Below are 48,420 nucleotides of genomic sequence, written 5' to 3'. Positions count from 1 at the left end.
CGGGGTCAAGAAGCTGCTCGTGAAGATCGCGCCCATCGAGAAGGTGTGACGCGGGGGGGCGTTTCGTCTCGGTCGCGCTGCGCGCGGCCTCGCTCAACGACCGGAAGGGGTCAACGACCGGGAGTGGGAGGGCCCTCGACCATGCGGTGCTGGTGCGCCAGGCGGCGCAGGGCCAGCATGACCGGCTCGTACAGGGCCGTGCCCAGCACGGCGTACTCGACGGCATCCGCGGTGTCCATGCTCTCGACCGGGGCGACCTCGCCCGCCGCCACCTGCATCATCGCGTCGCCGTAGCGGCGCAGCGTCTCGGGGTCGCTCGGCAGGCCGGCGGCCTCGAGGGCGCGGATCGCGGACTCCAGCTGCGCGACGGCCGTGAAGCGAGGATCGAACGTGAGCCCGAGCGCCTCGATCGCGGCGCGCGCGCGGGACAGGTCGCCGTCGTCGTCGACATACGGCGGCAGCGCGCCGATGGCGCGGCCGATCGCTTCGATGGGGTCGGTGGGAGGTGCGTCGATCACCTCGAGCACCTCGCGCACGCGCGCCAGGGGGAGCCCCGCGACCTGCGTCAGCGCCGCGATGAGCCGCAGCCGCGCGACGTGCTCGTCGCCGTACACAGCCCGCGTCGCCGCGGAGGCCTCGCCGCGGGGGAGCATCCCCTCGCGGATGTAGAACTTGATCGTCGGGATCGGCACGCCACTGCGTTCCGACAGCTCTGAGATCCGCATCCAGGTCCTCCCTTGCATTGGATAGTCTAACTATCTACACTTGGATACTGTAACTATCCAATGAACGGAGCAACACCATGGACCCGATCCTCTCCATCGTCGCCGGCGCGACCGTGCTGACGGTGATCGGCATCATGTCGGGCGGCACGTTCCTGCTGCGCATCACCACCGGCGGCCTGCCCTTCAACGGTCTGCAGAAGACCTTCTTCCGCGCCGGGCACGCACACGCCGGCGTGCTCGTCATCCTCGGCCTGGTCAGCCTGCTGCTGCTGACTGCCACCGGCGTGCAGGGCCCGTGGGCATGGACGGGCGTGGGCGTGCTCGCCAGCGCCATCCTGATCCCGGGCGGCTTCTTCCTCTCGGTGCTCGGCCGCGACCCGCAGCGGCCCGGCCGTGCGATCGCGCTGCTGTGGGCAGGGGTCGTCGTGCTCGGGCTGTCGCTGGCCGCTGTGGGCGTCAGCGTGATCGTGGCGGGGGTCGCGGCGCTGTAGCAGCTCTCAGTGGGCGCCCGGGTTGGCGCGGGTGGCCGCAGTTAGGCTGGCACGATGGCCCTCTTCTCCCGACGTGACAAGCGCACCGACGCGCCCGAGCCCGACGCATCCGCCGAGCCGGACACGCGCGAGTCGGACGCACAGCGTGCCGAGGCCGAAGAGGCGGCGGCGCGCGTGCTCGACGGCGCCGCCGAGCAGGTGCCGTCGGTCGGCATCTCGGTCAGCTCGTTCGGCGGGCTGGGCGCGCCGGCGCCCCGCAGCGCCCCCAGGCCCGCGCCGGGTGAGCCGCAGCCCGTCCTGCGCGGACCGGAGTTCGCCCCCGAGCAGAGCGACACCGTCCCGGGCCTGCGCGACAACGCGCTGCTGCGCGACGCCCTCGCCTCGCTGGGCGAGAACCCCGACCCCATCGAGCTACTGCGCGTGACCCGGCAGGTGCTGCAGGGTCACCTCTTCCTGCGCGTGAAGGGCGATGCCCGCGCGCTGCTCGGCCAGGGCAAAGACCTGCCGCTCGCGGTCGTCCGCAACGGCGACCAGAAGTGGGTGCTCGCCTACAGCTCGGGTGCCGCGCTGCAGCGCGCCTTCCAGGAGGACGGCGACTCCGACACCTCGGCCATGGGCCAGCCGGTGCTCGCCGTGCTCTCGCACGTGATCGCGGGCGACTACACCGGCCTCATCGTCGACCCCGCCTCGTCGCCGGCCCGCCTCGTGCTGCCGCGCGACCTCATCCAGCGCATGGTCGAGCAGGCCGACCCGAAGCTGACCCTCAAGACCCTGCTCGCCGGTGCCCGCACGCCCGAGACCGCCGCCGAGATCGCCCAGGCGATGACCGAGGCGCCGCTGTATGTGGCGGTGAACAAGTCGCAGCCCGATCCGTCCGGCGGCGACCGGCTCGGGGTGGCCGAGGGGCGGGATGCCGAGGGCAACCGCATCCTCGAGCTCTACTCGCATCCGCTCGAGGTCGTGGCGATGGGCCGCGGCGACCAGCCGCTGCCGTTCACCGCGCAGCAGCTCGCCGACGCGCTCGCGAAGCATGAGCAGCTGCGGGGAGTGGTGCTGGATGCCGCGGGCCCCTGGATCCAGCTGACCCGCGATGACCTCGCGCCGGTGCTCGCGCTCGCGGAGGGTGGAACGGACGACTGAGGGTCGGGGCGTTTCGTCTCGCTTCGCTCGCTCAACGACCGGGTGGGGTTTCGCTCGCTCAACGGGCGGGTGGCGTTTCGTCTCGCTTCGCTCGCTCAACGGCCGGGTGGCGTTTCGTCTCGCTTCGCTCGCTCAACGGCCGGGTGGCGTTTCGTCTCGCTTCGCTCGCTCAACGGCCGGGGAGAGCGTGTCGCTCGCTCAACGGCCGGGGAGGGTGCTTCGCTCGCTCAACGAGCGGCGGGGGACTAGCGTCGAAGGATGGCATCAGAGCGGATCACCCTCACCGTCCCCGGTCCGCACGGCGACCGCGAGGTCGGGCTGTCGAGCCCTGACCGGGTGCTCTGGCCCGAGCTCGGCATCACGAAGCGTGAGCTCGCGGAGTACCTCATCGCCGTGGCCGAGCCGTTCTTGAACGCCAACGGCAACCGCCCGGTGTCGCTGCAGCGTTACCCCGACGGCATCGAGGGCGAGAGCTTCTTCTCGAAGAATCCGCCCAAGGGCGCCCCGGACTTCGTCGAGGCGGTCACCGTCACCTACAACAGCGGGCGCCGGCATCCTCAGCTCGTCCTCACCGAGATCGCCTCCGCCGTGTGGGCCGCGCAGATGAACACCGTCGTGTTCCACCCGTGGGCCTCGCTCGCAGACAACACCGACAACCCCGTCGAGCTGCGCATCGACCTCGACCCGCCGGACGCGTCCGGCTTCGCCGAGGCGGCGGCCGTCGCGCCGGTGCTGCGCGAGGTGCTCGCCGAGGCGGGGCTCGAGGCGTACCTGAAGACGAGCGGCAGCCGAGGCATCCATGTCTTCTGCCCGATCGTGCCGGAGTGGGAGTTCCTCGACGTGCGCCATGCCGTCATCGCCGCCGGGCGCGAGTTGGAGCGCCGGCTGCCCGACCAGGTGACGATGAACTGGTGGAAGGAGGAGCGCGGCGACCGGGTCTTCATCGACTTCAACCAGGCCAACCGCGACCGCACCATGGCGGGCGCGTACAGCCCGCGAGCCCTGCCGGGGGCGACCGTGTCGGCACCGCTGGAGTGGGACGAGCTGGCGGACGCCGACCCGGCAGCCTTCACGGTGCGCTCGATGCCGGCGCGGCTTGCGGAGCACGGCGACCCGTGGGCCGGTCTGCTCGACAGCCCCGGCCGGATCGACACGCTGCTGGAGTGGTGGCAGCGCGACCTGGACGCAGGCCTCGGTGAGCTGCCGTTCCCGCCGGAGTTCCCGAAGATGCCGGGGGAGCCGCCGCGGGTGCAGCCCAGCAGAGCGAAGAAGACGGATGCCTGAGCGGCCCCCTCGCGCGTCGATCGCCGAGCGCATCCTCAGCATCCGGTGGCTCATGCGGCTGCCGATCCCGCTGTACCGGGCGGGATTCGGGTGGCTGCTGGGGGAGCGGTTCGTCATGATCGAGACCCTCGGGCGGGTCTCGCGCGAGCCGCGGTACGTCGTCGTCGAGGTGGTGCAGCGCGGGCCGCGGTCGCTGTGCGTGGCATCGGGGTTCGGCGCGAAGGCGCAGTGGTACCGCAATCTGCGCGCGAACGGGGTCGCGTACCTGAGCACCGGGCGGGCGCGGCGCGTGCCCGCTGCGGCGGAGCTGCTCGACGAGGAGGCGTCGGCCGAGGTGCTGCGCGACTACGAGCGCCGCCACCCGGTTGCATGGAGTGTGCTGGGTCCCGTGATGATGCACCTGTCCGACAGCGATGTGGTGCCGATCGTCGAGTTCACGCCCCCCGAGGCGGCATAGGGGTCACCCGGCCCCGCGACCCTCCGCCCCGCGTACCCCGCCCTCAACGCGAACCCATCGCTTTGAGCCGAACCCATCGGATCGGTGCTGTCGAAACCGATGGGGTGGTTCAAATGCGATGGGTTCGCGTTCGGTGGGTCGGCGAGATCCGGCGCCGGGACTTCGACGCTGCAGCGCCGCGCGCGGGCGTGAGGCGGGTGAAACTCAGCGGCGGGGGTAGACGCCGAAGGCGGCGAGACGCCGCGCAAGCGCCGCCGCGGTGGGCATGTGTGCGAATCCCCATCGCGCGATCGGGCGATGGGTGGTGCCGTGGATCCAGTCCTGGCGCTCCTTTTCGGCCTGGAGCACGGCCATCGCGTCGTCCTTGTCCTGCGCCTTGTACTTGACGCGGCCGTCGAACTCTCCCCACGCCGAGCCGAGGTCGAAGTCGACGTAGTACCACGTCCCGTCCGGGCCGCGAATCGGCACCTGCAGACGCGGTACGTGGAATCCCATGTCGGCCAGGTACAGTCTGCTGACGCTCTCTCCAGGCAGCTGGGCACGCCCATCGGCGAAGGGCAGGATGAAACGCGCGCGCCGGATGCCGCGGGCCCCCGCCGCACGCATCACCCGAGTGCGCATGAGCTCGTGCCATTCACCGGCGGCGGCCGTGGCGTACGCCCAGGATGCGCTGTCCCAAGCGACCTGACGCAGAGCCGCGTCGGCGACCGAGATCCCTGCCTCGCGCGGGCTCAGTCGCGCAAGGTCGAACACGGTGCGCTCGCGGGTCGTGCACACGATCCCGTCCACCTCGCACAGATCGGAGTCGGGAATTCGCATCTCGTGCCGCGCCACGAGTGGCCGTCTGCCGACGGGTGGCCGGGTCCGTCCGTCGCTGGTCAGGCTCGCCATGTGCACGCGTCGAGGCGAGATGCGATGCAGCGGCAGATCGTGCAAGACGGCCGCCGAGCACAGCACGAACGGGTCGGCTCCCCGCAGCTGCCGGTGGGCTGCGAGCACCTGGAGGCGGTGCCGCGCCTCCGCCTGCGCCGCTCGCCAGGCACTCCCGCGCACGAACCACCCGGTGTGCACCTTCACGAGCCGCCCTTCGGCGACGTCTGCGGCGATCGCCCGGTTGCTCATTCCCTGGTCGCTCAGCTGCTCCCGCGACTGCAGTTGGCCCGCAGCCTCCGTCGCACCCATGGGACGAGGATGCAGGGATGCCGCGGCCGCACGCTGCGCGAGGCATCCATTCTGTGCAGTCCTTTCTTGCTGGCCCCCCTGTGCAGGGCGCGCCACCTGCCGCGCTCTCACCCTCAGCGGCCACCGAGCCCATCGCTTCGGTTCGACCCCATGTGATTCGTGCGCGCGGATCCGATGGGTTCGGCCGGATGCGATGGGTTCGGCGGTCGCTGGGGGTGAGACAGCAGGGAGGGGGAGGGCGAGGATCAGGTCAGCACGTCGGCGAGGTCATAGGCCGACACGGTCTCGAGCTGCTCGTAGGTGCACGAGCGCGGATCGCGATCCGGGCGCCACCGCTCGAACTGCACCGTGTGGCGGAACCGCCAGCCCTCGAGCTGGTCGTAGCGCACCTCGAGCACGCGCTCGGGCCGCAGCTTCACGAACGAGGAATCGGCCCGGTTCGCCTGGAAGCGCGACGGCTCGCCCTCGCCGCGCAGGATCTCGCCCTCCTCGTCGCGCTGCACGAGCGGGGCGAGCTCGTCGATGAGCTCGAGGCGGCGCTTGTCGCTCCACGCGGCGACGCCTCCGACCGGGTACAGCGTGCCGTCGTCGCCGTACAGCCCGACCAGGAGAGACCCGACGCCCTGACCGGAGCGGTGGATGCGGTAGCCCAGCGCCACGACGTCGGCGGTGCGGTGGTGCTTGATCTTGAACATGGTGCGCTTGCCCGGCGCGTACGGCTGGTCGAGCGGCTTGGCGACGACCCCGTCCAGCCCCGCACCCTCGAACTCGGCGAGCCAGCGCTCGGCGAGTGCCGGATCGTCGGTGGTGCGCGTCACGTGGATCGGGTCGGGCACATCGGCGAGCAGCTCGACGAGCTCGGCCCTGCGCGTCGAGAACGGGTCGCCCTGCAGGCTGCGCTCGCCGCGGGCGAGCAGATCGAAGGCGATGAACATGGCCGGGGTCGTCTCGGAGAGCATCGTCACCCGCGACGCGGCAGGGTGGATGCGCTGACTCAGCGCCTCCCAGTCGAGCCGCTGCGCCCCGGGGTCACCGGTGGGCACGACGATCTCACCGTCGAGCAGGCACGGCTCGGGCAGCAGCCGCGCGAACGCGTTGACGAGCTCGGGGAAGTAGCGCGTCAGGGGCTTGGCGCCGCGGCTGCCGATCTCGACCTCCGTCCCGTCCCAGGCCACGAGGCCCCGGAAGCCGTCCCACTTGGGCTCGTAGCTGAAGCCCGGCCCTTCGGGCACCTGCGGCACGGACTTGGCGAGCATCGGCGCGGGGATCTCGTAGTGCATGGGGTCCATCCTGCCCGTGGGTCGTCCGCAAGGACAGAGCCCGTGCAAGCCGGTTCGCAAGCCCTTCGCCTGACCGGCAGAAACAGAATCGGGGGAGCGGAGCCCCCATGCTCTCCGCTCCCACGGATGCCGGCCGTGCCGGCTGCCCCCAGGCAGGGTGGGTCAGTGTGCGGCGCGCACCGCCGGGCGGCCGGCGCCGAAGAGGCGGGTGAAGGCCACGACCGACCGGCGGGGCGCCGCGGTCTCGGCGGGGTGCTCGGCGATGCTGCGGCGGACGGCGATCTCGCGGTCGAGCTGCGTGGCACGCTGCTGGTCGAGGATCAGTGCGGTGTGGACGGTGGCGTTCATGTCGATCTCCTGTCTGGGCTGCTCGGGCTTCTCCGGCTGCTGATAGGTACGACTTTCCTCGCTGAGGCGGGTGCCGATCATCGGGCGAACGCCGTATCTTCGGCAGCGGCGACGCCTCAGATCGCCCGCGTGTGCGGTCTTAGTTCCCGCCGGACGGGCTTAAGCACCGGGCAGCGGGTCACCGAGTCCGGCGTACATCGCCGCCGCCTCGGCGCGGTTGGCCGCCCCCACCTTCGCGAGGATCGCCGACACGTGCACGCTCGCGGTCTTCGGTGAGATGAACAGGCGCTTCCCGATCTCGGAGTTGGTGAGTCCCTCCGCGACGAGGGCGAGCACCTGTCGCTCTCGAGGTGTGAGGGCGGATGCCTTGCCAGCCGCGGCGGGAGCGGCATCCAGCCCCTCGATCCGGATGCCGGCCCGCGCGGCGAGCTGCTCCGCCCACCGCGCCACCACGGCCGCGCCTTCGGCGCGTGCGCCGGTGATCACCTCCGGCAGGAGCGCCTCGGCTTCGTCGCGCCGGCCGACGGCCACGAGCGCCTCGGCGAGACGGAAGCGGGCGTAGTGGCGGTAGCGATAGGGGATGAGGCCCCGGACGATGACCTCGGCCGCGGCGCGCCAGGCCTCCGGGTCGTCGCCGGCGGCACGCGCCCACTCCGCCTCCACCAGCGCGCGGTATGCCGCGGAGGGCGCATCGACACCGAGCGCGGCGACGAGCCGGTCGACGTTGGCCCGCAGCGCGGCGGTGCGCGCGGGATCCTGCCCCTCGCGCAGAGCGGTCGCCACTGCGCGGGCGGCCACCGGGAGGATGCGCCGCGACAGACCCGAGTCGTGCACGAATGTGCCCGACCCGAGGGTCTGCGCGCTCGTCAGCGCGTCGGCGAGCAGCTCTTCACGGCCGGGGGAGGCGTGCTCGGAGTCGAAGCGGTTCAGCGCGATCTCAGCGTCGACCTCCGCCCAGCCGATCTGCTCCTCGGCGTCCTCGGCGAGGACGACGTCGAGGAAGTCGCGTGCCTCGCGGCGCAGATGCACCGCCTGCTCGCCATCATCGTTCCAGCTCAGCGCCTGCGCGCGGATGCGGACGGTGAACGAGCGGAACGGCGGCATCGTCGCGAGGTGGACGGCCGCGCGGCCGAGCACCTCGAGCGCGGCCGGCACGTCCCCCATCGCTGCGTGCGCCTCGCCCACGTTCGCGGCGATCATGGCCCCTATGCCGCGCTCCAAGCCGATGCGGGTGCTGCGCTCGATGGCGGCGGCACCGGCCGCGATCGCCTCGTCGTAGCGGCCGAGCCGCACGAGGACGTCGCTTTCGAAGATCGCCGCGTTGAGCACGAACGCAGTGTCGGTGGCCATGCTCGCGACGCGGTGCGCGCTGCCGAGGGCGTCTTCGAGGTCGCCGGCATCGGCCGCCGCCCAGGCGAGGCTCGTCGCCGCGGTCGCGAGCGCCTGATCGTCGCCCGATCGCTCGGCGAGTTCGACCGCCTCGCGCCCCAAGGTTCGCCGATCCTCGCCCTGGTCCAGATCGGAGGCGGGCGCGGCGACGAGTCCGGACAGCAGCCGCGCGTGCATGGCGAGAGAGGCCGGGTCCTGCCGACCGGCGATCAGCGCGATGCCCGCGCGGGCTTCGGCGAGCGACTCCTGATGGCGGGTGAGGTTGCTCAGCGACACGAACGCGAGCCGGTGCAGCGCGGCCATGCTCAAGACGTCGTCGTCGTCCACCCAGGTGCGGGCGTCCCGCGCGACCCGCAGACCACGCGCCGCCTCGCCGAGGTCGCGCCATTGCTCGCCGACCTCCACGGCCAGCGCGACGCGGCCTATGCCGGCGCGGGCTTCGGCATCGCCGACCTGGGGCCACAGTTCGATGAGCCGCTCGCCCAGCCGCACTGCGGCCGCGGGCGCCGCGGTCCCCTTCGCATGCGCGTACGCACGGGCGGTGGCGTCGAACGCACGCGGCACGTCACGGGCCTGCATCCGATGCTCAGCGACCTCGGCGGCGAGTTCGGGCAGACTCGTCAGCCGGGCGTCGAGCGCATCGGCATAGCGCGCATGCAGCGCCGCCCGCTCGCTCGGGAGCAGTTCGTCGTGCACCATCTCCTGGATGAGGGCGTGGCGGAATGCGTAGCCGTCGCCGTCGGCCACGATCACCTGTGCGGCCAGCGCTTCGCGAAGGCCCCGGATCAGCGTGGCGTCGTCGACGCCGGCGACCGTCTCGAGCAGCTCGTGGGGCACGCGGACGCCCCCGGCCGCGAGCGCGCTCATCGCCTCGCGCGCATCGGTGCTCAGCCGTTCGACGCGGGCAAGGACGAGATCGCGCAGGGTGTCGGGCAGCTCGGAGCCGTCCAGGGCGACGAGCTCTTCGACGAAGAACGGCACGCCGTCGGAGCGGGCGATGAGCTCCTCGACCTCTTCGCTGGCCAGGGCTGCGCCCAGCTCCGCCACCAGCGCGGCCGTGTCATCGTCCCCCAGGCGCTGCAGGTCGACGGTGGCGATCGACCGGTTCCGCTCCAGGTCGGCGACCAGCGGCCGCAGCGGATGGCCGCGTCCCACGTCGTCCGAGCGGTACGTGAGCACGATGGTCAGGTGCGCGCCCCGCAGCGTGACGATGAGGGTGCGCAGCAGGGCGATGGTCGCAGCGTCCGCCCAGTGCAGGTCCTCGATGACCAGGAGGAGGTGGACGGTGCCGCTGAGCTCCCCGATGACCTGCTCGAGAGCCTCGGCCATGATGTCGGCGCTGCCCTGGCTTCCGGGGGCGCCGGCCGGCTCGCGGCCGAGATCGGGCAGCAGAGCGGAGAGGGTCGCGAGCATCGGCGGTGCCGCCGCCGCTCGGAAGGCTTCGTCGCCGACGCCGCGGTGCAGCTCGCGCAGCAGCCGCCGCACCGGCGTGTACGGGGCGCCGATCTCGCCGATGTCGATGCACTGACCGGTCGCCACCACGATCGGCGGGCCGCGATGGGCGCCCGCCGCCTCGGCGAGCATCTCGTGGACGAGTCGCGTCTTGCCGATGCCCGCCTCGCCGCGCACGACGACGACGCGGGCGCGGCCTGCGCGGCCAGTGGCGAAGGCCTCGCGCAGGCGGCCGAGCTCGGCATCCCGGCCGATCAGCGGCGCGCGCGAGGTGCCGCCGATCATTGCGCCTCATCGAGCCGGGCGCGCAGTCGCCGTGCCAGCTCGGCCGTGGGCATCGACCGCGGGAACACCGCGACGACGACATCCTGCTCGCTGTCCCGCTCGGTGTCGGCCGCCGCCCCGACGCCGTAGCGGTCGGCGGCGGTCGACAGGGCGCTGCGCAGCACGTCGAGCGCGACATCCTCGCCTCGCAGCAGCCGCCGCAGCACGTGATTGTGCACCGCGGTCACCAGCGCCGAGAAGCCGACGGCGTCGACGGGGTCGATGCCCGGCAGCGAGCGCCGCAGGTGCTCGTCGAAGATGCGCTCGTACCGGAAGACCGTGACGATCTCGCGCTCGCGCAGCGCCGGCACCCGACGCACGATCTCGTAGCGCCTGCGGGCGACGACCGGGTCGGCGCAGAAGTGGCGGAAGACGTGCTCGGCGGCCTGGCACACGGCCGTGAAGGGATCATCGCGCGGGCTCGCCTCGAGCAGCGCCCGGACCTCGTCCAGCAGCACCTCGTGGTCCGCGAAGACGACATCCTCCTTGCCCCCGAACTGCCGGAAGAAGGTCGAGCGCGAGATGGCCGCGGCCTTCGCGATCTGGTCGACCGACGTCGCCTCGAACCCCTGCTCGTGGAACAGTTCGAGCGCCGCGGAGATGACCGCGGTGCGGTCGGCGGCGGCAGGCGAGGCGACGGTGCTCATGTCGCCTCAGCCTAGCGGCCCGGTCCGGCGCCCAGTGCTGACGCGCGCGTCACACGGTCGGAGGCGCCCAGCCCCGGGTAGTAGGCTCGTATGTCGGTCGAAGATATCTCGACATCAAGACATCCTGCCCTCAAGCCTCATCGGAGGAATGCACGTGGACCTTTACGAGTACCAGGCCAGGGACCTCTTCGAGAAGTATGACGTGCCGGTGCTCGCCGGAATCGTCGCAGACACCCCCGAAGAGGCGAAGGCCGCGGCCGAGAAGCTGGGCGGCGTCGTCGTCGTCAAGGCGCAGGTCAAGACCGGCGGCCGCGGCAAGGCCGGCGGCGTCAAGGTCGCCAAGAACCCCGACGAGGCGTTCGCGGCCGCCGAGGCCATCCTGGGCCTTGACATCAAGGGCCACATCGTCAAGCGCGTGATGGTCGCCGCCGGCGCCGACATCGCCCGCGAGTTCTACTTCTCGGTGCTGCTGGACCGGGCCAACCGGTCGTACCTGAGCCTGTGCTCGGTCGAGGGCGGCATGGAGATCGAGCACCTGGCGGTCGAGAAGCCCGAGGCCCTCGCGCGCGTCGAGGTCGACCCGCTGGAGGGCATCACCCCGGCCAAGGCGCGCGAGATCGCCCAGGCGGCGAACTTCGACGCCGACCTGGTCGAGAAGGTCGCCGACGTGTTCGTGAAGCTCTACGACGTCTACAGGGGCGAAGACGCCACGCTCGTGGAGGTCAACCCGCTCGTGCTCACCGGCGCCGGCGACATCATCGCGCTGGACGGCAAGGTGACCCTCGACGACAACGCCGAGTTCCGCCACCCCGGGCACGCGCGACTCGAGGACAAGGCCGCCACCGACCCGCTCGAGGCCAAGGCCAAGGAGAACGACCTCAACTACGTCAAGCTCGACGGCGCGGTCGGCATCATCGGCAACGGTGCGGGCCTGGTCATGTCGACCCTCGACGTGGTCGCGTACGCCGGCGAGAACCACGGCGGCGTCAAGCCCGCCAACTTCCTCGACATCGGCGGCGGCGCCTCGGCCGAGATCATGGCGGCGGGGCTGGACGTCGTCCTCGGCGACCCGCAGGTCAAGTCGGTCTTCGTCAACGTCTTCGGCGGCATCACCGCGTGCGACGCCGTCGCCAAGGGCATCGTGGGCGCCCTCGCCGAGCTGGGAGCCACCGCGTCCAAGCCGCTCGTGGTGCGCCTGGACGGCAACCGCGTCGAAGAGGGCCGCCGCATCCTCGCCGACGCGAACCACCCGCTCGTCACACTCGCCGCCACCATGGACGAGGGCGCCGACAAGGCCGCTGAGCTCGCCGCATCCGCCTGACCCGCCCTTCGACCAGCTCAGGGACCGCAAAGGAACACAATGTCGATCTACCTCAACAAGGACTCCAAGGTCATCGTCCAGGGCATCACAGGCGGTGAGGGCACCAAGCACACCGCGCTCATGCTCAAGGCCGGCACCCAGATCGTCGGCGGCGTCAACGCGCGCAAGGCCGGCACCACCGTGCTGCACCAGGACAAGGACGGCGCCGACGTCGAGCTGCCCGTGTTCGCCACGGTCGCCGAGGCGATCGAGAAGACCGGCGCGGACGTGTCGATCGCGTTCGTGCCGCCGGCGTTCACGAAGGACGCCATGATCGAGGCCATCGACACCGGCATCCCGCTGCTCGTGGTGATCACCGAGGGCGTGCCGGTCGGCGACACCGCCGAGGCGTGGGCGTACGCGAAGGCCAAGGGCGGCAAGACCCGCATCATCGGCCCGAACTGCCCCGGCATCATCACCCCCGACGAGGCGCTCGTGGGCATCACCCCGGCCAACATCACCGGGAAGGGCCCGATCGGGCTGGTGTCGAAGTCGGGCACCCTGACCTACCAGATGATGTACGAGCTGCGCGACCTGGGCTTCTCCACCGCCATCGGCATCGGCGGCGACCCCATCATCGGAACGACCCACATCGACGCCCTGGAGGCGTTCGAGGCCGACCCCGAGACCAAGGCGATCGTCATGATCGGCGAGATCGGCGGCGACGCCGAGGAGCGCGCGGCCGAGTACATCAAGGCCCACGTGACCAAGCCCGTCGTGGGCTATGTCGCCGGGTTCACCGCGCCCGAGGGCAAGACGATGGGCCACGCCGGCGCCATCGTGTCGGGTTCGGCGGGCACGGCGCAGGCCAAGAAGGAGGCCCTCGAGGCGGCGGGCGTGAAGGTCGGCAAGACGCCGTCCGAGGCGGCCGACCTCATGCGGGAGATCATCGAAGCACTCTGACCCCACCGCGTCCCCCGTAGACTCCTGCGAGGGGACAGGGGGAGGTCAGGGATGCCGCAGGAGGTCGCGCCGCACCGCGGTCTGTTCCCGTGGCGCCCGTGGGACATCCTGCTGGCCGCCGTGGGCGCCGTCGCGGCGATCGTGTTCCTCGTCGTGGCGCTGGTGGTCGTGTGGCCGCCGGTGGCGACCAATCTCTCCAGCGACGTCTCGGACGGCACGACGGCCGTGCCGATCGGCGACGCGCAGGCATCCGTCGTCGTCCCCGAAGGCTGGGTCGTGCAGCGCTCCGGTCCGGCGGTGATCGCCCGCACGCCCGACGGCGGCCTGTCGGTGCAGCTGGAGGCCACGGAGGGCGACGCACCGGAGGTGCTCGCCGCGCTGCTGGAGTCGGCCGACGCCGGATCGGCCACGGTCCGCGCCGAGACGCTCGCGAGCGGACTGCGGGTGGTGCATGCGGATGCCGCGGACGGCGTCGTCTACGCCGTGATCGACGTCGGCGGCGGCACCGTGGTGACCGCGACCGCCACCTCCGACGGCGACTACCGCGCCGCCCTCGGGCTGCTGCTGGAAGGGGTGCGGGCATGAGGCGGGCGGCAGCGGCATCCCTGCTCGCGGTCGCCGTCGTCGTCACCGGCTGTGCACCGGCGGTCGACCCGGCCTGGACCCCGCCGACCTGGCCCGCCGCCGAGGTGCAGGTGCTCGCCGCCGCCCCCGAGCCGCTCGATGCCGCGGCCCTGCCGCTGACCGCCCAGCGGATCCGCGCGGACGGGGTGCAGGCGCGCATGGCGTACCTGCCCGGGACGACCGGCGCCGCCCGGACGCTCAACAGCCGGATCGACGACCTCGTGCGCGAGGCCGCCGGCCGCTCGTACACGCCCACTGTCGGCGATCAGGGCGCGGGGCTGGGCGAGCGCGGGTGCGTGCGCGGATCGACCCTGCTGCCCGCGCGCGAGCTGCTCGCCGACCCCGCGCTCGGACCCGGCGACGGCGCCGCGGTGGTGTGCGACGTGGTCGCCGCCGGCGGCAGCGTGCTCGGCCAGCGCATCCGCGTGGTCGCCGGCACGGCAGACGGCATCACCTCGGACACCTCGACGGTGCTGTACATCGACACCGAATCGGGCGAGCTCGTGGACGGCGCGGGCCTGTGGACCGAGGGGGCGGGCGTCACCCTGCGCGACGACGTGGTCGACGCGATCCGCCGCGACGCCGGCGCGCTGGGCCTGGGCCCTGTCGCACCGCCGGACGAGGCGCAGGCGGCCCTCATCGCCGCCGGGCTCGCCGACACCGTGCCCGGCGCCGACGGCGCACTCGTGTTCACGCTGCCGGCCGGGTTCAGCACGCCCGAGCTCGTCGACCTCGGTGTGGACGCCACCCCCGAGCCGCTCGTCATCGAGGTTCCCGCGAGTGTGGTCGCCGAGCTCGCGACGCCCTTCGGGCAGCGGGTGGCCGCGGCATCCGGATCCGCCTACACCGGGCCCGAGCTCGTGCCGGCCGGCCGCGACTGGGTCGACTGCACCCTCCTGCCGTGCGTCGCGCTCACCTACGACGACGGGCCCTCGAGCCTGACCGGCCGGCTGCTCGACGAACTCGCCGACGCCCGCGCCGCCGCGACCTTCTACATGCTCGGGCAGTACGCCTCGCGCAACCCCGACACGGTGCGCCGGGTCGCCTCCGAGGGGCACATCATCGGCTCGCACACGTGGGACCACCCCTCGCTGCCGAGCCTCGACGACGAGCAGATCGCCTCGCAGCTGACCCGCACGCGCAACCTGCTGCAGCAGCAGAGCGGGCAGCCGGTGGCGACCTTCCGCCCGCCGTACGGCGAGTACAACTCGCGTGTGCTCACCGTGGCGAAGCAGCCCGCGATCCTGTGGTCGGTCGACACGCGCGACTGGGCCGGCCCGCCCGACGACGTGCTGCTGGAGCGGGCCATCGACGAGCCGCGGCCGGGCGGCATCGTGCTGTTCCACGACACGCACGAGCGCTCGGTGCGGCTCGCGCCCGCGATCATCGCGGGGCTGCGCGACCGGGGCTTCACGCCCGTGACGATCACGCAGCTGTTCGACGGCGACCTGCCGACCGTCGGCGCGTGGCGCTCCGCCGGCTGATCCGGCGTGCCGGCGCGCATCCCGCGGTCTGCGGCGGCCGTAGGCTGGGAGCATGCCGCTGACCGGAGAGTACAAGCCGAGCACATCCGAGTGGGCCCGTGAGCAGGCCGAGAAGTTCGAGGCGTCCGCGGGCGCCGAGGCGAACCTCCTGCGCGGGAAGCCGATCGTGGTGCTGACCACCGTGGGGGCCAAGACCGGCGCCCTGCGCAAGACCGCCCTGATGCGCGTCGAGCACGAAGGACGCTACGCCGTCGTCGCGTCGCGCGGCGGCGCGCCGCTGGAGCCGAAGTGGGCCGGCAACATGCGCCGCCACCCGCACGTGGAGCTGCAGGACGGCGCCGTCAAGCGCGACTACACCGCCCGCGAGCTCAGCGGCGCCGAGCGCGCCGAGTGGTGGGACCGGGCCGTGGAGGCGTGGCCGGATTACGCGGACTACGCCACGAAGACGTCGCGCGTGATCGCCGTCTTCCTGCTCGAGCCCCGCGACTGATCCGTCGTCAGCGCGGGGCTCGCAGCCCGGGTCAGGCGATCATCGCCTCGATGGGGCCCCGCATGAAGAAGATCACGAAGCCGATCGCGACGATCCACAGCAGCGGGCTGACCTGCTTGGCACGGCCCGACAGGGCGTGGATGGCGACCCAGCTGATGAAGCCCGCCCCGATGCCGTTGGCGATCGAGTAGGTCAGCGGCATCACCGTCGCCGTCAGGAAGACCGGCAGCAGCACCCGGAAGTCGGTCAGGTCGATGCTCTTGATCTGCGACATCATCATCGCGCCCACGATCACCAGGGCCGCTCCGGCGACCTCGGTCGGCACGATCGAGGTCAGCGGCGTGAAGAACATCGCCAGCAGGAACACGACACCGGTCACGATGTTGGCAAGGCCCGTGCGCGCGCCCTCGCCGATGCCGGCGCCCGACTCGATGAACACGGTGTTCGACGACGACGATGTGAGTCCACCGGCGATCGCGCCGACGCCCTCGACGACCAGCGCCGACTTGATGCGCGGGAAGTCGCCCTTCGCGTCGGCGAGGTTCGCCTCCTTCGCCAGGCCCGTCATCGTGCCCATGGCGTCGAAGAAGTTCGAGAACACCAGGGTGAACACGAGCATGATGAGCGTGACGATGCTCACCTTCGCGAGGTCGAAGCCGAAGTCGACCGCGCCCAGCAGGCTGAGGTCGGGAACCGAGATCGGCGACCCCTGCAGCGCGGGGATCGTCAGGCCCCAGCCGCCCGGGTTGTCGACGGCCGAGCCGAGCTTGAACACGGCCTCGGCGATGACGGCGAGCACCGTTCCGACGATGAGGCCGATGAGCATGCCGCCCTTGACCTTCAGCGCGATCAGGATGGAGGTCAGCAGCAGCGTGACGACGAACAGGAGCGTCGGGATCGTCGCGACCGACCCGTCGACGCCCAGGCCGACCGGGGGAGAGGCGGCACCGGTCGACGTGACGAAGCCGGAGTTCACGAAGCCGATGAAGGCGATGAACAGCCCGATCGCGACGGTGATGGCGATCTTCAGCTGGACCGGGACCGCATCGAAGATCATCTTGCGCAGCCCGGTGGCCGACAGCAGCACGATGATCGCGCCGTTGATCACCACGAGCGCCATGGCCTCGCCCCAGGTCACCTCGCCGACGACGCTGAACGCGAGGAACGCGTTGATCCCCAGGCCCGCGGCGAACGCGAACGGCAGGCGCGAGACCAGGCCGAACAGGATCGTCATGACCCCGGCGGTGAGGGCGGTGGCGGCGCCGACCGCGGCGAACGACAGCTCGTTGCCGTCGACGTCGGGCGTGCCGGACAGGATGATCGGGTTCAGCACGACGATGTAGGCCATCGTGACGAAGGTCACGAGGCCTCCGCGCACCTCGGTTCCGATCGTCGACCCGCGCCGGGTGATCTCGAAGAAGCGGTCGAGGGCGTTGCGCGGCTGAGGCTCGGCCTCCGCGGGCGCGACGGTCTGTTCGGTGGTCATCGGTCTCCTCGGGAAAGGGGGCATTCAGGAAGTTCCCAGGGAAGGCTATCGCCTCCGAGGCCCCCGCGCGCACACGAGGACCGGATGCCGGGAGCCCCTGCGTGGCCGCCGGTCGCCGCGCGCGGGCGCTTATAGGGTCGATACCGCATGCACCGCCTCCTCGTCGCCCTGCTCTCCGCCCTCGACGCCGCCATCGCCGCAGCCGCGGCGCTGGCGGCCGTGCTGGCCCCCCTGACGGTGCTCTGGGTGTTCGGGATCGCCCGTCCGGACTGGGGCTCGCTGTGGCCGGCATCCGCCGCGATCTGGCAGCTGGGCAACCTCGTGCCGCTGCCGCTCACGCTGCCCGACGAGTTCATCGTGCAGACCGGCATCCCCGTCGATGCGGCCTCGTTCACCCTGTCGCTCGCACCCCTCGCGTTCGCGTCGTTCACCGCGATCTTCGCCGCCCGCTCCGGCGCCCGCGCCGCCGGCGCCGGAGCCTGGATCACGGGCGTGCTCAGCGGCACCATCGTGTTCGCGGGGCTCGCCGCCGCCATCGCGGTGACGGCGCGCACCGCCGTCGTGGATCCCGTGCCGTGGCAGGCCGTGCTCGCGCCCTCCCTCGTCTACGGGCTCGCGGCGCTCACCGGCGCGATCGTCGCCGCATGGCGCCGCGGCGGACTCGCCGCGGTGCGCGCGCGGGTCGCGGCCTGGCCGGGGGAGTGGCCCGCGGTGCCCGGCCTCATCGCGCGCGGCACGGCCCTCGCGCTTTGCGCCCTCATCGGCCTGGGCGCCCTCGCGCTCGCCGTCGCGCTCATCGGCCGCGGCCCGCAGATCATCGCGCTCTACGAGAGCGCCCAGGTCGACGCCCTGGGCGCAACGCTGGTGACCCTCGGCCAGCTCGCCTACCTGCCCACACTCGTGGTGTGGGCGCTGGCGTGGGTCACCGGACCGGGCTTCGTCCTCGGCCCGGGCACCGCGGTCTCGCCCGCGGGCACGCAGGTCGGCGTCGTGCCCGGCATCCCGATCCTCGGGGCGCTGCCCGAGTCGGTCTCCCCCTGGCTGCTCATCGTGCTGCTGCTGCCGATCGCCGCCGGGGCGCTGGCGGGCTGGGTGCTGCGGTCGCGGCTGCGCGGCGAGGCGATGCTGCCGCGGCTGGTGCTGGCGCTGTCGGTCGCGGTGCTCTCCGGCGCGGGCGCCGCGCTGCTGGCCGCCGTCGCCTCCGGTGCGCTCGGCCCCGGCCGCCTCGCCGAGGTCGGCCCCGAGCCCGGTCCGGTCGCGCTCGCGGCGGGCCTGGAGGTGCTGGTGGGCGCCGGCATCCTGCTCCTGTCGCCGGCACGACGCCCCGGCCCCGCTCCCCAGTGGGCCGCGGCGGAAGAGGCGGATGCCGCCGCCCCATAGACTTGACAGGTGCTGTCGGTCGCCGTCCTGATCTCCGGCGGGGGCTCCAACCTGCGGGCGCTCCTGGAGGCGGCGAGCGAGCCCGATTTCCCGGCCCAGGTGACCGTCGTCGGCGCCGACCGGCCCTGCGACGGGCTCGCCCACGCCGAGGAGTACGGCATCCCGTCCTTCGTCGTCCCCTACACGCGCTTCGCCACCCGCGCCGACTGGGGTGCCGAGCTGGCCGCGCAGCTGGACATCTGGCATCCCGACCTCATCGTGCTCAGCGGCCTCATGCGCCTGCTGCCGCCCGAGGTGGTGGCCCGCTACTCGCCGCGGATCATCAACACCCACCCCGCCTATCTGCCCGAGTTCCCCGGCCCGCACGCCGTGCGCGACGCGCTGGCCGCCGGGGTCGCCCAGACCGGAGCGAGCGTGATCATCGTCGACGACGGCGTCGACACCGGCCCCGTCATCGCCCAGGAGCGCGTGCCCGTGCTGCCCGGCGACGACGAGCACACGCTGCATGAGCGCATCAAGCCCGTCGAGCGGCGCCTGCTCATCGATGTCGTGCGCCGCCACGCCACCCAGCCCGCGGCGACCGCTGCACCCGCCCCCGCACCCCTTCCCGCAGCAGAGGAGTAGAGATGGCCGGCCCGAGCCACGATCCCGCCCTGTACCGCGACCGCGACGTCGTCCCCGTCCGACGCGCCCTCGTCTCCGTCAGCGACAAGACCGGGCTGATCGAGCTCGCGGGGGCCCTCGCGGCAGCCGGCGTCGAGATCGTCTCGACCGGATCGACGGCGGCGCGCATCCGCGAGGCCGGCTTCGACGTGACGGATGTCGCGACGGTCACCGGCTTCCCCGAATCGCTGGACGGACGGGTCAAGACCCTGCATCCCAGCGTGCACGCCGGGCTGCTCGCCGACCTCCGCCTCGAAGACCACGAGCGTCAGCTGGCCGACCTCGGCATCGAGCCGTTCGAAGTCGTCGTCGTCAACCTCTACCCGTTCGTGGAGACGGTGGCCTCGGGCGCCGACCCCGACGCGATCGTCGAGCAGATCGACATCGGGGGCCCCGCGATGGTGCGCGCCTCGGCGAAGAACTTCGCCAACGTCGCGGTGGTGGTCTCGCCCGAGTCGTACCCGGCCGTGATCGAGGCGATCGGGAAGGGCGGCACCACCCTCGCGCAGCGTCGCGAGCTCGCCGCGCGCGCCTTCGCCCACACCGCCGCCTACGACCGCGCCGTGGCCACCTGGTTCGCCGACAGCACCCTCGCCGAGGAGGACCTGCCCGCCTTCCTCACCATCAAGGCCGAGCGCCTGGCGACCCTGCGGTACGGAGAGAACGGCCACCAGCGCGCGGCGATCTACACCACCCAGGACGGTCACGGCATCGCCCAGGCGACGCAGCTGCAGGGCAAGGCGATGTCGTACAACAACTACGTCGACGCGGATGCCGCACTGCGCGCCGCGTTCGACATGGTGCATCCCGCCGTCGCGATCATCAAGCACGCCAACCCGTGCGGGATCGCGGTCGCCGCCCGCAACGCGCTGGACCCGATCGCGTCGGCCCATCTGCGCGCTCACGAGTGCGACCCGGTCTCGGCCTTCGGCGGGGTGATCGCCGCGAACCGGACCGTGACCTTGAAGATGGCCGAGAACCTGCGCGACATCTTCACCGAGGTGATCCTCGCCCCCGACTTCGAGCCCGAGGCTCTGGAGGTCTTCAAGCTCAAGCAGAACCTGCGCATCCTCAAGCTCCCCGCCGACTGGCGACAGGAGCGCATGGACGTGCGGCTGGTCTCAGGCGGGCTGCTGCTGCAGGACGCCGACCGCTTCCCCGACGACGTCGAGTCGGTCGCCAAGGACTGGGAGCTCGTGTCGGGAGAGCGCCCGGGCGAGGAGGAGATGACGAACCTCATCTTCGCATGGAAGGCGTGCCGCGCGGTGAAGTCGAACGCGATCGTACTCGCCAAGAACTCGGCCACCGTCGGCATCGGCATGGGGCAGGTGAACCGGGTCGACTCCTGCCGGCTCGCCGTCGAGCGTGCCGGGGACCGGGCGGCCGGGTCGGTCGCGGCATCGGACGCCTACTTCCCCTTCTCGGACGGACCGCAGGTGCTCATCGACGCCGGCGTCTCGGCGATCGTGCAGCCGGGGGGCTCGGTGCGCGACGAGGAGACGATCGAGCTGGCGCGCGAGCGCGGCGTCACGATGTTCTTCACGGGCGAGCGGCACTTCTTCCACTGAGCCGCGGTCGGCGTGTGAATCACCGACGGGTGGTGAGTGCGCTCTCGCGCCCGTACGCCTCGAGCCACCGCAGCCACACCTCGGCGAGGGTGGGGAACGACGGCACGGCGTGCCAGAGCCGCTGCAGCGGCACCTCGCCGACCACGGCGATCGTCGCCGCCTGCAGCAGGTCGGCGACCCCGGCGCCCGCGAACGTCGCGCCCAGGAGCACGCCGCGGTCGTCGTCGACGACCGCGCGGGCGCGCCCCCGGTAGTCGTCGGCGCGGGCGGCGGCGCCGGCCAGGCTCGCCAGGTCGACGTCGAGCACGCGGACGGGATGCCCGGCGTCCTGCGCCTGCGCGGCGGTGAGGCCGACCGCGGCGACCTCCGGCTCGGTGAAGACCACCTGCGGGACGGCGGCGTGGTCCGCGGTGGCCACGTGCGCGCCCCATGGCGCGGCATCGACGTCGCCGCCGCGCGCCCGCGCCGCGATGACGTCGCCGGCGGCACGCCCCTGATACTTGCCCTGATGGGTCAGCAGCACACGGTGGTTGACGTCGCCGACGGCGTAGAGCCAGTCGGTGCCCTCCACGCGCAGCGTGTCGTCGACGGCGAGCCAGTCGCCGGGGACCAGGCCGACGTTCTCGAGCCCCAGATCCGACGTGCGGGGGATGCGGCCGGTCGCCGCCAGCACCTGCTCGGCGACGACGCGGCTTCCGTCGTCGAGGGTCAGCACGGCGTTCTTCTCGGTGCGGTGCGCCTCGGCGACGGCGGCGGGCAGGCGCAGGTCCACGCCGAGCGTCTCGAGTCCGTCGCGGACGGCGTCGGCCGCGAAGGGCTCGACCCGCCCGAGGAGGCCGCTGCGCACGATCATGGTCACCCGCACGCCGAGCCCCGCGTAGGCGGTGGCCAGCTCGCACGCCACCACGCCGCCCCCGACGATCGCGAGCGAAGCGGGCAGCTCGTGCGCGCTCGTCGCGTCGCGACTGGTCCACGGCTGGATGTCGGCGAGCTCGGCCGGCACCCGGGGGGCGCTGCCGGTGCACACCGCGACGGCGTGCCTGGCCGCGAGCAGCGTCACGGTGTCGTCGGCGGCCGCGACCCGCACGCGGCGGGGCGCGATCAGCTCGCCGTGGCCGCGCACGAGGTCGATGCCCGCCGAGCTCAGCCAGTCGGCCTGCCCCGTGTCGTCCCAGTCGCCGACGGCGGCATCCCGCCGTCGCAGCACGGCCGGGATGTCGAGGTCGCCGGCGGCCGCCTCCCGGGCGCCGGCGACGGCGCGGGCCTCGCTGAGCACGCCGTGCGGGCGCAGCAGCGCCTTGGAGGGCACACAGGCCCAGTACGAGCAGCTGCCGCCGACCAGCTCCTCCTCGACGATCACGGTGCGCAGACCGCCCGCGGTGGCGCGGTCGGCGACGTTCTCGCCCACCGGTCCGGCGCCGATCACGATGAGGTCGTACTCCTTGGTCTCCATGGGCGCCACGCTACTCGCAGGTCGCCACGGTCATGTCCGATTTCCGCTAGCCGGTGCGTCCGGCACGTGTCAGGCTTGATGAATGACCGGTACGACCATGACCTTCGACGAGCGGTATCGCGCGATCGAATCGCGCGATGCGCGCTTCGATGGGCAGTTCGTCACCGCGGTGCGCTCGACCGGCATCTACTGCCGGCCGAGCTGCCCCGCTCGCACGCCCAAGCCGGTCAACGTCACGTTCTACCCCACCAGCGCCGCCGCGCACGAAGCCGGCTACCGGGCGTGCAAGCGGTGCCTGCCGGAGGCGGCCCCCGGCTCGCCCGAGTGGAACCTGCGCGGCGACGCCGCCGGCCGCGCGATGCGGCTCATCGCCGACGGGGTGATCGAGCGCGAGGGCGTGCCGGGACTCGCTGCGCGCCTCGGCTACTCGCCGCGGCACCTCACCCGCCTGCTCGTCGCGGAGCTCGGCGCGGGGCCGCTCGCGCTCGCCCGCGCGCATCGCGCGCACACCGCGCGGATGCTGCTGGTCGGCACCGATCTGTCGGCCGCCGACGTCGCCTTCTCGGCCGGGTTCGCCAGCGTCCGGCAGTTCAACGACACGATGCGCGAGGTGTTCGGGCTGACGCCGCTGGAGCTGCGGGCGCGGCGCCCCTCGACAGGCTCGGGGAGCGGGGCGGGCTTGGGAAGCGGTCACGGCTCGGGGCCCTCGGCGGGCCCGGGGAGCGGTCACGGCTCGGGGCCCTCGACGGGCTCGGGGAGCGGTCACGGCTCGGGCCAGGAGGCGGGGAGCATCTCGCTCGCGCTGCCGGTTCGCAGGCCCTTCGACGCCGCGGGACTGTTCGCCTGGATGACCGCCCGGGCCCTGCCCGGGATCGAGCACGCCACCGCCGACTCATACGCCCGCACCCTCGCCCTGCCCGGCGGCCCCGCCTGGTTCCGGCTGCGCCACGACGGAACCCGAGTGCGCCTGGACGCGCGCCTGGCGCACCTCGCGGATCTGCCGGTGCTCGTCGGTCGCGCCCGGCGCCTGTTCGACCTCGACGCCGACCCGATCGCGGTCGACGCCGCCCTCGCCGAGCACGCGGAGGCGGCGCCGCTCGTGGCGGCGACCCCCGGCATCCGGGTCCCCGGCGCCGCCGACCCCGCCGAGATGCTCATCCGCGCCATGATCGGCCAGCAGGTCTCCGTCGCCTCGGCACGCACCGCGCTGACCCGTCTCGCCGACGCGCTCGGCGCGCCGGTCGACGTGGGCACCGCCGCCGAGGGCGAGGGCGTCGACCGGCTCTTCCCGACGATGGCGGCGATCGCCGAGCACGGCCACGAGGTGCTGCGCGGCCCCGCCGCGCGCATCCGCGCCGTCACCGGCGCGGCGGCTGCGCTCGCCGCGGGCGACCTCGTGCTCAGCCCGGGCGACGACAACGCGGCCCAACGCGCCGCCCTGCTCGCCCTGCCGGGCATCGGCCCGTGGACCGCCGACTATGTGCGCATGCGCATCACCGGCGACCCCGACGTGATCCTGCCCGGAGATGTGGCCGTGCGCACCGGCGCGGCGGCGGCCGGCATCCCCTCCGACGCCGCCGGCCTCACCGCCTGGGCTGCGCGCACCGCGCCCTGGCGCAGCTACCTCACCGCTCACCTGTGGCGCGCCGCCGCCGCACCCGCACCCCGCCCCGGCGCAGCAGCACCCCGCCCCGCCGCCGCAGCACCCCGCCCCGCCGCCGCAGCTGCACCCCGCCCCGCCGTCCGCAATTCAGTCTCGGCGAGTGGCGTCCGCCCGCACCGGCCCGAGAACACGCGCACTCCGGCCCGGCCCAGGCCCCGCGGAGACTGAATTGCGAACGCCGAACGCCGAACGCCGAACCACGTACCCCGATCGCCGAACCGCGTCCCCATCCTCGACCCCCAGACCTCGAAGGAGATCTCGTGACCGCCACCATCCAGACCATCGACACCCCTGACGGCCCGTTCACGATCGTCGCCGACGAGCGCGGGCGCGTGCTCGCCTCGGGGTGGACCGCCGACCCGCAGGAGGCCCTCGACCGCATCCCGCGGCAGCTGCGCCCCAGCGAGGTCGTCGAGGGCGAGACCGCGGCCGCCGCGGCCGCACGCGCCTACTACGCCGGAGACGTCACCGCCATCGACGGCGTCGAGGTGGCCCAGCGGGGCACCGCGCTGCAGGAGCGCGGGTGGGCGGGCCTGCGCACCATCGAGCCCGGCAGCCCGCTCACCTACACCGAGTTCGCCGCCGCGATCGGCGAGCCGGCTGCCGTGCGGGCCGCCGCCTCGATCTGCGCGCGCAACGCGCCCGCGCTGTTCGTGCCGTGCCACCGGGTGCTCCGGTCGGACGGCACGCTCGGCGGCTTCGCCTGGGGCCTCGACGTCAAGCGGAGCCTGCTCGCGCGGGAGGCCGCCGCCTGACCCGAGCCGGTCAGTCCGCTCCGTCGCCGTCCACAGGCTGCAGCAGCGGCTTGTCGGGCGTGAAGATCGCGGCGACGATCATGGTCGCCGGCGACCGGCCGCTGTTGCGCGTGGTGTGCGCGGTGCCGGCGTCGTAGAAGACGGCGTCGCCGGTGCGCGTCGCGATCGTGTCGCCGGCGTTGAGCATCTGACTCTCGTCCTGACCGGCGCGCTCGAGCTGCGCGGTGCCGGATTCGATGCTCAACTCGATCGTGCCGGACTGCACCGAGTAGGTGGCCGCGCCCGGGTCGGTGTGCGCGCGGATGACGGCACCGGGCTCATAGGTGACGTGCAGCAGCACCAGACCCTGCCCGTCGAGCGCACGCGGCATCCCGCGCGCCAGCGTCTCGACGGTGATTCCCGGCGGGTAGGACGGGGTCGGCGCCGGCATCCGTGTCGACCCGCCGTCATCGACAGCTGCGAGCGTGCGTCTGGCGATGCCACCAGCGGGGGTGACTGATCGCAGCGGCATAGTCCGACTCCTCTCACTTGTCGTCGGCTATCCGCCGGCGAGCCGGTTGGATGGGCAGACTCTAGCAGGGCGCCTGGGAGGGCCGACACCCCCGGTGCGACGTCGATCTTGCGCAGACGCGGCTGCCCGCAATAAGCTGTTCGGCTGGTATGTCGCGCAGCGGCTGCCGGTCACCGTCCCACGATCCGAGGAGGAAGCCGTGTATCAGGCCGTCATCATCGAGCCCGACGCCGCCGTCCTCGTCGGGACGGTCCGCCCCTTCTTCGGGTGACCGCCGCAGGACCTCGCACGATCCGCCTCCGGGCATAGGATCCGCTGCCCCCACGTTCTGGATCTCCAGAGCGCTTCGCGCTCCGCGCGCCGTCGATCGCCGTCCCCGCAAGGATCATGACCACCACCGCTTCCTCCCCTCCCCAGCAGTCCACGCTGCGCGCGCTCTCACGCCTGCTTCCGTTCGCGAAGGCCGTGATGCCGCGCCTGGTCTTGGGCGCCGTCAGCGCGCTGCTTGCGAGCCTGGCCGCCCTCGGCATCCCGATCATCCTCGAGGTGGTCGTGCGCGGCCCGATCGCGACGGGTGACCCCGCCCAGATCGCCTGGGGCGCCGCCGCGATCCTCGCGCTCGGACTCATCGAGGCGCTGCTGGTGTGGGCGCGTCGCTGGTTCGTGCTCGCCCCCGGCACGCAGGTCGAGTACGACCTGCGCACCGCGTTCTACTCACGGCTGCAGCGGTTGCCCGTGGCCTTCCACGATCGCTGGCAGTCCGGACAGCTGCTCTCGCGGATGATGCAGGACATCTCGATGCTGCGGCGCTGGCTGGCGTTCGGCAGCGTGCTGCTGGTCGTCAACATCATCACGATCGTCGTCGGGCTGGTGCTGCTGTTCAGCTGGCACTGGGTGCTGGGCGCCGTCTTCCTCGTGTGCTCCGCTCCGATCTGGTACGCGGGGTCGCGGTTCGAGAAGACGTACGGCACCCTCGCCCGCCGCAGCCAGGATCAGGCCGGCGACCTGGCGACCAGCGTCGAGGAATCGGTGCACGGCATCCGGGTCCTCAAGGCCTTCGGCCGCGGCAAGTACGCGCTGCGCAAGTTCGCCCAGCAGGCCGAGACCCTGCGCGAGACCGAGCTCGACAAGGCGCGGTCGGTCGGCTGGATCTGGTTCTGGCTGGTGCTGCTGCCCGACATCGCGTTCGCGCTGAGCCTGGGCACCGGCATCGTGCTGATCATGCTCGGCCAGCTCACCATCGCGCAGCTGATCGCGTTCTTCGCGATGGCCACCGTGCTGCGCTGGCCGATGGAGTCGATCGGCTTCCTCTACTCGTTCACCCTCGACGCACGCACGGCCACCGACCGCATCTTCGAGGTGTTCGACGAGCAGAACACGATCGTCGACCCGCGGCATCCCGCCCACGTGATCGAGCCGCGCGGCAGTCTGGTCTTCGAGGGCGTGCACTTCCGCTACCCGGACGCGATGCCCACCGAGCCCGACCTCATCGACGGCATCGACCTCGTGCTGCGCCCCGGTGAGACCATGGCGCTGGTCGGGCTCACCGGCTCGGGCAAGACGACCCTGACCACGCTCCCCACCCGCCTGTACGACGTCACCGGGGGCCGGGTGCTGCTGGACGGTGTCGACATCCGCGAGCTGACGCTCACCGAGCTGCGCACGCACATCGGCATGGCCTTCGAGGACGCGACGTTGTTCTCGCAGACCGTGCGCGAGAACGTCCTGCTGGGCCGCGAGGACATCGACCCCGACAGCCCCGAAGGAGAGCGGGTCCTGCGCGAGGCGCTCGCAGTCGCCCAGGCCGGCTTCGTCGACGACCTGCCCGACGGGGTGGACACCATCATCGGCGAGGAGGGTCTGTCGCTGTCCGGCGGCCAGCGCCAGCGCCTGGCCCTGGCCCGCGCCGTCGCGGCCCGGCCGGCGGTGCTGGTGCTCGACGACCCGCTGTCGGCGCTCGACGTCGACACCGAGAAGCTCGTCGAGGACGCGCTGCGGGAGGTCATGGCCGACACCACGGCGCTCGTGGTCGCCCACCGGCCGTCGACCGTCATGCTCGCCGACCGCGTCGCGCTGCTGGAGCGCGGCCGCATCACCGCGGTCGGCACGCACTCCGAGCTGCTGCGCACGAGCGCGCACTACCGGCACGTGATCTCGAGTCTGGAAGACGAACAGGCCCGCATGCGGGAGAGGGAGGTGAACCTGTGAGCACCGGAGTCATCGGCACGAGCGGCGAGGACCGCTCCGATTACACGCGCGCCGAGAGCAGGGCGATCCGCCGCCGCTCGCTGCGGCTGCTCGGGTCGCTGCTGAAGCCGCTGTGGCGGCAGCTGGTGCTCGCGGCGGTCGTGCTCGTCGTGTCTACCGTGCTGCGGGTCATCGGGCCGATCCTGATCGCGATCGGCATCGACCGGGCCCTGCCGGCGGTGATCGAGGCGAACGACTGGATGCCGACCTTCGTCATCGTCGCGGTGTACCTGGTGGCCGCCTTCGGCGGCGCGGCCCTCATCGGCTGGTACGTCGTCGTGGGCGCGCGGCTCACCCAGGCCGTCATGCTCGAGCTGCGCATCCGCATCTTCCTGCACACCCAGCGGCTGAGCCTGGAGTTCCACGAGTCGTACACGTCGGGCCGCATCATCTCGCGGCAGACCAGCGACCTCGACACGATCCGCGAGCTGCTGGACGGCGGCCTCAACGAACTCGTCTCCGGGGTGCTCTACGGCGCGTTCACCCTCATCGCGCTGCTGCTGTGGGACTGGCGATCGGGTCTGGTGCTGGTGGCCTCCGGCATCCCGCTGTACTTCCTCATGCGCTGGTTCTACCGACGCTCGCAGGTCGTGTACCGCGAGTCGCGGGTGGTCAGCGCGAAGGTGATCGTGAAGTTCGTCGAGACGATGACCGGCGTGCGCGCGGTCAAGGCGTTCCGCAAGGAGGAGCGCAACGACGACGAGTTCGGCGACCTGTCCGGGCAGTACCGCGAGGTGAACATGCGGGCGATCCGCCTGTTCGGCGCGTTCGAGCCGGGCCTGCTCGCGATCGCCGCCGTCGCCGTCGCCGTCGTGCTGCTGTGGGGCGGCATCCGCGTCGCGGACGGGACGCTCGCGATCGGCGTGCTGCTTTCGGCGGTGCTGTACGTGCGCAACTTCTTCGCGCCGCTGCAGGAGATCGCGATGGTGCTGAACACCTACCAGTCCGCGACGGCGGCGCTGGAGAAGGTCTCGGGCGTCCTCGAGGAGGAGCCCACGGTGCCGGACCCGACGAACCCGGTCGACCTGTGGACGGCGCGCGGCGGCATCCGCTTCGAGGGCGTCGAGTTCGGCTACGGCGACGGGCGGGTCGTCCTGCCCGACTTCTCGCTCGACATCCCCGCCGGGCAGACCGTCGCGCTCGTCGGCACGACGGGCGCCGGCAAGTCGACGCTCGCCAAGCTGGTGTCGCGGTTCTACGACCCGACCCGCGGCGCGGTGACCCTCGACGGCGTCGACCTGCGGTCGCTGCACCCGAAGGACCTGCGCCGCGCCATCGTGATGGTCACGCAGGAGGCGTACCTGTTCAGCGGCACGGTCGCCGACAACATCGCGCTCGGCAAGCCCGACGCGACGATGGACGAGATCCGGGCCGCGGCCCGGGCGGTGGGGGCGGATGCCTTCATCGAGCGCCTCCCGCACGGCTACGACACCGACGTGAACAAGCGCGGCGGCCGGGTCTCGGCGGGCCAGCGGCAGCTGATCTCGTTCGCACGCGCCTTCCTGGCCGACCCCGCGGTGCTCATCCTCGACGAGGCCACGGCGTCGCTGGACATCCCGTCCGAGCGTCAGATCCAGGATGCGCTGCAGACCCTGCTCGCCGACCGCACCGCGATCATCATCGCCCACCGCCTGTCGACGGTGGCGATCGCCGACCGCGTGCTGGTGATGGAGCACGGCCGCATCATCGAGGACGACACCCCGGAGGCGCTCATCGCCGGCACCGGCAAGTTCGCCCAGCTGCACAGTGCGTGGCGGGAGTCGCTCGTCTGACGACGGCGGCCGGGCGTGGGTGCTCGGCTCGACGGCGCGGGAGAACGCAGGAGCTTCGGGCGAAGGTCGGAGGATCTGCCCCGATCCCTCCGACGATCGCTCGAAGCTCCGACGTTCAGCGGGGCCGCTGCAGGCCGGCGGCCAGCGCGCGGGCGATGGCGCGCTCGACCGCGGGCCAATCGTGCAGCACCTGGGCATAGGTGAAGCGCAGGACGGTGTATCCGCGCAGACGGAGCTCGGCGTCGAACGCGACATCCTTGGTGCGCTGCGCCGAGCTCGAGTGATGCGCGTAGCCGTCGATCTGCACGATCAGGCGCTCGCCGATCAGGAAGTCGACCGGCCGGCCGGCGATGATGGGCTGGTGCCTTATCGGCAGGCCCCAGGGCCCGAGGCGGACCCGGAAGTACGTCTCCAGCCCGGAGTCGGACAGTCCGGTCACCTCCTGCGCGAGGCGCCGAGCGACCCGCGTCGTCCAGCGCACGTGGCGCAGCGCCTCGACGGCGATCCCCTCGATCCGGATCGCGGACTCCCAGATCACCAGCGCGGATTCCAGGTCGGCGCACAGCGCGATGTGGGCGAGCGCGTCTTCGACGGACTCCTCAAGGGAGTGTGGGGATGCCGCGCCCACCGGCTTCGTCCAGTGCACGATGTCGCCCTTCCCGACGGCGCCTCGACGCGCATGGGGGCCGATGCTCAGGTGCCGCGCGGTGTCGATGCCTTCCGGCATCCACCACTTCCGCCGTCGCGCGAACGTGAGGCATGCGACCCGCCCGCCGGCCCGCGCCGCGGCCAGCAGATCCGCCGGCGCCCCCTCTGCGGCGAGCCAGTGTCGCCGCACCCGTTCGATCCCGCCGGCACGGACAGCACGGGCGATCGCCGCATCGGTGTACGTGCGGCGCGCCACATCGCGATGCACGATGCCGCCGCGCGTGGTGATCCATGACACGAGGTCCATGTCCCGATGATCGGCGCTCCGGCGGCGATCGCCGCCGCCGCACGTGGCCCGACGTGGACAGTGCACCCGACGCTCCTCCTGGGGAGGGCGAAACGTCGGAGCATGACACGAAAGTCGGTGGATCTTACGCAGATCCTCCGACGTTCCGCACATCCTCCTGCGCAGCGGAGGCGAACGGCGACGTGCGGTACGGCGGGGCGCCGTGAAAGGAGGGCGACGAGGCCTCGGTGGGGGAGGGGAATCCGAGACCCCGCCGCCCGGATCAGGACGGCTTCGAGACAGCCGAAAGTGCGATATTCCCCCAGCGGATCCTAGAGTCGGATCTCAGCGATCACTTCACCGTACTCTGTCTCACCGACCGGTGTGAAGCCCATTCGCTCGAAGAACGCCTCGGGCCCGCCCGCCCCCGCCTCGTAGATGACGTCGACGTGGGTCTCGCCTCGCCGGCGTGCTTCCTCGAGCAGTCCCTCGACCGCGAAGCGGCCGATTCCGCGCCCCTGATCGTCGGCGTCGACGTTGATCCGCCACAGCACGGAGCGGAAATGCTCCTGCGGAAAGTCGGGGTCGAAGTTCGCGCTGACGAAGCCGACGACCTCGTCGCCGTCGAGCACGACGCGCTGCCAGGACGTCGCCGGATTCACCACGGTCGCCGCGACGCCGTACGACACGGGAGCGAGGAACTGCTCCTGCCCGGGCTTCAGCGACAGATTGTTCACGGCGACGATCGTGTCGGCCGAGAGCTCGACCAGTCGAAGTTCAGCCATGAAGTCAGGCTAACGGCATTCGGTCGGCGCGCAACGTCCGCGGCCGCCTTCCGGGCACGGTTCCCCGTGCGACAGGGGGTGCGGCGCGTTTCGTCTCGCCCCTGCGGGGCTCGCTCGACGAGCGGGCGTGCGCGCGTGATTTATCTCGATGTCGAGATAAATCGCAGGCCCGTGCGGTAGGATCGCCGAGTGACCGAGTCGACCATCATCTACACCCACACCGACGAAGCGCCGGCCCTGGCCACCGCCTCATTCCTGCCGATCATCCGGTCGTTCGCCGGCAAGGCGGGCATCGAGGTCGCCACGCGCGACATCTCCCTCGCCGGCCGGATCCTGGCCGCCTTCCCGCAGCGGCTGACGCCCGAGCAGCAGGTGGGCGATGCGCTCGCCGAGCTCGGCGGCCTGGCGACCCTGCCCGAGGCGAACATCATCAAGCTGCCGAACATCTCGGCATCCATTCCGCAGCTGAAGGGCGCGATCGCCGAGCTGCAGGCGCAGGGCTACGACATCCCGGACTACCCCGACGAGCCGCAGTCCCTCGAGGAGAAGGACATCCGCGCCCGCTACGACCGCATCAAGGGCTCCGCGGTCAACCCGGTGCTGCGCGAGGGCAACAGCGATCGCCGTGCCCCGCTGTCGGTCAAGAACCATGCACGCCGGCACCCGCACCTCAACAAGCCCTTCCCAGCAGGCTCGAAGACCCGCGTCGCCACGATGAGCGAGAACGACTTCCGGCACAACGAGCGGTCGTGGATCGCCGCCCACGACGACGTGCTCACGATCCGGCACATCGCCGACGACGGCACCGAGACCGTGCTCAAGGAGGGTCTGAAGGTCCTGCCGCGCGAGATCATCGACGGCACGTTCCTGTCGGCGGCGGCGCTCGACGAGTTCCTCGCCGAGACGATCGAGACCGCCAGGGCCGAGGACATCCTCTACTCCGTGCACCTGAAGGCGACGATGATGAAGGTGAGCGACCCGATCATCTTCGGCCACGTCGTGCGCGCCTACTTCGCCGACGTCTTCGACCGGTACGGCGACCGCATCGCGGAGGCGGGGCTCACGCCGAACGACGGGCTGGGCTCGATCCTCGCCGGCCTCGCCGAGGCCCCGGGCGGCGACGAGATCATCGCCGCGTTCCAGGCCGCGCTCGACGACCCGCGCCTGTCGTACGTCAACTCCGACAAGGGCATCACGAACCTGCACGTGCCCTCCGACGTGATCGTGGATGCCTCGATGCCCGCCCTCGTGCGCAACGGCGGCCGGCTGTGGGGCGCCGACGGGTCCGAGGACGACACCCTCGCCGTCATCCCGGACTCCTCGTACGCCGGGGTCTACCAGGCCGTCCTCGACGACGTCATCGCCAACGGGCCGCTCGACCCGGCCACCATCGGCACCGTTCCCAACGTCGGCCTGATGGCCCAGGCGGCCGAGGAGTACGGCAGCCACGACAAGACCTTCGAGATCGCCGCAGCGGGGGTCGTGCAGGTCGTCGACAGCTCGGGCGAGGTCGTCATCGAGCACCAGGTCGGCGCCGGCGACATCTGGCGGGGGACGCAGACCAAGCACATCCCGGTGATGGACTGGGTGCGTCTGGCCGTCGGCCGCGCCCGGGCGACCGGGGCTCCGGCGGTCTTCTGGCTCGACCTCAACCGCGCGCACGACGCGCAGCTGATCGCGAAGGTGCACCAGGCGCTGGCGACGCTGGACACGAAGGACGTGCAGATCACGATCCTGCCGCCGGCCGAGGCGGCGCGGTACTCGCTGGCCCGCATGCGGCAGGGCCTGGACACCATCTCGGTGACCGGCAACGTGCTGCGCGACTACCTCACCGACCTGTTCCCGATCCTCGAGGTCGGCACCTCGGCGAAGATGCTCTCGATCGTTCCGCTGCTTGCCGGGGGAGGGCTGTTCGAGACCGGCGCGGGCGGATCGGCGCCCAAGCACGTGCAGCAGCTGCTGGCCGAGGACTACCTGCGCTGGGACTCGCTGGGCGAGTTCTTCGCGCTCGCCGCGTCGTTCGAGCACTACGCCGACGTCACCGGCAACGAGAGGGCGCGGGTGCTGGCCGAGACGCTGGATGCCGCGACCGGCACGTTCCTCGAGAACGACAAGTCGCCGGGGCGCAGGCTCGGCACGATCGACAACCGCGGCAGCCACTTCTACCTCGCCCTGTACTGGGCGCAGGAGCTGGCGGCGCAGACGAGGGATGCCGAGCTGGCCGCCGCGTTCGCGCCCGTCGCCGAGGCCCTCGCCGCCGACGAGGAGAAGATCGTCGCCGAGCTGCTCGCCGTGCAGGGCTCGCCCGTCGACATCGGCGGGTACTACCACCCCGACCCCGAGCGGGTCGCACAGGTCATGCGCCCGTCGGCGACGCTCAACGCGATCATCGACGCGGACTGAGCGGCCATGGGCGGGCCCTGGACTCGGGCGGTCGGGCTGGTGCTCGCCCGCACCGGGTTCGACGTCGACTCGTTCTACCTGCGGTTCCTCGAGGGCATCGAGCGGACCCTGGCCGACAGCGCGACCGAGCTGCTGCTGCAGATCGTGCCGACCGCCGCCGACGAGCTTGCGACGCTCGATCGCTGGCGCGAGACCGGGCGGGTCGACGGCGTCGTCATCGTCGACCCGCGCATCGACGACCCGCGCCTGGAGTGGGCCGCACGCGCGGATGCGCTCCCCGCGGTCGTGGTCGCCGACGCGAGCGTCGCGGGCGAGGCGGCCGCTGTCGCTGCCGACGACGCCGCGGCGATGCGCGCGGTCGTCGCGCGGCTGGCGCAGCGGGGGCATCGGCGCATCGCGCGGGTCGCGGGGTTCTCACGGATCGCGCACACGCGGGTGCGCGATGAGGCGTTCCTCGCCGCCGCGGCGGATCACGGCGTCTCGGCCGTGATCGCCCGCACCGACTTCAGCATGGGCCGCAGCGCCTCGGCCACGCGCGAACTGCTCACCGGCGACGATCCGCCGACCGCGCTCATCTACGAGGACGACCTCATGGCGGTCGCCGGGCTCGGCGCCGCCGTCGCGGCGGGCCGGCGGGTGCCCGACGACGTCTCGATCGTCGCGGGGGACGACTCGCAGCTGTGCGTGCACAGCGCGCCCGCGCTCACCGCGTTCGCGACCGACATCCCGGGTTTGGGCGCCGAGGTCGCCCGTCGCCTGCTCGAGCTCATCGACGGTGCCGCGCCGGCGGCGCATGTCGTGCCGGCGCCGCCGCTCGTGGAACGGGCGTCGCTGGGCCCCGCGCCCGCGCGCGCAGCAGCCGCCGACTGAGGGTGCTACGTGGCGCGGCCCATCCGGCCGTCCTGCGCCGTGACGTTGGCGTACGAGCGGCCCAGCACGTCGCGCAGCACCTCGAGATCGACGTCGGCGAGACGGCGGATGTACAGGCAGGCCTTGCCGGTGCGGTGCCGGCCGAGCCGGGCGAGCTCGTCGCGGTACGTCTCGACGCCGTCGGCGAGGTACACGGTGAGCTCGCGGGACCGCGGCGAGAACCCGGCGGCGGCCATGTCACCTTCACGTCCGGATTCATACCGATAGTGGTATGAATCGAAGCCGATGATGCTCGGGCCTCACATCCGCGGCTCGTGGCCGGTGATCTCGCCGAGCACGCCGATGAGGCTGCGGGCGTCGGCCTGCTGCTGCGGATCGGCGATGGCCTCGACGAACGCCTCGACCGAGGCATCCGTCTCGCGGGTCTTGTTCTCGGTCATTCAGCCGTGGATCCAGACGACGGTGCCGTAGGGCGCCCAGTCGTAGAGGAACTTCGCGTCGCTGATGCGCAGGTTGATGCAGCCATGGCTCATGACGTGCCCGAAGTTGTTGTGCCAGTACGCGCCGTGGAACGCCTGGTCGCCGTTGAAGTACATGACCCACGGCACGTTCTCGGTGTAGTAGTAGGGCGACTTGGTGAGGTCCTTGTTGCCCATGTTCTGCATCGCGAGCTTCCAGCCGATGCGGTAGGTGCCCGTGTACGTGGGCGTGGCGGGCTTGCCCGTCGAGGCGAGGAAGGACTTGACCACCTTGCCGTCCTGGCGCAGGTAGACGCGCTGCTCGCTGAGGTCGACCTCGATCGAGCGGCTGATCTTGGTCACGGTCGGCTCGGTGATGGTGACCGGAAGGACATACGCCGCGCTGCCCGATTCGAGCTGCTCGGCGAAGGCGGCGGCGATGCCCGCGGTGGCGCCGAGGGTGCGCCCGGTGCGGCCCTCGACGAGGGTGTTGAGCACCTTGCCGTCGCCGTCGGCGATGACGGTGGTCGGCTGGGCCTCGCGATCGACCTTCTCGGCCAGGGTGTCGACCACCTGCTGGATCGCGGCGACATCGGCGGTGAAGGTGATCACCCCGCGCTCGTCGGTGCCGATCGTCAGCCACGAGGCGAGTGTCTCGGCCGAGATCGGCACGGTGCGCTCGTCGCCGACGTAGAAGCCCGCCTCGGCGATCATGGCGTTGAGGATCTCGGCGGTCGCATCGGCGACGTACGTGGGGGTGCGGGCCTCGATCGGCACCAGCTCCGGCCGCAGCTCGACGACGGGAAGGCCCTCGCCGAACGCGTCCTGCAGCACGGACTCGACCGAGGCGAGGTCGATGCCCTCGCCGGGCACCGCCGGGGTCACCACGTAGCTCTTCGCGGCGGCGTCGAAGGCGACCACCGCGTCCACCGGGTCGGTGTACATCGCCGGCACGGCCGCCCGCAGCGCATCCGTGGCGGCGGCGTGGTCGAGCTGCACGGTCGCCTGGGACGGCTCGGAGAACCACGTCGACGGGTTCCACATCGGCCGCTCGGCGAACACGGCGTCGGCCAGCGCTTCGGCATCGACCTGGGCGCCGAGCTGGGCGCCGGTGACGATGGCGTCCGCCTCCGCGCCGGCGATCACGATCTGCGTCTGGGCGAGGCGGCTGCTGACCGCGTCGGCGGCGGCGCCGGGGGTGAGGCCGCCCACCGAGACGCCGGCGATGGCCGTGCCGGGGGCGATGAGGACGAGGGATGCCGCGACCAGTCCGGCGATCGTGGTCACGGCGATGCCGCCGGCCCACCAGGCGCCGCGATGCGATCGCTTCGACGGCTGCGGGGGAGCCCACTGATAGGTCGGTTCGCCGGGCGCGCCGGGCGTCGACGGCGCACTCGTCGTATCGGCCACGACATCACCCCCCGGTACGTCCTGCAAGCCCCGGCTCCTATGGTACGGGACACGGTGAACGGCGCCATCTCGGTGGGGAGGGCGAATGTAACAAGTTGGTCAAGGGCTTGCGGATTGTTTGTTCGTAAGCTCTACTAACAAATATGGAACCGCACGCAGGCACCGCCGCCGCGACCGCTCCGGGCGCCGACCGGGTGCGCCGCCGGGGTGCCAAGGTGCTGCCTGAGCACGCGCGCAGCCACAATCGCTCGCTCCTGCTGCAGACGCTGTTCCACGACGGGCCGATGAGCCGGGCCGACCTCGCCCGCATCAGCGGCCTCACCCGCGTCACGGTCTCCGACCTCATCGCCGAGCTGATCGGCGACCGCTACGTCGCCGAGCTGGGCGTGCGCGAGGCATCCGGCCCGGGAAAGCCCGCGATCCTGGTCGACATCGACCGAGCCGGCCACCAGATCATCGGCATCGACCTGTCGGGCCCCGGTGAGTTCCTCGGGGCGGTGCTCACCCTGGACGGCGAGATCGTGGAGCGCCGCCGGATCGCCCACCCCGCCGCCGGCGACGGCGAGGCCGCCGTGGAGGCGGTCGTGTCGCTCGCCCGCGAGCTGCTCGCCGCGGCGACGGCTCCGGTGCTCGGTGTCGGGGTGGGAACGCCCGGCATCGTGAACCCCGCCGGGACCGTGCTGTCCGCCCCGAACGTGGGCTGGTGGCACCTGCCGCTGCGGGGTGTCCTGGAGGAGCGGCTCGGCGTTCCGGTGCTCGTCGCCAACGACGCCAACGCCGCGGCGCTCGCGGAGTACACCTACGGTCACGGCGGAGACGACCTGATGCTCATCAAGGTCGGGCGCGGCGTCGGCTCGGGCCTGCTCACCGGCGGCAGGCTCATGCTCGGCAGCCACTTCGCCGCCGGCGAGTTCGGCCACGTCACCGTCGGCACCGACGGCGGACCGCCGTGTGCGTGCGGGAAGGACGGATGCCTCGAGGCCTGGCTCTCGGTCCCCTCGCTGGGCGAACGGCTCGCCGCCGCCGACCCCCTGGGGCGCGAGGGTGTCCTGCGCGACGCGGGCGAGCGGCTCGGGATCGCGATCGCTCCCATCGTCGGCGCCCTCGACCTTCCGGAGATCGTGCTCTCCGGCCCCTCAGAGCTTCTGGACGGACCGCTCGCCCGGGCGACCGTGGAGACCCTCCGTGCGCGCACGCTCGCCGAGTTCCATGACGGCGTGCGGGTGCGGATGACCGAGCAGGGCCAGGACATCGTCCTGCGCGGTGCAGCCGTCGTGGTCCTGTCAGGAAGACTCGGCGTTTCGTAGACGCGCCACCTCGACCCCCCCCGGATGGGCCGCGCGGCCCTTCCACATCAAGAGAACCAAGGAAGGCACTCATGAACAAGAAGCTCGGAGCCCTGGCGCTGCTCGGCGCGACGGCGGTCGTGCTCGCCGGCTGCGCCGGCAGCGGCGGCGGCACGCCCACCACCGAGGGTCCCGCGGAGATCCGCGTGTGGCTCGTCGGCACCGACACCCCGCAGGAGGCACGCGACTACCTGAAGGAGACCTTCGAGGACGAGAACCCGGGCTCGACCCTGGTCATCGAAGAGCAGCAGTGGACCGGCCTGGTCGACAAGCTGACGACGAGCCTGTCCTCGAACGACAGCCCGGACATCGTCGAGATGGGCAACACGCAGGCCCCGGCCTTCACGTCGGCCGGCGCGCTGCTGAGCCTCGACGACATCAAGGAGCAGCTGGGCGGCTCCGACCTGCTGCCCGGCTTCGTGGAGGCCGGCACCTGGGACGGCACCCTGTACGCGGCGCCCTACTACTCGGGTTCGCGCGTCGTCTTCTACAACACCGCGATGTACGAGCAGGCCGGCGTGGCCGTGCCGACGACGCTCGACGAGTACGTCGCCGGCGGCGTGACGCTCGCCGAGAAGCTGCCCGGCGTCTCGGGCGTCTACTTCCCCGGCAAGGACTGGTACAACGCCCTGCCGTTCGTATGGGAGAACGGCGGCGAGGTCGCAGTCCTCGAGGACGGCACCTGGGACGCGCAGCTGTCCAGCCCCGAGTCGGTGGCCGGTCTCATGCAGGTTCAGGAGCTCATGACCGAGGCCTCGCTGGCGCCCAAGGACGGCGACGAGACCGAGGGCTGGGTGCCGTTCCGCACCGAGAAGGCCGCCACGTACTCGGCGCCCAGCTGGGCGTACTGGTCGATCGTGGCCGATGAGGACCAGCAGCCCACTGCCGTCGCCGAGACCACCGGCTACTACGCGCTGCCGGGCAAGGACGGCGGCGCCGCGCAGGTCTTCGCCGGCGGGTCGAACATCGGCATCGCCGCGAAGTCGAAGAGCCCCGAACTGGCCAAGAAGGCGCTGGAGATCATCCTCAGCGACGAGTACCAGTCGATCCTCGCCGGCGCCGGCCTCGTGCCCGCGCTGACCTCGCTGGGCGACCAGGTCGCCGCCGCCACGCCGGAGCTGGCGGCCGTGATCGCCGAGGCGGCCGCCAACGCGAAGCTCACCCCGGCGTCGCCGAACTGGGCGGACGTGGAGGCCCAGGGCATCATGCAGGACCTCTTCGTGAAGATCGCAGGCGGCGGTGACGTGCAGCAGCTCGCCACGGCCGCGGACGAGCAGATCGAGTCGATCCTCAACGGGTGACCGTCGTGACACGGGGCGCCCTGCATGCGGGGCGCCCCGTGCCATGCCCATAGATTGAACCGAGAGGAGGCGAGCGGTGGCGACCCTTTCCGCATCCCCGTCGGTCTCGCCGTCGGCGACGCCGCCGGATTCCGCCGGTGGACCCGCCGGGCCGGATCCGCGGCGCGCGCGCCGATTCCCGTGGGCGCCGCTGGCGCTGCTGACGCCCGCGTTCATCATGATCGCCGTGTTCGTCGGCTGGCCGCTGGTCCAGCTGGTGATCATGTCCTTCCAGAAGTTCGGGCGCGAGCAGATCTTCGGCGCCCCGCCCGAGTTCATCGGTCTGGGCAACTACCTCGACGTGCTCGCCGATCCGGAGTTCTGGACGGTGCTGGTGCGCAGCATCGCCCTGTGCGTGGTCAGCGTCGTGGCGACCATGGTGCTCGGGGTGCTGATCGCCGTGCTCATGACCAGGCTCGGCGCGGTCATGCGCACCGCGCTGTCGGTGGCGCTGCTGCTGGCCTGGGCGATGCCGGCGCTGACGGCCACCATCGTGTGGGGCTGGATCTTCGACACCGAGTACGGACTGGTCAACTGGGTGCTCACCCAGCTGACCGGCCAGAGCTGGGCCGGTCACAGCTGGCTGAGCAATCCGGTGAGCTTCTACGCCGTGGCGGCGATCATCATCACCTGGGGCGCCATCCCGTTCGTCGCCTTCAGCGCCTACGCGGGCCTTACCCAGGTGCCCGGCGAGGTGCTCGAGGCGGCATCGCTGGACGGCGCCGGCGGCTTCGCGCGCTTCCGCCTCATCGTCATGCCCTACATCCGCTCGATCCTGCTGGTGCTGCTGGTGCTCCAGGTGATCTGGGACCTGCGGGTGTTCGCGCAGATCTACGCGCTGCAGTCGATCGGCGGCGTGCGGGCCGACACGAACACCATCGGGGTCTACATCTACAGCGTCTCGATGGCCTCCGGCGACCTGGGCGGCGGCGGCGCGATCTCGGTCATCCTCGTCGCGATCCTGCTGCTGATCTCGGGCTACTGGATCCGCACGATGCTCCGGCAGGAGAAGGAGTCATGAGCGCCCGCCCCCGCCACGTGGGACGCCGCGTCCTGCTCAACGCCGCCGCGGTCGTCGTGATCGTCGCGTCGCTGTTCCCGGTGTACTGGATGGTCAACACGTCGCTGCTGCCGGCATCGGCGGTGCGCAGCGAGACGCCGCACTGGTGGCCCGACGAGTTCACCCTGCGCAACTACGAGCGCGCCCTGGGTGACCAGGGCCTGATCACCGCGCTGCTGAACTCGGTCACCGTCACCGCGATCACGCTGGTCGCGGCCCTCGTCTTCGCCTTCCTCGCCGCCGTGGCGGTGTCGCGCTACCGGTTCCGCAGCCGCACCGCCTTCATCCTCGCGATCCTGATCATCCAGATGATTCCGGCCGAGGCGATGATCATCTCGGTGTTCCGGGTGCTGGACGGGTGGTACCTGCTCAACACCATCATCGGTCTGTCCTTCGTCTACATCGCCCTCGTGCTGCCCTTCACGATCTGGACCCTGCGCGGCTTCGTCGCGGGGGTGCCTGTCGACCTCGAGGAGGCGGCGATGATCGACGGCTGCAGCCGGGCGGGTGCGTTCTGGCGCATCACGTTCCCGCTGCTGGCTCCGGGACTGATCGCCACCGGCGTGTTCGCGTTCATCCAGGCCTGGAACGAGTTCGTCTTCGCGCTCGTGATCATGACGAGGCAGGAGTCGCTGACGCTGCCGATCTGGCTGCGGGCGTTCGTCCAGGTGACCAAGGCGACCGACTGGTCCGTGGTGATGGCCGCCTCCACGATCATGGCGGTGCCGGTCATCGTCTTCTTCCTCATCGTGCAGCACCGGATGACGAGCGGCATGGTCGCCGGGGCGGTCAAGGGCTGATGCGGATCGGACTGGATGTCGGCGGCACCAAGACCGATGCCGTCGCCGTGACTGCCGCCGGCGAGATCGCCGCGCGCGTGCGCCTGGCCACCGCCTGGGGACCGGAGGGCGTGGTGCGCACGATCGTCGACGCCGTCGCGGCTCTCGGGGCGGAGCCCGCCGTGGCCGGAGCGGCACCGGCGTCGATCGGAATCGGGATGCCGGGCCAGGTCGCCCCGGGCGGCACGCGCGTGCTTCACGCCGTCAACCTCGGCGTCGACGAGCTCGACCTCGCCGCAGCGCTCGGCTCCCGGCCGGGCATCGGCCGGGTGCGCATCGAGAACGATGTGAAGGCGGCCGCGCTGGGCGCATACGCGCTGCGCGGCAGGCCGGGGTCGATGGCCTATCTGAACCTCGGAACGGGTGTGGCCGCGGGCTTCGTCTTCCCCTCGACCGACTCGGGACGACGCGACGGCGAGCTGTGGCGCGGCGCCCGCGGCACCGCCGGCGAGGTGGGGCACATCTCGGTCGACCCCGGCGGGCCGCTGTGCCGGTGCGGTCAGCACGGCTGCATCGAGGCCTTCGCCGGCGGTGCGGCCGTCGCCGAGCGCTGGGGGCGACCCGGTGCGCTGCCGGTGCGCGACGTCTTCGACGCCGCCGACGCCGGAGATCCGGATGCCGCGGCCCTGCGCGCCGGACTCGCCCACGGCGTCGCCGCCGCAGTGCGCGTGCTCGTGCTCACCGCGGACGTCGACGTCGTCGTGCTCGGGGGCGGTGTGTCAGGGCTCGGCGAGCGGCTCGGCGCCGACGTCCGCCGCACGCTGCGGGCCTCGGCATCCGCCTCGGCGTTCCTGCGATCCCTGCGCCTGGACGAGCGCATCGACCTCCTGCCGCCCGCCTCGCCGGCCGCTGCGCTGGGTGCGGCGCTGATCGGCGCTAGCCTCGAGGCGGAGGAGGTGCTGCCGCGTGGCTGAAGTGGTCATCGTGGCCGACCCGGCTGCCGCCGGGGCGCTCGTGGCCGACGAGATCGCCCGCCTGATCCGGAATGACCCCGAGACCGTGCTGGGGTTCGCGACCGGGTCGACGCCGCTGCCGGTCTACCAGGCGCTCGTCCCGCGGCTGGCGGGTGTGGATGTGTCGCGGGTGCGCGGGTTCGCCCTGGACGAGTACGTCGGCATCGACCCGGAGCATCCGGAGGCCTATCGGAGCGTGATCCGTCGCGAGGTGGTCGATCCGCTGGGGCTGGACCCCGAGCGGGTGCGGGTGCCCGACGGGTCGCTGGAGGGCATCGAGCGCGCCGGCGACGAGTACGAGGCGGCGATCCGCGCCGCCGGCGGCGTCGACCTGCAGCTGCTGGGCATCGGGACCACCGGGCACATCGGCTTCAACGAGCCCGGGTCGTCGTTCGCGTCGCTGACCCGCGTGAAGACCCTGACCGAGCAGACCCGCGCTGACAACGCGCGCTTCTTCGACTCGCCCGACGAGGTGCCCGCCCATTGCATCACGCAGGGTCTGGGAACGATCCTGCGCGCGCGTCACCTCGTGCTGCTCGCCTTCGGGGAGCGCAAGGCCGATGCCGTGGCCGGTGCCCTGGAGGGCCCGGTGACCGCGGCGCTGCCCGCCTCGGCGATCCAGCTCCACCCGCACGTGACGGTCGTCATCGACGAGGCCGCGGCCTCCCGCCTGCGGTTCGCCGACTACTACCGGTACACGTGGGACCACAAGCCCGACTGGCAGGGACTGTAGCCGCTCACGAGGTGAAGACCTTGCCCGGGTTGAGGATGCCGAGCGGATCGAACACGGCCTTGATGTCGCGCTGCAGCCGCCACTGGTCGTCGCCCAGCTCCTCGGCCAGCCACCGGCGCTTGAGCACCCCGATGCCGTGCTCGCCGGTGAGGGTGCCGCCCAGCCGCAGCGCCGACCGGAACAGGTCGTCGGCGGCGGCCCAGATGCGGTCGGGCACGCTCTCGCCCTCGAAGATGAAGTTCGGGTGCAGGTTGCCGTCGCCGGCGTGCGCGACCGCGGGGATGACCACGCCGTGCTCGCGCTCGACGCGGGCGATCTCGTCGAACATCGCGGGCAGCCGACTGCGCGGCACCGACACGTCTTCGATGAGGGTCGTGCCGAGAGTCTCCATCGCGGGGTGCATCGCGCGGCGCACCGCCAGGAGGCGCTCGCCCTCCGCCGCGTCGTGCGACACGACCACCGTGCCGCCGGCATCCCGCAGGATCGCGGCGATCGCCTCCGCCTCGATGCGGGCCGCGGGGCCGTCGGTCTGCACCGTCAGCTGCGACGTCCCGGCGGCGGGGGGCTCCAGCGCGAGGAGCGCATGCACGGCGGCGAGCGATGCGGCATCCATCAGCTCCATGATCGCGGGCTGGATGCCGGCCGCCGTCACCGCCGCCGAGCCGACCGCCGCCGCGCGCACCGTGCGGAAGGTCGCCGCGATGGTGCAGACCTCGCCGGGCACGAGGCGCCGCAGCTTCAGGGTCGCGCCGACCACGATGCCGAGCGTGCCCTCGGAGCCGATGAACAGCGCGGTCAGGTCGAGGCCCGTGACGCCCTTGACGCTGCGGTGGCCGAGGTGCAGCAGGCGCCCGTCGGCGAGGACGACGTCGAGGCCGAGCACGGCGTCGCGCACGACTCCGTACTTCGCGCACAGCAGGCCCCCGGCGCCGGTGGCGATGTTGCCGCCCACCGTCGAGATGGCGCGACTGGCCGGATCCGGCGCCCACCACAGGCCCTGCGGGGCGAGCGCCTCGTTGAGGGCGGCGTTGAGGATCCCCGGCTCGACGACGGCGATCAGATCGTCCGGTCGGACCTCGAGGATGCGGTCCATTCCGCGCAGCGACAGCGCGATCTCGCCCGGACCGGCGTTGGCACCGCCGGCGAGTCCCGTCCGGGCGCCCTGCGCGACCACCGGTGTGCGGGTCTCGGTCGCGATGCGCATCACGGTCTGGACGTCGGCCACGGAGGCGGCGTGCACGACGGCGCGGGCCGCCCCATCCGACGCGTGACCGGACTTGTCGGCGCGGGCGGACTCGAGGCTCGCGGGCGCGGTGTCGACGCGGTCGCCCAGCGCCGCGCGCAGGGCGGCGACGACCGCGTCGCTCACGACAGGCGCCTGCGCCCCACGAGGACGCCGGAGCCGACGGCGAACAGGGCGAAGACGAGTCCGATCCAGACCTGCCCCATGGTCCACCAGGCGACGGTCGCCGCCGCGAACACGATCAGCTCGACGGCGGCCCGCACGAACGGATGGACCCGGATCACCGCCCGCGGCGACACGAACAGCGCCCACACGAGGATCGCCACGGCGGGAGCGGCGACGCCCGCGAGGATGTTCCAGGCGAACGGCCACGAGGTGAAGCCCCACCAGGCGAAGGTGAAGAACGCGAACAGCTCGACGAGGAACCGCACGGTGTACAGCACCAGGGTGACCGGGCCGGGGCGCTCCGGCAGCGGCTGCGGCGCGGGCGGCGGCGTCGGCTCGACGGGCGAGGACTCGGGCATGCCCTCAGTCTACGGCGCGCGTTTCACGCGATGAGGGCCGCCAGCCGGGTGGAGACGGTCTCGCCGACGGCTCCGCCGGCGACGTAGCGCAGGCTGAGAGCCGCGCCGCTGTGCACCTCGCCGTTGGACGCCGCGAACGTGAGCGCGGCCGTGCCATCGGCGCCCGCCTGCGCCGTGGCGCGCACCTCGCCGCGCACCAGCGCCTGCACCGTGGCACCCGGCGCCGCCCGCAGCGCGAGGGCGATCGTCCACCGGCCGTTTGCGAACTGCCCGCTCGACGTCGCGATCTCGGGGGCGCCCGCGGGCAGGCCCACCTCGGGTTCGGGTTCAGGCTGCGGTTCGGGCTGCGGCTCCGGCGCGGGCGGCGCGGCGGGGGCGTCCGTGGCCGCGTCGGAATCGGTGGGCGCCTCGACGAGGGGAGCGCGCGGTTCGGGCTCGGGATCCGGAGCGGTGACGGGCGGTTCGCTCGGATCCACCGGTTCGTCCTCGGGCGGGATCGTCGGCTCGCCCTCCACGACGACGTCTCCGGCGGCGGGAAGCTGCCCGGTCGGGCTGACCGCGCTGCTGTGCGCGGGCGGGGGGCCGGCGAGCATGCCCGGAAGCACCAGCGCCGCGGCGACCGCCCCCGCCACCACGACGGCGGCGGCGGCGATGCCCAGGCCCGCGCCCACGCCCGAGAGCGCGCCGCCGGCGCCTGACGCGGCCGCACCGGCGGCCGCTCCGCCTCCGGCAGAGCCTCCGCCGGCCGCGCCGGCCGCGGTCGAGCCGGCCGCGCCCGCCACGACCGCCCCCTCGACCAACGGCGACGGCAGGGCGGCCATCGCCGCGATCGGGGCACCGGCTCCCTGCAGCGACGCGAGATACGACGCGGCGCCGGCGACGCCGACCGTGAGCGGCAGCAGGACCAGCGCGAGCCGGCTGGAGACCTCGCGCGCCTCGGCGGCGACGATCGTGCAGCGCGCGCACTCGGACAGGTGGCCTTCGAGCCGGGCGCCGTCACGGGCGCCGAGGTTGCCCCGGGAGTACGCGCCCAGCCTCTCGATGGTCCACCGGCACGGCGACCCGTCCTCGACCGAGCGCAGATGGGCCTGGATCCATGCCTCCCGCAGTCCCTCACGCGCGCGGAATGCGAGCTGGGCGACCGCGGTGGCCTTCATCCCGAGCAGCGGCGCGACCGCTGCGGGCCTCATGCCTTCGATCTCGGTGTACCAGAGCACCTCCTGCCAGCGGGTGGGCAGACTCCGGAAGGCCTGCACGGTGAGGCTGCGGTCCAGCGCCTCCTCGGTGGCCTGTGCCGTGGACTCGGGGTCCTCGAGCGCCTCGAGCACGTCGATGGTCGTCTCCTTGCGGGCCCGGCCCCAGGCGGCAGCCGTGTTGCGGATGCTGGTGAACAGGTAGGCGCGGAAGGCGCCCGTCGGACCGCCGCCGCTGAGGATGGCCTGGTAGATGCGCGAGTACGCCTCCTGCACGAGATCGTCGGGGTCGAGGCTGGAGGTGATCGACCGGGCGACGGTCATCCCGGAGCGGTAGTGCCGTCGCCACAGCTCGCCGAACGCGTCGCGGTCTCCCGATCGCGTGCGCAGCACGAGGTCGGCGTCCGACAGCTCGCCGACCGACCCCGATCGGCCGCCGTCGTCCTCCGCGTGCGTCATGTTCTCCCCGTGCCCGTCCGCCGGCTCGCGCGCCCGAGCGGCGCTTCGATGATGAGACGCAGAACCCGGGCGGTGGTGACGCGGCTCCGGTCCATTTTCACCCGGATCAGACCGTTCTGCCAGCCAGAGCCCAGGTTCGCAACCCGGCCGAAGCGTCGCGGACGATCCGCTGCGAGAAAAGATCTCGCGACCCGCGTAATAGAACCGCTGCGCCCGCGTCTCATCAGACAAGGAGCTTCTGCCCGTGCAGGGGGGTATCGGGCAGGCGCCGGTGGCGGGGGGATGGATCGCCGCCGGCCGGCGGGGCTCGGAGGGACTTCCGGGGGGAGGGACTCCGAGCCCCCGCCCTCGACAGACGCAGAGGCCGCGGGGACAGCACAGCGGGCGCGGGGCGACCGGTTCGGGGGGACCGGTCGCCTCCTTCTGTGCGGGCCGCCTCTTCCGCTCCTCCGGGCGACGCGCAACGATAGCCCTACGTGAACATCGTCGTCGCGGGAGGGCCCGGATGGAGTCAGCACAGGAGACGATCACGGCGGCGCTCATCGGCGCGGCGGGATCGGGGAAGACGTCCCTCGCCGAGGCGCTGCTGTTCCGCGCCGGCGCGATCCCCCGCAAGGGCACGGTCGAACAGGGCACGACCGTGTGCGACCACGAGCCGGAGGCGATCGCCCGCGGTCAGTCGCTGGGGCTCTCGCTCGCATATCTGGAGTGGACGCCGACCGACGGCATCCCCTGCGGCCTGACCCTCGCCGATACCCCCGGCCATCCCGACTTCGCCGGCGCGCTCGACGCCGCGCTCGCGATCGCCGACGTCGCGCTGGTCGCCGTGAGCGCGGTGGACGGCGTGACCGCCGGCACGCGGGCGGCGTGGGCGGCCGCCCGTGACCTGCCCCGGATCGTCGTGGTCACCCAGGAGGATCGCGCGCGGGCGGACTTCCGCACGGTGCTGACCCGGCTGCGCGAGACCTTCGGTCCCCACCTGTGGCCGCTCGAGCTGCCGTTGGGCGAGGAGCACGACTTCCGCGGCGTGGCGGATGTGCTCAGCGAGCACGCGTTCGTCTACGACGCGGACGGCCGGCATCACGACGAGCCGATGCCGTCCGAGCTGGAGCCGGAAGAGCACCGCCTGCACGTCGAGGTCACCGAGGACGTCGTCTCGCACGACGACGAGCAGCTGGAGGCCTACCTCGAGGGCCGGGAGCCCAGCGCCGCCGAGCTGGAGCGCACGCTCGCACGCGAGGTCGCCGCGGGCGAGGCGGTCCCCGTGATCGTGTGCTCGGCACTGACCGACACGGGCATCGACCGCGTGCTCGACCTGGTCTGCGAGCTGGCGCCGCACGCCGGCACCCGCGATGCGCGCATCCTGGTCGGGGAGGGGGCGGATGCCTCCGAAGTCGCCGTGTCGCCCAACCCGGGCGGGGACGCCCTCGTGCACGTGTTCCGGACGGTCGCCGACCCGTTCGTCGGGCAGGTGTCGATGCTCAAGGTGCTGTCGGGCACGCTGCGGCAGGGCGACCGCCTGCGCAACGCGACGACCGGGACGGACGAACGCATCTCGGGGCTGTTCCGGCTGCGGGGCGCGGAGCACCTGCCGGTCGGGGCGCTGCGGCCGGGCGAGGTCGGCGGCGTCGCGAAGCTCGCGGGAACTCCGTCGGGATCGCTGCTGTGGACGCGCGCGCAGGGCACAGCCCGGCCGCTGGATCCGCCGGAGCGCCCGGCGGTCTATGCGGTCAGCGTCACGCCGGTCTCGCAGTCCGACGATGCGAAGCTGTCGACGGCGCTGGCCCGCGCCGTCGCCGAGGACCCGACTCTCGTGGTCGACCGTCGCGCAGGCCACACGGTCCTGCGCGGCCTGGGCGACGCCCACATCGGGGTCGCCGTGGACCGGTTGGCGCGCCTGTTCGGCGTACACGTCGACACCGCCGACGCGCCCGTTCCCTACCGCGAGACGATCGCCGGGGCCGCAGACGTCGAGGGGAAGGTCAAGAAGCAGTCCGGCGGCCACGGGCAGTTCGCCGTCGTGCAGCTGCGGGTCTCGCCCCTTCCGCTGGGCAGCGGGTTCGAGTTCGTCGACAAGGTCGTCGGCGGTGCGGTTCCGCGCTCGTACATCCCGGCCGTCGAGAAGGGCGCGCAGGACGCGATGAGCGCCGGCGGTCCCCAGGGCCATCCCGTCGTCGACCTGCGCGTGGAGCTGTACGACGGGAAGGCCCACTCGGTCGACTCGTCCGAGATGGCCTTCCGAACCGCCGCCGCGCACGCCGTGAAGGCGGCGCTCGTCCAGGCCGGCACGGTGGTGCTCGAGCCCGTGTCGACGGTGACCGTCGTCGTGCCTCCCGATCTGCAGGGTCCCGTGCTCACCGACCTGTCGGGGCGTCATGGGCAGGTCACCGCGACCGAGACCGCTGAGGACGGACGCACCCGCGTGATCGCCCGGGTGCCGGAGGCGGAGCTGGGCCGCTACGTGCTCGATCTGCGGTCGCTCACCGGAGGTCAGGCCGAGCTGAAGATCGAGCCCGACACCTACCAGCGCATGACCCGCTCCGCCCCGGCCGGCTCGCCCGGTCGCTGAGCGCCTCGCGCAGCGCCGTTCCCGGTCGTCGAGCGAGGCCGCGCGCAGCGCGCTTTCCGGTCGTTGAGCGAGGCCGCGCGCAGCGCGCCCGAGTCGAAACGCGGCTTCGGTCGTGCGGGGTCCGGCGCGTTTCGTCTCGCTGCGCTCGCTCAACGACCGGTGGGTGGGGGTCGTGCGGGGTCCGGCGCGTTTCGTCTCGCTGCGCTCGCTCAACGACCGGTGG

General features: G+C 72.3%; 43 protein-coding genes. 26 read left to right on the top strand and 17 right to left on the bottom strand.

Translation table 11 applies throughout. From position 1 onward, the window contains the following. Nucleotides 1-110 precede the first annotated feature (110 nt). Nucleotides 111-725: a MerR family transcriptional regulator gene (locus ACIWQI_RS08065; protein WP_396656632.1), complete on the bottom strand. Its 615-nt coding sequence runs from the start codon at nucleotides 723-725 to the stop codon at nucleotides 111-113. Nucleotides 726-802: 77 nt separating this feature from the next. Here ACIWQI_RS08065 and ACIWQI_RS08060 point away from each other — a divergent pair, with 77 nt between their 5' ends. The 4 genes from ACIWQI_RS08060 to ACIWQI_RS08045 all read left to right on the top strand — a co-directional run bounded on the left by ACIWQI_RS08060 (nucleotide 803) and on the right by ACIWQI_RS08045 (nucleotide 4,097). Further along, nucleotides 803-1,216 (top strand): hypothetical protein, encoded by a 414-nt coding sequence (locus tag ACIWQI_RS08060; protein WP_396656631.1) that lies wholly within the window; start codon nucleotides 803-805, stop codon nucleotides 1,214-1,216. Between the two features lie 54 nt (nucleotides 1,217-1,270). Next, entirely contained in the window at nucleotides 1,271-2,356 is a 1,086-nt protein-coding gene (locus ACIWQI_RS08055; protein ID WP_396656630.1) for an SseB family protein, read from the top strand. 258 nt (nucleotides 2,357-2,614) lie between these two features. Next, nucleotides 2,615-3,640, top strand: coding sequence for a non-homologous end-joining DNA ligase (gene ligD, locus ACIWQI_RS08050; protein WP_396656629.1), 1,026 nt, complete (start codon nucleotides 2,615-2,617; stop codon nucleotides 3,638-3,640). After that, nucleotides 3,633-4,097 (top strand): nitroreductase family deazaflavin-dependent oxidoreductase, encoded by a 465-nt coding sequence (locus tag ACIWQI_RS08045; RefSeq protein WP_396656628.1) that lies wholly within the window; start codon nucleotides 3,633-3,635, stop codon nucleotides 4,095-4,097. Before ligD ends, ACIWQI_RS08045 begins: the two co-directional genes overlap by 8 nt. A 204-nt stretch (nucleotides 4,098-4,301) precedes the next feature. Here ACIWQI_RS08045 and ACIWQI_RS08040 read toward each other — a convergent pair whose 3' ends face one another. The 5 genes from ACIWQI_RS08040 to ACIWQI_RS08020 form a co-directional block, all read right to left on the bottom strand. Next, nucleotides 4,302-5,279, bottom strand: a complete 978-nt coding sequence (locus ACIWQI_RS08040) for a hypothetical protein (RefSeq protein ID WP_396656627.1) — start codon at nucleotides 5,277-5,279, stop codon at nucleotides 4,302-4,304. A 245-nt stretch (nucleotides 5,280-5,524) separates the two neighbouring features. Then, nucleotides 5,525-6,559 (bottom strand): ATP-dependent DNA ligase, encoded by a 1,035-nt coding sequence (locus ACIWQI_RS08035; protein WP_396656626.1) that lies wholly within the window; start codon nucleotides 6,557-6,559, stop codon nucleotides 5,525-5,527. Nucleotides 6,560-6,721: 162 nt separating this feature from the next. Next, nucleotides 6,722-6,907: a hypothetical protein gene (locus tag ACIWQI_RS08030; protein WP_396656625.1), complete on the bottom strand. Its 186-nt coding sequence runs from the start codon at nucleotides 6,905-6,907 to the stop codon at nucleotides 6,722-6,724. A gap of 159 nt (nucleotides 6,908-7,066) precedes the next feature. Further along, nucleotides 7,067-10,033 carry an AAA family ATPase gene (locus ACIWQI_RS08025; RefSeq protein ID WP_396656624.1) on the bottom strand — a complete coding sequence of 989 codons (2,967 nt, stop codon included), beginning with the start codon at nucleotides 10,031-10,033 and terminating at the stop codon, nucleotides 7,067-7,069. Then, nucleotides 10,030-10,719 carry a TetR/AcrR family transcriptional regulator gene (locus ACIWQI_RS08020; RefSeq protein WP_396656623.1) on the bottom strand — a complete coding sequence of 230 codons (690 nt, stop codon included), beginning with the start codon at nucleotides 10,717-10,719 and terminating at the stop codon, nucleotides 10,030-10,032. Before ACIWQI_RS08020 ends, ACIWQI_RS08025 begins: the two co-directional genes overlap by 4 nt. Before the next feature lie 154 nt (nucleotides 10,720-10,873). Here ACIWQI_RS08020 and sucC point away from each other — a divergent pair, with 154 nt between their 5' ends. Genes sucC through ACIWQI_RS07995 form a run of 5 tightly spaced genes read left to right on the top strand, consistent with a single transcriptional unit; the run spans nucleotide 10,874 to nucleotide 15,580 of the window. Next, the gene (sucC, locus tag ACIWQI_RS08015) at nucleotides 10,874-12,040 is read left to right on the top strand and encodes an ADP-forming succinate--CoA ligase subunit beta (RefSeq protein WP_396656622.1); all 1,167 of its coding nucleotides are present in this window, start codon (nucleotides 10,874-10,876) and stop codon (nucleotides 12,038-12,040) included. Between the two features lie 39 nt (nucleotides 12,041-12,079). Next, nucleotides 12,080-12,982 (top strand): succinate--CoA ligase subunit alpha, encoded by a 903-nt coding sequence (gene sucD / locus ACIWQI_RS08010; RefSeq protein WP_396656621.1) that lies wholly within the window; start codon nucleotides 12,080-12,082, stop codon nucleotides 12,980-12,982. A gap of 51 nt (nucleotides 12,983-13,033) precedes the next feature. Further along, a complete protein-coding gene (locus ACIWQI_RS08005; protein ID WP_396656620.1) occupies nucleotides 13,034-13,567 on the top strand; it encodes a hypothetical protein in 534 nt (177 codons plus the stop codon). Then, on the top strand, nucleotides 13,564-15,090 hold the full coding sequence (locus ACIWQI_RS08000) for a polysaccharide deacetylase family protein (RefSeq protein ID WP_396656619.1): 1,527 nt from the start codon (nucleotides 13,564-13,566) through the stop codon (nucleotides 15,088-15,090). The genes ACIWQI_RS08005 and ACIWQI_RS08000 overlap by 4 nt, the downstream gene beginning before the upstream one ends. Before the next feature lie 52 nt (nucleotides 15,091-15,142). Further along, the gene (locus tag ACIWQI_RS07995) at nucleotides 15,143-15,580 is read left to right on the top strand and encodes a nitroreductase family deazaflavin-dependent oxidoreductase (protein ID WP_396656618.1); all 438 of its coding nucleotides are present in this window, start codon (nucleotides 15,143-15,145) and stop codon (nucleotides 15,578-15,580) included. A gap of 31 nt (nucleotides 15,581-15,611) precedes the next feature. Here the strand turns inward: ACIWQI_RS07995 and ACIWQI_RS07990 are convergent, their stop codons facing one another. Then, nucleotides 15,612-17,066, bottom strand: a complete 1,455-nt coding sequence (locus ACIWQI_RS07990; RefSeq protein WP_396656617.1) for an NCS2 family permease — start codon at nucleotides 17,064-17,066, stop codon at nucleotides 15,612-15,614. Nucleotides 17,067-17,213: 147 nt separating this feature from the next. Between ACIWQI_RS07990 and ACIWQI_RS07985 the strand changes: the two genes are divergently transcribed. The 3 genes from ACIWQI_RS07985 to purH are packed head-to-tail and all read left to right on the top strand — an operon-like array spanning nucleotide 17,214 to nucleotide 20,677. Next, entirely contained in the window at nucleotides 17,214-18,446 is a 1,233-nt protein-coding gene (locus ACIWQI_RS07985) for a DUF6350 family protein (protein WP_396656616.1), read from the top strand. Nucleotides 18,447-18,455: 9 nt separating this feature from the next. Further along, a complete protein-coding gene (gene purN, locus ACIWQI_RS07980; RefSeq protein WP_396656615.1) occupies nucleotides 18,456-19,070 on the top strand; it encodes a phosphoribosylglycinamide formyltransferase in 615 nt (204 codons plus the stop codon). Nucleotides 19,071-19,072: 2 nt separating this feature from the next. Then, nucleotides 19,073-20,677: a bifunctional phosphoribosylaminoimidazolecarboxamide formyltransferase/IMP cyclohydrolase gene (gene purH / locus ACIWQI_RS07975; protein WP_396656614.1), complete on the top strand. Its 1,605-nt coding sequence runs from the start codon at nucleotides 19,073-19,075 to the stop codon at nucleotides 20,675-20,677. Nucleotides 20,678-20,696: 19 nt separating this feature from the next. Here the strand turns inward: purH and ACIWQI_RS07970 are convergent, their stop codons facing one another. Next, the gene (locus ACIWQI_RS07970; protein WP_396656613.1) at nucleotides 20,697-22,130 is read right to left on the bottom strand and encodes a dihydrolipoyl dehydrogenase family protein; all 1,434 of its coding nucleotides are present in this window, start codon (nucleotides 22,128-22,130) and stop codon (nucleotides 20,697-20,699) included. A gap of 82 nt (nucleotides 22,131-22,212) precedes the next feature. Between ACIWQI_RS07970 and ACIWQI_RS07965 the strand changes: the two genes are divergently transcribed. Further along, nucleotides 22,213-23,961 (top strand): AlkA N-terminal domain-containing protein, encoded by a 1,749-nt coding sequence (locus ACIWQI_RS07965; protein WP_396656612.1) that lies wholly within the window; start codon nucleotides 22,213-22,215, stop codon nucleotides 23,959-23,961. Nucleotides 23,962-24,053: 92 nt separating this feature from the next. After that, a complete protein-coding gene (locus tag ACIWQI_RS07960; RefSeq protein ID WP_396656611.1) occupies nucleotides 24,054-24,548 on the top strand; it encodes a methylated-DNA--[protein]-cysteine S-methyltransferase in 495 nt (164 codons plus the stop codon). A gap of 10 nt (nucleotides 24,549-24,558) precedes the next feature. On the opposite strand, the gene ACIWQI_RS07955 is transcribed toward ACIWQI_RS07960, so the two are convergent. Then, nucleotides 24,559-25,059 (bottom strand): cupin domain-containing protein, encoded by a 501-nt coding sequence (locus ACIWQI_RS07955; RefSeq protein WP_396656610.1) that lies wholly within the window; start codon nucleotides 25,057-25,059, stop codon nucleotides 24,559-24,561. Nucleotides 25,060-25,153: 94 nt separating this feature from the next. Here ACIWQI_RS07955 and ACIWQI_RS07950 point away from each other — a divergent pair, with 94 nt between their 5' ends. The 3 genes from ACIWQI_RS07950 (at nucleotide 25,154) to ACIWQI_RS07940 (ending at nucleotide 29,078) form a co-directional block, all read left to right on the top strand. Further along, nucleotides 25,154-25,330, top strand: coding sequence for a hypothetical protein (locus ACIWQI_RS07950; RefSeq protein WP_396656609.1), 177 nt, complete (start codon nucleotides 25,154-25,156; stop codon nucleotides 25,328-25,330). Nucleotides 25,331-25,446: 116 nt separating this feature from the next. Continuing rightward, nucleotides 25,447-27,267, top strand: a complete 1,821-nt coding sequence (locus tag ACIWQI_RS07945) for an ABC transporter ATP-binding protein (protein ID WP_396656608.1) — start codon at nucleotides 25,447-25,449, stop codon at nucleotides 27,265-27,267. Continuing rightward, entirely contained in the window at nucleotides 27,264-29,078 is a 1,815-nt protein-coding gene (locus ACIWQI_RS07940; protein ID WP_396656607.1) for an ABC transporter ATP-binding protein, read from the top strand. The genes ACIWQI_RS07945 and ACIWQI_RS07940 overlap by 4 nt, the downstream gene beginning before the upstream one ends. A 115-nt stretch (nucleotides 29,079-29,193) precedes the next feature. Here the strand turns inward: ACIWQI_RS07940 and ACIWQI_RS07935 are convergent, their stop codons facing one another. Beyond that, a complete protein-coding gene (locus tag ACIWQI_RS07935) occupies nucleotides 29,194-30,033 on the bottom strand; it encodes an endonuclease domain-containing protein (protein WP_396656606.1) in 840 nt (279 codons plus the stop codon). Nucleotides 30,034-30,344: 311 nt separating this feature from the next. After that, a complete protein-coding gene (locus ACIWQI_RS07930) occupies nucleotides 30,345-30,797 on the bottom strand; it encodes a GNAT family N-acetyltransferase (RefSeq protein WP_396656605.1) in 453 nt (150 codons plus the stop codon). Nucleotides 30,798-30,986: 189 nt separating this feature from the next. Here ACIWQI_RS07930 and ACIWQI_RS07925 point away from each other — a divergent pair, with 189 nt between their 5' ends. Continuing rightward, entirely contained in the window at nucleotides 30,987-33,200 is a 2,214-nt protein-coding gene (locus tag ACIWQI_RS07925) for an NADP-dependent isocitrate dehydrogenase (RefSeq protein WP_396656604.1), read from the top strand. Nucleotides 33,201-33,206: 6 nt separating this feature from the next. Continuing rightward, nucleotides 33,207-34,070, top strand: a complete 864-nt coding sequence (locus ACIWQI_RS07920) for a substrate-binding domain-containing protein (RefSeq protein WP_396656603.1) — start codon at nucleotides 33,207-33,209, stop codon at nucleotides 34,068-34,070. Between the two features lie 5 nt (nucleotides 34,071-34,075). Here ACIWQI_RS07920 and ACIWQI_RS07915 read toward each other — a convergent pair whose 3' ends face one another. Genes ACIWQI_RS07915 through ACIWQI_RS07905 form a run of 3 tightly spaced genes read right to left on the bottom strand, consistent with a single transcriptional unit; the run spans nucleotide 34,076 to nucleotide 35,965 of the window. After that, nucleotides 34,076-34,357 (bottom strand): DUF1801 domain-containing protein, encoded by a 282-nt coding sequence (locus ACIWQI_RS07915; protein WP_396656660.1) that lies wholly within the window; start codon nucleotides 34,355-34,357, stop codon nucleotides 34,076-34,078. Between the two features lie 12 nt (nucleotides 34,358-34,369). Continuing rightward, a complete protein-coding gene (locus ACIWQI_RS07910; protein WP_396656602.1) occupies nucleotides 34,370-34,510 on the bottom strand; it encodes a hypothetical protein in 141 nt (46 codons plus the stop codon). Then, the gene (locus ACIWQI_RS07905) at nucleotides 34,511-35,965 is read right to left on the bottom strand and encodes a L,D-transpeptidase (RefSeq protein ID WP_396656601.1); all 1,455 of its coding nucleotides are present in this window, start codon (nucleotides 35,963-35,965) and stop codon (nucleotides 34,511-34,513) included. A 116-nt stretch (nucleotides 35,966-36,081) separates the two neighbouring features. Here ACIWQI_RS07905 and ACIWQI_RS07900 point away from each other — a divergent pair, with 116 nt between their 5' ends. The 6 genes from ACIWQI_RS07900 to ACIWQI_RS07875 all read left to right on the top strand — a co-directional run bounded on the left by ACIWQI_RS07900 (nucleotide 36,082) and on the right by ACIWQI_RS07875 (nucleotide 42,209). Then, nucleotides 36,082-37,245 (top strand): ROK family protein, encoded by a 1,164-nt coding sequence (locus ACIWQI_RS07900; protein WP_396656600.1) that lies wholly within the window; start codon nucleotides 36,082-36,084, stop codon nucleotides 37,243-37,245. A 71-nt stretch (nucleotides 37,246-37,316) separates the two neighbouring features. Next, entirely contained in the window at nucleotides 37,317-38,585 is a 1,269-nt protein-coding gene (locus tag ACIWQI_RS07895; RefSeq protein WP_396656599.1) for an extracellular solute-binding protein, read from the top strand. A 76-nt stretch (nucleotides 38,586-38,661) separates the two neighbouring features. Beyond that, nucleotides 38,662-39,645, top strand: a complete 984-nt coding sequence (locus ACIWQI_RS07890; protein WP_396656598.1) for a carbohydrate ABC transporter permease — start codon at nucleotides 38,662-38,664, stop codon at nucleotides 39,643-39,645. After that, entirely contained in the window at nucleotides 39,642-40,484 is an 843-nt protein-coding gene (locus ACIWQI_RS07885) for a carbohydrate ABC transporter permease (protein WP_396656597.1), read from the top strand. The genes ACIWQI_RS07890 and ACIWQI_RS07885 overlap by 4 nt, the downstream gene beginning before the upstream one ends. Further along, nucleotides 40,484-41,437 carry an ROK family protein gene (locus ACIWQI_RS07880; protein WP_396656596.1) on the top strand — a complete coding sequence of 318 codons (954 nt, stop codon included), beginning with the start codon at nucleotides 40,484-40,486 and terminating at the stop codon, nucleotides 41,435-41,437. Before ACIWQI_RS07885 ends, ACIWQI_RS07880 begins: the two co-directional genes overlap by 1 nt. Further along, the gene (locus ACIWQI_RS07875; protein ID WP_396656595.1) at nucleotides 41,430-42,209 is read left to right on the top strand and encodes a glucosamine-6-phosphate deaminase; all 780 of its coding nucleotides are present in this window, start codon (nucleotides 41,430-41,432) and stop codon (nucleotides 42,207-42,209) included. Before ACIWQI_RS07880 ends, ACIWQI_RS07875 begins: the two co-directional genes overlap by 8 nt. A gap of 4 nt (nucleotides 42,210-42,213) precedes the next feature. Here the strand turns inward: ACIWQI_RS07875 and ACIWQI_RS07870 are convergent, their stop codons facing one another. The 3 genes from ACIWQI_RS07870 to ACIWQI_RS07860 are packed head-to-tail and all read right to left on the bottom strand — an operon-like array spanning nucleotide 42,214 to nucleotide 45,628. Continuing rightward, complete coding sequence (locus tag ACIWQI_RS07870) at nucleotides 42,214-43,578, bottom strand: FAD-binding oxidoreductase (protein WP_396656594.1); 1,365 nt, start codon at nucleotides 43,576-43,578, stop codon at nucleotides 42,214-42,216. Then, on the bottom strand, nucleotides 43,575-43,976 hold the full coding sequence (locus ACIWQI_RS07865; RefSeq protein ID WP_396656593.1) for a YrdB family protein: 402 nt from the start codon (nucleotides 43,974-43,976) through the stop codon (nucleotides 43,575-43,577). Before ACIWQI_RS07865 ends, ACIWQI_RS07870 begins: the two co-directional genes overlap by 4 nt. 23 nt (nucleotides 43,977-43,999) lie before the next feature. Then, entirely contained in the window at nucleotides 44,000-45,628 is a 1,629-nt protein-coding gene (locus ACIWQI_RS07860) for a sigma-70 family RNA polymerase sigma factor (protein ID WP_396656592.1), read from the bottom strand. Nucleotides 45,629-46,133: 505 nt separating this feature from the next. On the opposite strand from ACIWQI_RS07860, the gene ACIWQI_RS07855 reads away from it, so the two are divergent. Beyond that, nucleotides 46,134-48,197, top strand: a complete 2,064-nt coding sequence (locus ACIWQI_RS07855; protein WP_396656591.1) for an elongation factor G — start codon at nucleotides 46,134-46,136, stop codon at nucleotides 48,195-48,197. The last annotated feature ends 223 nt before the right edge of the window (nucleotides 48,198-48,420 follow it).

Source organism: Microbacterium sp. (assembly GCF_044508325.1).
In the GTDB taxonomy this organism is placed as follows: Bacteria; Actinomycetota; Actinomycetes; order Actinomycetales; family Microbacteriaceae; genus Microbacterium.
Note: the sequence above shows the minus strand (reverse complement) of the source record. Positions and strands in the feature narration are given on the sequence as shown.

What these genes read in the sequence shown, in the direction of transcription:
- ACIWQI_RS07930 (WP_396656605.1), bottom strand. Translation starts at nt 30,797, where the DNA reads ATGGCTGAACTTCGACTGGTCGAGCTCTCGGCCGACACGATCGTCGCC.
- ACIWQI_RS07985 (WP_396656616.1), top strand. Translation starts at nt 17,214, where the DNA reads ATGCACCGCCTCCTCGTCGCCCTGCTCTCCGCCCTCGACGCCGCCATC.
- ACIWQI_RS07920 (WP_396656603.1), top strand. Translation starts at nt 33,207, where the DNA reads ATGGGCGGGCCCTGGACTCGGGCGGTCGGGCTGGTGCTCGCCCGCACC.
- ACIWQI_RS07865 (WP_396656593.1), bottom strand. Translation starts at nt 43,976, where the DNA reads ATGCCCGAGTCCTCGCCCGTCGAGCCGACGCCGCCGCCCGCGCCGCAG.
- ACIWQI_RS08025 (WP_396656624.1), bottom strand. Translation starts at nt 10,033, where the DNA reads ATGATCGGCGGCACCTCGCGCGCGCCGCTGATCGGCCGGGATGCCGAG.
- ACIWQI_RS08020 (WP_396656623.1), bottom strand. Translation starts at nt 10,719, where the DNA reads ATGAGCACCGTCGCCTCGCCTGCCGCCGCCGACCGCACCGCGGTCATC.
- ACIWQI_RS07970 (WP_396656613.1), bottom strand. Translation starts at nt 22,130, where the DNA reads ATGGAGACCAAGGAGTACGACCTCATCGTGATCGGCGCCGGACCGGTG.
- sucD (WP_396656621.1), top strand. Translation starts at nt 12,080, where the DNA reads ATGTCGATCTACCTCAACAAGGACTCCAAGGTCATCGTCCAGGGCATC.
- ACIWQI_RS07900 (WP_396656600.1), top strand. Translation starts at nt 36,082, where the DNA reads ATGGAACCGCACGCAGGCACCGCCGCCGCGACCGCTCCGGGCGCCGAC.
- ACIWQI_RS07855 (WP_396656591.1), top strand. Translation starts at nt 46,134, where the DNA reads ATGGAGTCAGCACAGGAGACGATCACGGCGGCGCTCATCGGCGCGGCG.
- ACIWQI_RS08065 (WP_396656632.1), bottom strand. Translation starts at nt 725, where the DNA reads ATGCGGATCTCAGAGCTGTCGGAACGCAGTGGCGTGCCGATCCCGACG.
- purH (WP_396656614.1), top strand. Translation starts at nt 19,073, where the DNA reads ATGGCCGGCCCGAGCCACGATCCCGCCCTGTACCGCGACCGCGACGTC.
- ACIWQI_RS07955 (WP_396656610.1), bottom strand. Translation starts at nt 25,059, where the DNA reads ATGCCGCTGCGATCAGTCACCCCCGCTGGTGGCATCGCCAGACGCACG.
- ACIWQI_RS07895 (WP_396656599.1), top strand. Translation starts at nt 37,317, where the DNA reads ATGAACAAGAAGCTCGGAGCCCTGGCGCTGCTCGGCGCGACGGCGGTC.
- ACIWQI_RS08030 (WP_396656625.1), bottom strand. Translation starts at nt 6,907, where the DNA reads ATGAACGCCACCGTCCACACCGCACTGATCCTCGACCAGCAGCGTGCC.
- ACIWQI_RS07885 (WP_396656597.1), top strand. Translation starts at nt 39,642, where the DNA reads ATGAGCGCCCGCCCCCGCCACGTGGGACGCCGCGTCCTGCTCAACGCC.
- ACIWQI_RS07945 (WP_396656608.1), top strand. Translation starts at nt 25,447, where the DNA reads ATGACCACCACCGCTTCCTCCCCTCCCCAGCAGTCCACGCTGCGCGCG.
- ACIWQI_RS08045 (WP_396656628.1), top strand. Translation starts at nt 3,633, where the DNA reads ATGCCTGAGCGGCCCCCTCGCGCGTCGATCGCCGAGCGCATCCTCAGC.
- ACIWQI_RS08040 (WP_396656627.1), bottom strand. Translation starts at nt 5,279, where the DNA reads ATGGGTGCGACGGAGGCTGCGGGCCAACTGCAGTCGCGGGAGCAGCTG.
- ACIWQI_RS08035 (WP_396656626.1), bottom strand. Translation starts at nt 6,559, where the DNA reads ATGCACTACGAGATCCCCGCGCCGATGCTCGCCAAGTCCGTGCCGCAG.
- ACIWQI_RS07880 (WP_396656596.1), top strand. Translation starts at nt 40,484, where the DNA reads ATGCGGATCGGACTGGATGTCGGCGGCACCAAGACCGATGCCGTCGCC.
- ACIWQI_RS07990 (WP_396656617.1), bottom strand. Translation starts at nt 17,066, where the DNA reads ATGACCACCGAACAGACCGTCGCGCCCGCGGAGGCCGAGCCTCAGCCG.
- ligD (WP_396656629.1), top strand. Translation starts at nt 2,615, where the DNA reads ATGGCATCAGAGCGGATCACCCTCACCGTCCCCGGTCCGCACGGCGAC.
- ACIWQI_RS08005 (WP_396656620.1), top strand. Translation starts at nt 13,034, where the DNA reads ATGCCGCAGGAGGTCGCGCCGCACCGCGGTCTGTTCCCGTGGCGCCCG.
- ACIWQI_RS07935 (WP_396656606.1), bottom strand. Translation starts at nt 30,033, where the DNA reads ATGGACCTCGTGTCATGGATCACCACGCGCGGCGGCATCGTGCATCGC.
- ACIWQI_RS07910 (WP_396656602.1), bottom strand. Translation starts at nt 34,510, where the DNA reads ATGACCGAGAACAAGACCCGCGAGACGGATGCCTCGGTCGAGGCGTTC.
- ACIWQI_RS07965 (WP_396656612.1), top strand. Translation starts at nt 22,213, where the DNA reads ATGACCGGTACGACCATGACCTTCGACGAGCGGTATCGCGCGATCGAA.
- ACIWQI_RS08055 (WP_396656630.1), top strand. Translation starts at nt 1,271, where the DNA reads ATGGCCCTCTTCTCCCGACGTGACAAGCGCACCGACGCGCCCGAGCCC.
- ACIWQI_RS08000 (WP_396656619.1), top strand. Translation starts at nt 13,564, where the DNA reads ATGAGGCGGGCGGCAGCGGCATCCCTGCTCGCGGTCGCCGTCGTCGTC.
- ACIWQI_RS07860 (WP_396656592.1), bottom strand. Translation starts at nt 45,628, where the DNA reads ATGACGCACGCGGAGGACGACGGCGGCCGATCGGGGTCGGTCGGCGAG.
- ACIWQI_RS07995 (WP_396656618.1), top strand. Translation starts at nt 15,143, where the DNA reads ATGCCGCTGACCGGAGAGTACAAGCCGAGCACATCCGAGTGGGCCCGT.
- ACIWQI_RS08060 (WP_396656631.1), top strand. Translation starts at nt 803, where the DNA reads ATGGACCCGATCCTCTCCATCGTCGCCGGCGCGACCGTGCTGACGGTG.